We start from the raw sequence: 57,671 nt of genomic DNA on the forward strand, positions 1-57,671 counted from the left end.
CTGCGCGCACCCGCTGGCGACCAGCGACTGGCACTTGCCGGCGGCGTCGGACGCGGCGATGACGCGGTACGAGTAGGTGAGCCCGCCCAGCACCGTCGTGTCGGTGAAGCTCGACGCGGTCCCGGCCGCGGCGGCCAGGGGCCGGTAGAGCCCTTCGCTGCCGCACGCGCCGTCCGCGCGCTCGATCGCGTAGGCGCCCGGCGCCGGAGCGATGCCGCTCCACGTCACGGTGATCTGGTTGTCGCCGGGGACCGTCGCGGTCCCGATCGTCGGCGCGGCGGACGGACGGGCGGTGCAGGCCGTCGTCGGGCACTGGCCGTCGGCGCTCCCCGCGGGGAAGGCAGCCGAGGCGACTCGGGTGGACCAGCTGCCCGCGGAGGTGAAGTACTGGTTGACGTACCAGAACGTGCAGTCGTCGAACGGATCGACGCTCATGCTGGTGTAGTCGCCCCAGCGGCTGTTGGTGTTGTTGGCCGTGCCGGTCGCGACGGTGGTCTCGGGCGCGGTCATCAGGCCCGCCGGATCGCTCTTGGCCCGGCCCGTGTAGCGGATGGTGTGGTTGTCGCTGCCGGCGGTCTTGCCGGTCGCGCTGTACCCCACCAGGATGTTCTCCGCGGTATCCATGGCGATGGACGACATCCAGCGGCTCCGGCCGTTCGCCACGTCCGCGACCGTCCCCTGCTGGTGGAGGCAGGGGTAGGTCGGGCAGGTGGTATCCGGTGTCCCGGAGAGGCGGAAGTCGTACCAGCGGACGCCGGAGACCAGCCCGCTGACGGACGGATCTACCGAGTGGCTGACGACTAGCGATTCGTGATCGACGAAATTCCGGTAGGCCGCGCGGAACATCAGCCGGTCGGCGAGCGAGGAGACCGTCTGGGTCGTGGAGGGTTGCGGGATGCAGGCGCCGCCCCCACCGCAGGCGCCGGTCGCCGCGGCGACGGGAACCGTCGCCTGCTGCGTCTTGACGGTGTTGGTGGGCGTCGCGAAGTCCACCTTCATCCTGTAGATGAACATCCCCTCGGTGTGGAGCGAGACGAAGATCCCCGGCGCGCCGGTGGGGGGCGGGGCGAACCCGTCGAGGTCCGCGGGCATGTGCCCTCCCTCGGACGCGTCCTCGATCACCTGCCAGGTGGCCGCCGGGTCGCCGGCGATCATCTTGGGCCGATCCATCGCGGCGAAGATCGCGGCGACGTACGACCCCGAGGACGACGTGAACGCGTGGGCCATCATGTAGTAGGCGTCCGACCAGGAGCCGAAGTGCGGATAATCGCCGAACACGCCGCCGGGAACCGCGAAGGCCCAGCGGTAGTAGCTCCCGGTCGCGTTGCTCGTCGTCGAGAGCGCGACGCACTGGTAGTAGAACCCGGAGCTGGCGGTCGAGGTGAACTGCGAGATGAGCCAGCGGCCGGCGGTCTTGTCGTACAGCACGATGGGGTCGCCGCTGTTCTGCGTCTGGCAGGCGCCGCCGAACCCGGACCAGAGCGTGCTGATGCTCGTGGGTCCGAGCACCGAGGTGGCGACGCTGGTGGACCGGTTGAGCGACCACACCTGATACCGGATGTTGACGGTCTCCACGAACTGGTTGTTCCCCACCGAGCCGTTGCTGTCGGACGGCGTGGCGCCGCTGGTGCCCACGCCGAGGAAGTTGAAGCCCGTGGTCGGCGCGGCGAAAGGGGAGACGCCCGTCTGAAACTCGCTCTCCGGCTGGACCGCGGCCTGGACCACCGGATCGGGGACGCCCGAGCGGATCTGGCGCCAGCTCGGGAGCTGCGGGTTGAGCCGCGGCTCGGCCTCGATCTGGGGCTCGACCGACGCCTGGGCGGCCATCTCGGCGAGCGGCGGCGAGACGTCGAAGTGCGATGCCGAGACCGCGTAGACCGTGTCCCCGAGCGCGTTCTTGTACGCCCTGATCTTGTCCTTCATGTCGTAGGAGGCGGCTCCGGCCGACTCCGACGCCGGGGGGGTGCCGGACGGCAACGCCGGTGCCCCGTTGTCGGCCCCCTCCTTCCGGGCGTGGGCCTTCGCGGTGGCTTTTCGCTCCTTCGCGGTGGCGGGGCCGCCGGCGAAGACGGGAATCCCGAGGGCCAACAGCAGTCCGGCGACAATCGCTCCAGGGAACAGGATCTTGGGCTGGCGCATACTGATCTTCTCCAACCGTGACGGTCACGGCTGCCACATTGCATACGCCCAACGGTCCCGCATTACAAGAGATGTCTGCGGGGAACGGCTGAGGCGCCAGGTTCCGCCCGATCGGGGCGTCGGCCTCTCACCAGAGCTTGGGCAGGGGCCTCCCCACCTCCAGGAGGGTCTTCAGGCTGGACAGGACCTTGGGCCAGCCCTTCGTGATCCCCTCGAGCATCTCGGAGCCTGGCTCGAGGCGGTCGTGGGTCACGGTCAGGCGCACCAGATCGCCGACCGGCTCGATCTCGAACGTGACCCTCGAGTGCTTCTCCGCGCGCGCCTCGTCCGCCGGGTCCGCCCAGGTGAGGACGAGGCGCCGGGGCGGAGTGACCTCGACGACCTTGCCCACCAGGCGCAGAGCCCGATCGCCGTCGGAGGTCCGGTGCTCCCACTTGGAGCCGGGCTTCCAATCGGACAGGTTGTCGTGCTGCCAGTACTTCGCGGTCATCTTGGGGTCGATGATCGCGTTCCAGAGCTTCTCAGGGGTCGTCGATACGTACGTCACGTAGACGAATTCGGGCTTGTCCATGCGAGTCTCCCTCCGCCTCCCTCCCGAGGCCACGCGATGTCTCGAGGTGGCGCCGGTCGCTCTTCGCGAGCCGCGCCCCACGAATACCCGTGGCATTATATGCAAGTGATTGCTTGCATGTCAAACCGCGGCAGGCGGTCGCGGAAGACGGAACGCCTCTCGGCGGAAATGCGATATGCTCTTTCGATCGGAACCGGCCGGGGGGCGGTCGGAGCCGGGGAGTCACGCAGCATGGAGCGAGCGGAAGCCCCCCTTCGCAGGAAGTTCGGCGAGACCTCCCGGCGGGACCGGTGGTGGGTCCAGCCGCTTGCGGTCGCCCTCGGCCTCTCCACCTTCATCGTCTACGCGACCTGGGCCGCGTTCCAGGGAAATCACTACACCTTCGGCCCGTACCTCTCCCCGTTCTACTCTCCCGAGATCTTCGGGGACTCGCCCCACGCGTGGTTCGGCCCGAAACCGGGGTGGTGGCCCGTCTGGCTCCCATTCTCGCCCGCGCTCCTGATCCTGTGGGCGCCCGGCGGGTTCCGCCTGACCTGCTACTACTACCGCGGCGCGTACTACAAGGCGTTCTGGTCGGACCCGCCGGCTTGCGCCGTCGGGGAGCCGCGGAAGCTCTACCGCGGCGAGGCGTCGTTTCCGCTCGTCGCGCAGAACGTCCACCGGTTCTTCCTGAGGCTCGCCGAGCCGATCCTCCTGATCCTCGCCTGGGACGTCCTGAGGGCGATGTCGTTCGCCGACCCCGCCACGGGCCGGGTGCGGTTCGGAATCGGCATCGGCACGCTCGTCCTCGCGGCGAACGTCGCGCTCCTCGCCATGTACACCCTGGGCTGCCACTCCCTCCGGCATCTGATCGGCGGGCGAAAGGACGAGCTGACGAAGTCGTCGTCGCTCCGCGGCGCCGCGTACGGCTGCGTCACCTGTCTGAACCGGCGGCACATGGTCTACGCCTGGTGCAGCCTCTTCTCCGTGGGGTTCTCGGACCTCTACGTTCGGCTGTGCTCGATGGGGATCTGGCACGATGTGAGGATCCTGTGAGCGGAGAGATCCGGCGCGTCGCGCACGACGTGCTGGTCGTCGGGGCCGGCGGCGCCGGCCTTCGGGCCGCGATCGAAGCGTCGGCGGCGGGAGTCTCGGTCGGGGTCCTGTCCAAGTCGCTCCTGGGGAAGGCCCACACGGTGATGGCGGAGGGGGGCATCGCCGCGGCGCTGGCGAACGTCGACGACCGCGACTCCTGGCGGGTCCACTTCGCCGACACCCTTCGGGGCGGAGCGTACCTCAACCATCCACGGATGGCCGAGATCCACGCGAAGGAAGCCCCAGCCAGGGTCCGCGAGCTCGAGGGGTGGGGTGCGCTCTTCGACCGCACCCCCGACGGGAGGATCCTCCAGCGGAACTTCGGCGGTCACCGATACCCGCGCCTCGCCCACGTCGGCGACCGGACGGGGCTCGAGATGATCAGGACCCTCCAGGACCACGGCGTCCATGCCGGGATCGAGTTCTACATGGAGCACACAGTCACGCGGATCCTGAAGCGCGGGAACCGCGTGGCCGGGCTGTTCGCCTACGATCGTGAGCGCGGGCGGTTCGCGGTCTTCGAGGCGAAAGCGGTCGTGCTGGCGACCGGCGGGATCGGGCGCGCGTACGCGATCACGAGCAACAGCTGGGAGTACACCGGGGACGGCCAAGCGCTGGCGCTCGAGGCCGGCGCCGACCTCGTGGACATGGAGTTCGTCCAGTTCCACCCGACCGGGATGGTCTGGCCCCTCTCGGTGCGCGGGATCCTCGTCACCGAGGGGGTTCGCGGCGAGGGCGGCGTCCTCCGCAACCGGGAGGGGCGGAGGTTCATGTTCGACCGGATCCCCGAGGCGTACGCGACGCAGACCGCCACCGACGACGAGGAGGGCTGGCGCTACTGCCAGGGGGACAAGAACGCGAAACGCCCCCCCGAGCTCCTCACGCGGGATCACGTCGCGCGCTGCATCGTCCGGGAGATCCGCGAGGGGCGCGGAGGGCCGCACGGCGGGGTGATGCTCGACATCGCCTGGATCACGGCGCGCGTCCGGGACGGCGAGGCGCACATCCGGCGGAAGCTTCCGAGCATGTACCATCAGTTCAAGGAGCTCGCCGGGATCGACATCACGAAGGAGCCGATGGAGGTCGGTCCGACCACCCACTACATCATGGGCGGCGTCAGGGTCGATCCCGACACGGAGATGTCCTCCGTGCCGGGCCTCTTCGCCGCCGGGGAGTGCGCGGCGGGGCTTCACGGCGCCAACCGCCTCGGGGGGAACTCCCTCTCGGACCTCCTCGTGTTCGGCAAGAGGGCGGGAGAGCACGCCGCGCGATACGCCCGCGGGACGGCCCCCGCCGGCGCCGACCCGGCCGACGTGGCCGACGCGGAGCGGGAGGCGCTCCGGCCGTTCGGCGGCTCGCCCTCGAGCGGCGAGGGGCCGTACGCGATCCAGCACGAGCTACAGGAGACGATGCAGGATCTCGTCGGGATCGTCCGCAACGGCGAGGAGATGCGCCGCGCGCTCCAGGTCGTGGCTGCGCTCGGCGCGCGCGCCCTAGCGGTCCGGGTGTCCGGGAATCGCGAGTACAATCCGGGCTGGCACACGGCCCTCGACCTCCGGCACCTCCTCACCGTCTCCGAGGCCATCGCCCGTTCCGCCCTCGAGCGCCGCGAGAGCCGCGGCGCCCAGTTCCGCGAGGACTTCCCCGAGAAGGACCCCGGACTCGGAAAGGTCAGCATCGTCGTGCGCAGGGACCCCGCCGGCGGCATGAGCGTGGCTCGGGAGCCGCTCCCGGCGCCGACCCCGGAGCAGCGGGCGATCATCGAGGAGATGAAGTGAGCGCGGAGAGGACTTTCAGGATCTGGCGCGGCGGCCCCCGCGACGGCGGGCTCGTGGACTACGCCACCGCGGTGCAGGAGGGGATGGTCGTCCTCGACGCCGTGCACCGCATCCAGGCGGAGTCGGCGGCCGACCTCGCGGTCCGCTGGAACTGCAAGGCGGGCAAGTGCGGCTCGTGCTCGGCGGAGGTCAACGGCAGGCCCCGCCTCATGTGCATGACGCGCCTCTCGGACCTGCCCGCGGACGAGCCGGTCCTGGTCGAGCCGATGCGCGCCTTCCCGCTGATCCGCGACCTCGTCACGGACGTGACCTCGAGCTACCGCGCGAAGCGCGCCGTCCGCCCGTTCAAGCCGCGCCCCCCCGACGCCGAGGACGGGACGTGGAGGATGGCGCAGCCCGACGTCGACCGCGTGCAGGAGTTCCGGAAGTGCATCGAGTGCTTCCTCTGCCAGGACGTCTGCCACGTCCTGCGCGAGCACGGGCGCCACGAGACGTTCGTGGGACCGAGGGTTCTCGTCCACGCCGCGTCGCTCGAGATGCACCCCCTCGACGTCGAGGACCGCGTTCCGGACCTGCGAGCGAATCACGGGATCGGCCTCTGTAACATCACGAAGTGCTGCACGAAGGTCTGTCCCGAGGGGATCACGATCACCGACAACGCGATCATCCCGCTGAAGGAGCGGGTCGTCGATCGCTACTACGACCCCCTCCGGTCGCTCCTGCGGCTGGTCGGGATCGACTAGGCGAAGGGGCGGGCGCGTACGGTGGGTCAGGAAGGGGGCTTCGGGAGGTTCCTGAGGTACTCGACGACGGCGTCGATCTGCCGGTCGGAGAGCGTACGACCCCACGGCGGCATCAGGGACGACAGTCCCACGCCGGCGCCTCCGCGTCGAATCGCGTCTTCAAGGTCGGCCCCGGTCTTCTTGCGCTGGAAGGCGGCGTCCGCGAGACTCGTCGGCCGTGGGTTGAGGTTGAAGGCGTTGAACCCGTCGCCCGCTCCGGTCTCGCCGTGGCACGTCATGCAGTAGCGCTGGTAAACGTCCTTCCCGAGCCTCAGCTCGTAGGAGAGGCTTGGCGACGGCGGCTGCGTCGGAGCCGTGCCGGCGACCGGTGCGGCGCCCGCCGCCGTTCCGACCCCCTCCGACGTGGCTTCCTTCGTCTTCGCGGGGGAGGTCGCCGCCGGATGCGACGCGCTCTTCCCGCACGCAAAGCCCGCGGCGGTCGCCAGCAGTAGCGACGCGAACCTCTTCGCGGGGCTCAACGCGCGCCTCCCTTCGCGACGGGAGAGGCGGGAGCGGGCGGGGCGACGAGGGTCCCGAGATAGGAGGTGAGGCGAAGCGCATCCGTGTCGCTGAGGCCGTAGTCCGGGCAGCGGACGTCGGCGCGCCAGCGCTGCGGGCCCTTCAGCCAGACGTAGAGCCATCCAGGCTTCAGCCGCTTCGCCGTGTCGGTCAGCGGCGGGCCGTAGTATCCCCCCGACGAGCCGGTGATGTGGCAGGCCCTGCAGCCCAGGGTCACGTAGAGGCGTTCCCCCTCGGCCGGGTCCGCGTCCGAGACCGGCCGATCGCGAAAGGGGTCGTCGGGGATCCCGGGGTCGACGTAGAAGGCGTCGACGGCGTTGGCGAGCGCCAACGCGTCTTCTCGCGGGATGCGCAGGTTCGGCATGCGCTCCTCGAGGATCGGACGGATCGAGTACGGGAGCATGAGGTAGTCGAGGAGCCACTCCTTTTTCACCTTGCTCCCCTCGCGCGTGAGGGGGGCGGTGGAGAGGTCGCCGCCGAGCGCGCCGATCTGATGGCACGAGAGGCACCGATATCGATCGATCAGACGTCCGACCTCGCCTCCCGGGACCATGGCGATTGGAGCGTGCGCCGCGGGCCGGTAGCCCTCGGCGACCGGCTCCGCCCGGAACGAAAGCAGGGCGGTGACGACGGCGCGCGTGTCGTCGGCGTTGAAATCGAACGACGGCATCTTGAGGTTCGGCGCGAACGATCGCGGAGACTCGATCTTGGCGGCGAGCCAGTCGGGGAGATCCCGCGACACGTCGTGGCGGAGGCCGAAATCGAGAGAGGAGGCCCTCTTGTCTCCGATGGCCGTCAGCTCGGGTCCGACCTCCTCCGACTCGGCCGCGCCTCCGCCGGCGTGACACGCGAAGCAGCCGTACCTCCTGAAGAGCTTCTCCCCCGCCTCGGCGCGGGTCCGGTTCACGGGGAGCGGCTCGAGCAGGTTGGGCGGTGCGTTGAAGTCCTTGAGCTCTTCTTCCATGTAAGCGACGAGATCCCGCGACTCGACCTCGCTGAAGTGATACTGAGGCATTCTCGTGCGCGGATAGAACGCGCGGGGGTCGCGGACGAACGCGAGGAGCCAGCCGCGCGCGGCCCACGATGCGACCTTGGAGAGCTCGGGGGCGGAGCCGTTGCCCTTGCCTTCCACCGTGTGGCACGAGATGCAACGGGACTCCGAGAAGATCTTCTTCCCGTTCGCGGCCTCCCCCGCGGGCTCCCTTGAGGCGGTCACGACCCGGTCGGTGAGATCGCGGGGGACCGCCTGGCCGAAGAGGTAGTGCGAGAGATCGTTGATCTCCTCGTCGGCCAGGTGGAAATCGGGCATCGGCGTGTTGGGATCGACGTCCCTCGGGCCCTTGAGCCACTGCCGCAGCCACTCGCCGCCGGTCTTCAGCGGGAGCGTGGTCAACGAAGGAGCGTCGGAGCGGAATCCCTCGCGCCCCTGGACGCGATGGCAGGCGAAGCACCCGGCCCGGGCCATGACGGCGCGGCCCCTCTCTAGCACCGGCGCCTCCGGGGGAGACGCGGTCGTGTGACACCATCCGCAGCCCGACTCGAGATACGGGGTGGGGGTCATCGGCGGGCCGGAGTCGGGAGCGGTGCCGTGGGCGTCGTCCGCGACCGTGGCCGGCCCCTGGCCGCCGTGACAGGACGTGCAACCCAGCCGCTTGAGGTCCCGAGGGGTGTGGTAGGTGGCGGGGTGGCGGCGGAACGGCTCAGGGACGTCGGTCATGAGGGGGTCGGTGGTTCCCACGTGGCATGTCGTGCAGCGGTCGACCCGGTCGCCGAGGTCGCGAAGCCAGAGCTGCTCGATCCGTACCGGCCGCTCCCGATATTCCCGCGCCGCCTTCACCGTCTTCGCGCGCTCGATGCCCATCTGTCGGTAGCGTTGCTGGAACGAGCGGTAAGGGCGCAGCGCGTTCTTGACCGGAGAGATCGCCAGAACGACCAGAAACAGGACGCTGCTCGCGGCGAACAGGCGTTTCAGCGGCACGCGACCTCCTCCAAAAGACTCACATTCCCGGGGTCCCGGCCCAGGGCCAAACGAAAGACCAGCCGGGCCCGCGAAAGAACGTCCCGATGATCGTCAGCGTCGAGGCGATCGTCACGAACCAGATCATGATCCACTCGGGCAGGGAGATCCGATGAAGCGCGCCCCCTCCCTTCGAGCCGGACGCCACGCCCCGGGCGAGGAACATGAGGAGGCCGACGAGGAGCGTCGGCACCACGACGGGCCAACAACCGAAGGCTCCGAACAATAGGGAGAGCGCGGTCACGGTGGCCGCGATCCCCCACGCCGTTCTCCGTCCTCCGGAAGCCCAGAGTGGACCGGCGACGAGGTTGATCCTCGCGTACGGGATGACCGCGAGGGCGAGCACCGCGAGCGCCGGGAGGAGGAACCCGGCGACGACCGGGGGGAAGTAGTGGAGGAGCTCCTGGAGCCCCAGGAAGTACCAGGGCGCCTTCGCGGGATTGGGGGTCTCCACCGGGTCCGCCATGCTCTCGAGGGGCGCGTTGAACAGGAGCGCCGCGATGGCGAGAAAGGAGACCACGAGCTGGAAGAGGATCACCTCCCGCACGATCAGGTGCGGGAACGACATGACGTACCGCTCGTCCGTCCGGCGGACCTCGGGGCGCGAGTCGGGGCGGACCAGCGCGATCCGGCGGGGGACGCCGAGAGGATCCGCCGATTCGACGATCGCGATCCGCGAGGGCGGGCTCATGTCACCTCCTCGAAGGGCTCCTGGCGGTCGTCGGAAGGGCCCTGGACGCCGCCGTCCTTCCTCACCCGCCAGATGTGGACGGCGAGGAGGAGGACGAGGACGACGGGGAGAACCACGCAGTGGAGCACGTAGAAACGGAGCAGCGCGTTCTCGGAGACGACGTTCCCGCCCAGCAGATAGAAGCGGAACGTCTCGCCGAGCATCGGCACCTCGCGGACCATGTTGGTGCCCACCGACACCCCCCAGTACGCGAGCTGGTCCCACGGTAGAAGGTACCCGGTGTACGACAAGCCGAGGGTCGCGAGGAGGAGGGCGACTCCCACGACCCAGTTGAACTGTCTCGGGGGGCGGTAGGCGCGATGGAAGAACACACGAAGCATGTGGAGGAACGCGGCGAGCACCATCAGGTGCGCGGACCACCGGTGGAGGTTCCGCAGGAAGAGCCCGTCGTCCACGACGTACTGGAGCTCTTTCATGTCCCTGAAGGCCTGCGGAACCGACGGGTGGTAGTAGAACATCAACAGGATCCCGGTGACGATCAGCACCAGCGCGGAAATCGTCGTGACCCCGCCCAGCCAGAACGTGTGGGTGAAGCGCAGCGTCCTCTCGCGGACCTTGACGGGATGGACATGCAGAAAGAGGTTCTCGAACACCAAGAGAGAGCGGTTGCGGTTGGTGTCCGCGACGCCGTGGCGGACGATGGACCGGTAGACCGCGGTCTCCCGCAGCCGGCGGCCGACCGCACCGAGGTCCGTCATACCTTGAGCATCCTTCCGCGGGGGACCACGACGCTCGTGTCGACCACGAGATTGCCCGCGGCATCGGCCTGGACTTCCAGCCAGGGAAGAGGCCGGGGGGCCGGACCGTGGAGGACCTCGCCGTCGAGGCCGAACCGGCTTCCGTGGCAGGGGCACGCGATGACCCCCTCGTCGGAATGGAAGCGGGCGATGCAGCCGAGGTGGGTGCACACCGCGGAGAGCGCGTAAACGCCGCCGGATCCGCCGATCACCAGGGCCTTCTTCTCCTTGAAGAACCGGACGGTTCCCTCGGCGTAATCGAGGACGCTCCCGGCTTCGAACGACGTCGGCGGCTCGAAGAGGACCTTGGGTCTCAGGAAATCGAAGGTGACGGCCCCGGCCCCCACCGTGGAGACCACGACGGCGCCGACGCCGATCTGGTAGAGGAAGTCGCGGCGAGTCGCCGTCGGCGGGCGGCTCCGCGGGCCCGCGTCGTTCTTGTCTTCACGCAACGGAGCGCTCCTTCGTACGGTAGGACTGCATCGTGATGGTCCCCGTCGGGCATCTCCTCGCGCAGAGGCCACAGCGGATGCAGGTCTCCTCGTCCTTGATCATGACGGCGCCGAGCAGCGGGCCGCCGAGGCCCGGCTCCACCTCCTCGGCTCCCCGTGGGACCGAGACGACGTGGGCGGATGGGACGATCTCGATGCAGTCCTCCGGGCAGACGTCCTGGCAGCCGCCGCAGAGGATGCACTCGGTGCCGCTCGCCGGGTCCTGCTCGAAGATCGTGTTCGTCCAGCAGTGGAGGCAGCGCGTGCCCTCGAGGCTCGCCGCGCCCGGGCTCAGGCACTCTTCGACCTCGGTGATCCCCACTCGCCTCTCGATCGCTCTCGTGGGAGGCGCTTGCCGCGGCACCCCCTCGTAGTCGAGCCCGCGCTCGTACCGCGGGTGGACCACGATCTCCACCGCGATCTCCGGCTCCCGCCGAGGATGACCCCGCAGGAGCTCGTCGATGGACCGCGCCGCGAGCTTGCCGTCCGCGACCGCGTCGATGGCGATGCGCGGCCCGAACGCCGCGTCTCCGCCGGCGTACACGCCGCGAGCGGTGGTGGCAAGCGTCCCGGGATCCACCAGGATGCGCCCCCCGCGGGTCTCGACACCGTCGTCCGGCCTGAGGAACGACAGGTCCGACGTCTGGCCGATGGCGGTGATCACGCTGTCGGTGGCGATCACGCTCTCCGAGCCTTCGACGAAGGTGGGAGCGAACCTCCCGGCCTCGTCGAACACGCGGGAGACGTCGAGGAACTCGACACCGGTCACCGTGCCGTCGCTGCCGATGAATCGCTTCGGTCCGACGCGATACCGGAAGCGGATCCCTTCCCGGACCGCCTCCTCCACCTCCTCCGGCACCGCGGGCATCTCGCTCTCGGATTCGAGACAGCACACGACGACGTCGCGCGCGCCGAACCGCACGGCGCTGCGGGCCACGTCCAGGGCCTGCACGATGGAGAGGTTGCGCTGGAGGTTCTCCTGCTCCCCGCCGCGGGCCGCGGTCCGGGCGACGTCCACCGCCACGTTCCCGCCCCCGATGACGACGATGCGGCGGCCCATCTCGACCTTGTAGCCGAGATTGACGTTGAGCAGGTAGTCGACGCCGCGGAGGATGCCGTCGAGATCCGCCCCGGGGACCGTGAGATCCCGGCTCCTCATGGCGCCGACCCCGAGGAAGATCGCCGAGAACCCCAGGTCGCGGAGATCCGAGAGACCGAGGTCCCGGCCCAGCCGCACGCCGGTCCGCAGCTCGACGCCGAGCGAGAGGATGGCGTGAACCTCGAGCTGGATGAGCGCCCGCGGGAGCCGGTACTCCGGCACTCCCAGCCGCAGCATGCCGCCGGCGACGGGTGCGGCCTCGAAGATCGTGACGGGATACCCCATCAGCGCCAGATCGTGCGCGCACGCGAGACCGGAAGGCCCCGACCCCACGACGGCCACCCGCTCCGTGTGACGGTCCGAGCGCCTGCCGTAGATCTCGCTGAGGACGGAGAAGTCCATCATGGCCTCGACGCCGAATCTCTCCGTGACGAAGCGCTTCATGGCGCGGATCGAGATCGGGGCGTCGAGCTCCCCCCGCCGGCAGACCTTCTCGCAGGGGGCCGCACAGATCCTGCCGCAGATGGAGGCGAGGGGATTCGGCCGCCGCGCGACGGCGTAGGCTTCACGGTACCTCCCCTGCGCGATCAGGGTGACGTACTTGCCGGCCTCCGTGTGGACCGGGCACGCCCACTTGCAGGGGAAGTTCCGCTCGAGCCAGCCGAGGTTCGCGTCGGTCACCGTAGGCTACTTTCCGAGGGCGAAATCCGCCGACGTGGCCCCCTTCACGGCGAGCGGTTTCTCCACCCCCTTGAGCTTCGGATGCCACACCTTGACCGTGTACGAGCCGTCCGGAACTCCCGCGATCGAGTACGAGCCATCGGGCTTCGCCACGGCGAAATACGGGGTGGGCACCGCGACGACGAAGGCCTCCATCTCGGGGTGCACCTTGCACAGGAGGGTCGCGACGCACTCGTTCTTGAAGGTGTAGGACTTGAACTCTCCCTTCGGCCACGTTCCCAGGTTGAACTTCTGGCAACAGATGTCCGGGGAGAAGACGTTGTGCAGGACCGCGTCGGAGTTCAGGAAGTCCACGGTGGTGCCGACGAGCACCGGAAGCACGCGCGGGACGAAGGTGAGGTTGATCTGGTTGATCTTGGCGTGCTCGGCCGGGGGATCGAACGTCTTCCCCGGGGCCCCGGCGACGTAGACCACCGCGTCGGCGCAATTGCGCACTCCCTTGCACTCGACCTTGCCGTGAAGGTCGCCGGCGACCGCCGCCGTCGCGGTCAGGATCACTAGAGCCGTCAGGAACGTCTTCATGCGGGACTCCTTCCCGGGAATGCCGGTCGTCAGTAGGCGAACCGGAGGACGGTGGCCAGGGTGTAGTTCAGCGAGTCGTTCAGGTCCCGGTGGTACTCGAGCATCGCCTTCACGTTCGCGCGCGCGAGGAAGCTGAAGTTGGCGTTCAGGGAGCGCTGCGTCTTCACGGACGAGTCGGCGGGAGTGAGGCTCTCGTACCGCAGGGAGGCCTGGAAGGGAGGCTTGATCACGTAGTCGGCCTGGGCGAACCACGCGTTCCATCCCCGGGTCGACGTGTCGATCGATGCGCCGCTCTCGGGATCGAACAGCTCGAGCCGATCGCTCCCGTGGAGCGCCACGCCGAAGAGGTTCAGATCCCGCCAGTACCACGAGACGAACACGCCCTCGCGCTCGTAACGGAGGTCCTGCTCGTTCAATCCCAGGCCTTCGTCGTCGGTCACCGGGAAATCGATGCCCTTGCCGTTGCCGAGGTACCCGAGGACGCCGACCCGCACGGAATCCTCGCGCCAGTTCTCCGGCGGCAGCTGGCGGCCGGTCGTGTCACCGTCGAGGCCCATGCCGCCGAACTTGTAATCGAGCCGAGCGTAGTAGTCCTTGGAGCTGTTCCCGTCGTGGGTGCCGTTCGGCCCGGGCCCGATCCCGTTGGCCATCCCGACCGTGTAGAAGAGCCGGTGCGCGGCCACGCCGTACATCTCGATCGCCTTGACTCCCGCCGGGAGGCTGATTCCCAGCGGGCCGTCGGACAGGCCGGTGCCCCCCCGGAGCCCGATCGGGTCGTAGCCGAACAGGGCGTCAACGCCGTTGTCGGTCATCAGCCACATCTCCTGGAACCCGTCGGCGAGATCCGGCGCGAACTTCCCGACCTTGAAGTTCAAGAGGTGTCCCGGCGAGTTCCAGGTGATTTGCGCGTGCTCGATCTCCACGTCGCTCGAACCGTCGGGGTTCTCCGCGTAGGTGAGTTCGCCGAGGAACCCGAACGTCGGGCCGAGCGTGCCGGCGGAGAAGAGATTCACCTCCTGCGGGAACTGGAAGTCGTTGTGCACGATCTGACGGCCGGTATCGTCGTGGCTCGACGAGAAGACGTTCGCCATCTTGACGTTGATCGCGACGGGGACGTTGCCGGGGAGGTCCCCCGGATAGACCGCGTCCGGCCAGACGCGGGCGTAGGCCTCCGCACCGAGCGGGACCGGCGCCTGCTTGACCTGCTCCTCGGTCTCCGCGGGCATCCGGTAGCCGTTGAGCCGGAACGCCTCGCCGAAAGGACTGAGCTTCGGGAAGATGGCGTGACAAGTCTGGCAAGACGTCTTGTACTTTCGGGCGAACACCGGCACCGCTCGAGCCGGCAGGACGCTCACGATCAGCAGCGTCACGAACGTGGCGGACAGGATCGCGGCGGAGAGCTTCGTGACTCGCATTCGACGTCCCCTCCTGGTAAGCCGTCGCGCCGCGGAAGAGCGGCACCGGTCCACGATGGACCCGCGCGGGCGCGGTGGGCATCCCGCATTCGCACCAAAAGACGTGACGCGTTCTCACCACCCGGCCCCACGTGGGAGGTCGTGGTGCGGCGCTCCGCTCAGAGCAAGCGCTTCTGGAAGGCGAACGCGACGGCCTCGGTCTTGGAGTGCACCTCGAGCTTGTCCAGGATGTTCTGGATGTGGTTCCTGGCGGTCAGGTTCGAGATGCCGAGGCGGGTCGCGATGTGAGGGGTGGCGTGGCCGGCGGCGAGCATCCCGAGGACCTCGACCTCCCGTCCCGTGAGCTTGCGCGCCCTCGCGTCGGAGGAGGCGCTCGCGGCGGCCCGCAGCGCCATGGGGGGGGAAGGTTCGGTCCTCGTCGTTTCGGGTCGAGGCTCGGTACCGGCCGTGGGGTGGAGGATGTGCAGGATCAGGAACCGCTCGGGCGGCGGTAGCGCCAGAGTGAGTACCGTGATGCCGACCTCGACCTGGTGCTTGTCCTTGGCTTCGAGAGTCAAGACGAAGTCGTGGACCGCCCCGCCGCGACACGCAATCTGGACCACCGGGCAGTCCTTCCAGCAGTATCGGTTTCCGCTGAGATCGCACCCCTGCAGCGCGGTGTCGCACGAGCGCGACAGCATGTCCGATTCGGTGTAGCCGAGAACCCGCTCGGCGCTCCGGTTCCAGAAGACGATCTGGTTCCGCCGGTCCGTGGCGAACACGGCGTCGGGCGACAGGGAGAGTGCCGCGAGCAGCGCCCTCGCCTCCTCGACGACGGGTGGGTTGGCGATCATCGACCCCATCGTTGGCCGGGTCGGCCATGACTGGCCGTCCCGAGGCAGCAAATTCCAACTTAACGGGCAACTTTCCGTCACATTATGGGCGCTTCCCTCCGTGCGGACAACCTGACGGCGGCGTCCCCCTGCGCGTCCCGCCGCACCTCAAGCTTGCCGCTGGCGTCGGTGCTCCGGACCGACAAGCCATGAGCGAAGACCCCGGTCTTCTCGTTCGGGATCCCAGGACCCTTCTTCACGGACACGCGTTGTTGGTGACGTGGCTCACGATCCCGGGACAGGCCGCGGACGCGCCGGCGTACACGATCTCGCTCCCCGATATCGTGCGGCCGTAGCTTCCGTCCGCGCTCCCGCCGTCGGTCGCGGCGACGAGGAACCAGGAGCCGTCCGGGATCGCGAGCGTGGCCGAGCCGGTCGGCGGAAGTCCGCAGGCGCCGCCGTTGAACGCGGTGAAATTCCCGATCGTCCCACGATAGACGTCGACCGCTGCCGCCGGACACTGCGACGCGTCCCAGGTCAAGACGACGCTCGCGCCGCTTCTCGAGGCCCTCAGGGGCTGGCCCGGCACGATGGCGCCGTCAGGGATCGGCGGAGGCCCGGCGGCGGCGCTGGCACAGGCGCCGGGGACCATGGCCCCCGCGACCGCGACGTCGTCCACCTGCCAGCTTCCGCCGGGGTACAGGTAGTCCCCCGAGAGATGGAACCGGACCTTAACCTCGCCTCCCGCCCAGTTCGCGAGGGAGGCGGTGTACGCCGTGTACGTGGCCTGGGGCCCCGTGAAGTAGTTCCCCGGGTTCTGCGTCGTCGCGCAGTCGTTGAACGGGAAATCGACCGTCGCGGGGTAGTTCGGCGCGAGCGGCACTCGCGTCCAGTTGACGAACGACGGTCCGGCTGCGATCTCGACCTGCCCGAGGGAGCCCTCGCGGCCGAAGATCTCCCCGGAGGGGTCGTACTCGAGATCGTGTTTCGTCCAGAACTGGAGTGCGGGGCCCTGTCCGGGATCGGCGAGCACGAGGACGGGGGTGGCGAGGTCGGCGCAAATCCCCGCGGAGCTGGATGCGTTGTACGTCTTGGGCCCCGCGTGGCCCCCGGCCGGGGAGGCGGACCAGGGTGGCGTCGCGTCCATCTTGGCGGATCCCGTGTCGCCGGCGTCGTCGGACCAGGTTCCCAGCGTCGGGGGACCGTCGGGGGACGCCGCCAACGCCGTCGTGTTCATCTCCTCGTTTCCCCCCCGGCACGGACCGCCGTGGCCGCTCGACGCGTCCTCGGCCCGGACGACGTACCAGCGAATCGAGCCGTCGACGAGGTCGACCGAGTCGGTGAACGACGACCCGACGAGGCAGCGTGCGATGCGGCTTTGGGGTCCCGGCGCGAAGGTGCTCGCCCCCCCGCGATACACGTTGTAGCGAACGTCACCGGGGCAGTAAGCGGTCGCAGGGTCCCAGCTCAGGACGACGGTGCAGCTCGGAAGGCCCGCGCTCTCCGCGGCCTTGATCCCCCGAAACGAGGGCGGGAGGGTGCAGTCGCCGGCGGGCACGACCGACGCACACGGCGACCGCCCCGACTCGCAGGTCCCCGAGGGGTCCGACGCGGCGGTGACGACGTAGGTGTAGGTCACGCCGCCGTCGACCGTCGTGTCGAGGAACGACGGGTCGGTCACCGCGCTCGCGACCGGCGTGTACGGTCCGCCCGGGCAGGGGCCGAAGCTGCGATAGACGTTGTAGGCCGCCGCCCCGGCGACGGCGCCCCAGGAGACGAGCACCTGGCGGTCCGCGGGGGTCGAGAGCGACGGCGCTCCGGGCGCCGTGGGAGCCGGGCAATCGGCGAGAGCGCCCCGAACGACCAGCGCGAACGGCTGCGGCGCCCAGGGGACCGCGACACCGCGGACGCGGACCACCCATCGTCCTGCCGCGGGGGCGTCGAACACCAGCCGCTCGACGACGTTGCGCGCGTCGTGGGGTGCCGCGGGGTTGGTGGTGGGGACCGGGAGCCCGCTCGTCGGGTCGAGGGTCTGGAACCAGACGTTCCCGGCGGGGTCGACGACCTCGAGCTCGATCTCGTTCACCCTCGCGACCGCGGCGCCGATCGCCGCGGGATAGTCCGTCCAGACGAGCGTCGCGCGGAACGGAGAGCCCGCGGAAACGTCGTACGCGTGGGTGACCACGCTCCCCGTCGTGATCCCCTCCCGGCGGTCGTCGACGCGGAGCCTGAACGTGCCTCCCGCGAAGGCGAGCGTCCGGTCGAGCTGCGCGCGGCCGTACCCGGCGGTGAAATCCGGGTTGGGCGCCGAGGTGCCGAGGGCGACGGCGCCGTCGACCAAGATCGCCTTCAAGAGGGCCGCGCTCGGGGCGAAGCCCAGCGCGGGATTGCGCGCGCCGCCCGGATAGAATCCCGCCGTGAAGTACTCCCGCACGAGCGCCGCGAGCCCCGCGACGGTCGGAGCCGACATCGACGTGCCGTCGAGGGAGCAGCTCGCGCAGTTGTTCGAGAAGAGGCTCGCGTCGGACGCGGCGGAGACCGTGGACTCGCCCTGCGCCGCGATCGTCGGCGCCAGCCGGCCGTCCTCCACCGGGCCCGGGCTCGTGAAATCCGACGGGGTCGAGGCGGAGGTCCCGTGGCCGACGGCCCCCACCGAGATCGGATTCTTGGCGTTCGCGGGCGTGCCGACCGAGATCGGCGGAGGGCAGTAGAGCCCGGCGTTGCCGGCAGCAGCGACGAGCAGCAGGTCGGGGTGGCTCCACATGGCGAGGTCGGCGTCGCGCGCGTACGAGTCGTACGGCATCGTGCATCCCGGGATGCACTCCCCGAGGAGGTCGAAGCACGCCGCGCCCCAGGAGTCGGAGTGGACGCGGGCGCCGGTCTGGTACGCGACGTCGGCCAGGTTCCACAGCGTGCCGCCGAGGTTGTTGAGGTACTCGAAGCCGTCCCCCATCTCCTCGACGACGAGCTTGGCGCCGGGCGCGAGGCCATCCCCGCCGTTGCGTCCGGCCGTGGTGTACGCGGCGCAGTCGGCATACGGCGCCGCGTCGCCGGCGAGCGTTCCGGACGTGTGCGTGCCGTGCCCGGACGTGCCGGTGATGGTCGCGGGACACGTGTCCTCCTCCCCGGTAGGCCCGCCCGACCAGTTGTAGTAGAGGATGTCCTTGCGGCGGCCCGGCGCGGGCGCCGCGGCCGGGCAGGGCGCGCCGCCGCAGGCAACGACGGGGGGTGGGCCGTTGACCGTGTCGCGGAAGTAGCACGAGTCGTAGTCCTGGGCGATGTCGGCGATCGCCAGGATCTGGCCGCAGCCGAAGAGGCCGTGGTCGAAGATCGGCGTCTGCTGCGGCGACGGGCCGACGAACGACTGGTGAACCCAGACCGCGTCCTGGTTGAAGGGGCGGACCGGCTTCGCGATCTCGACGGCCTCCACCTCCGGAAGCGACGCGAGCGCCGAAAGGACCGCCGCGAGTTGGCCGGAGGGAACCGTGGCGGTCACGCGCCACGCGCCGTCCTTCCCCGACGGGGCGGCGATCGCGCCGAGACCGGCCAGGACGCCGACCGCCCGCCGCTCCGGCTCGCCCGCGGCGAGGACGGCTCGAACGGGCGTCGGGCCCGGCGGCGAGCCGGCGCGCGAGGCGAGGCTCGGCTCGATCTTGAGGTGCCGCGGAAGCTCGCCGAGCCAGGCCACGAACGGCAGGCGGCGGATCGACAGCTCCGCGCCCGGAGACACCCGGACCCGGTATCCGTTTCGCGGGAGGACGTCGAGCAGCTCCGCGCCCGCGGATTCGATCTGCCGCCGTTCGCTCGCGTCGAGGGGGGCGCGGGTGATGGCGACGAGGTACCGGCGGTCGCTCGCGCTCAGCGCGACGGTCGCCGGCGCGAACCAAGTGGGAGAGGACGCCTTGCTGTCGAAGGGGCGGAACGTTCCACTCGCGAGGTCGATCTCGAGGGGGGCTCCGGCGGACGTGGGGCCGGTGTCCGGTAGCGCGACGACGGCGGAAGCGGCAAGAAAGGGCCCGAGAAGGACGTACCGGAGCTTCATGCTGTGCACGGCGGCTCCTCCTCGCGCGGGGCGCGCGATGCTCGCGTTCCAATATAGGGCCCCGCCACCCGGCATCGGAACGGTCCTTTCATACTCCGGGAGCGTCGGCCGCGGTTTTGACCTGAGTCAGGACCCGGCGTCGCTCCGCGAATGGACTGCGGCCTTGCATCCTTCGACCTCGGATTTCGTAAACCCCCGTGGCGCGCCCGAATCGACGCGCGACCGACCCGGGAGATGCCTCATGAGACGCGTCGCGATTCTCGCTCTGCTGGCCATGGCCTCGGTTCCCACGCCGGCTCAGACGACCTTTCACGGCGACAACGCCCGGACGGGGGTCTACGGCGCCCCCGGTCCGAGGACGTTCGGCGGCGTCAAGTGGGCCTTCAAGGCCGGCGGGCCGATCTTGACCTCGCCCGCCGTCGCCGACGGCGTCGTCTACATCGGCAGCCTGGACGGCCACCTCTACGCCGTCGACCAGGAGAGCGGCAAGGAGAAGTGGAACTTCAAGTCGCGAATGCCGATCGCCTCGTCGCCGGCGGTGGCGGGCGGCACGCTCTACTTCGTGTCGTCGGCCGGTGCTCTGGCCGCGATCGACGTCGCGACCGGAATGCCGCGGTGGGTCTTCGCCACGGAATTCGAGAGGAAGTTCGAGGCGAAGAGCCTTCACGGCTACCTCTCGCCGGCCCAGACCATCCCCGACGCGTGGGACGTCTTCACGTCGTCGCCGGCGGTCGCGGACGGCAAGGTCTACTTCGGCAGCGGCGACGGCAACGTCTACGCGGTCGACGCGACCACCGGCGTGCTCCAGTGGAAGTTCGCGACGAAGGACGTCGTGCACGCCTCCCCCGCGGTGGCCAACCACACGGTCTTCGTCGGCAGCTGGGACAGCTACCTCTACGCGATCGACGCGGACACCGGCCAGGAGAAGTGGGCGTTCAAGACGGGCGAGGATCCCGCCATCCACAACCAGGTGGGCTTCCAGTCGTCCGCGGCGGTGGTGGACGGCACGGTGTACGTGGGGTGCCGCGACGCCCACGTGTACGCGGTGGATGCCGCCACCGGGCGCAAGAGGTGGGACTATCCGACCAGCAAGTCGTGGGTCGTCGGCACCCCCGCGGTCCGCGACGGAACGGTGTACGTGGGGACCTCCGACAGCGCGCGCTTCATGGCGCTCGACGCGAGGACCGGCAGGCTGCGATTCAACTTCGAGGCGAAGGCGTACCTGTTCTCCTCGGCGGCTCTCGCGGGCGACCTGGCCTACGTCGGCGACCACAACGGCAGGCTGTACGCCATCGACGCGAAGACCGGGAAGCTGGCCTGGGAGTTCCGGACCGAGGCGTCGAAGGCGGACCCGCTCAAGGTGCTGAATCCCGACGGGAGCCTGAACCAGGAGTCGTTCGCGCCCGTCCTCGGCGATTTCGAGGACATGTACGTCGACTTCTATCGCTTCGTCTCCATCGGCGCGATCATGTCGTCGCCCGCCGTGGACCGCGGGACGGTCTACGTCGGCAGCATGGACGGGAACCTGTACGCGCTGCAGTGACGGGGGCCCGGCGGCGGTCCCCGAAGGGAGGCGAAAGTGAGGAAGCTCCTGATCGGGATGGCGATCGCGCCGGCGCTCGTCCTCGCGGCGGCCGCGCCGGCCGTATCCGCGGGGCAGGGGACGGCGGAGGACGGGGCCTGTGCCCAGCTGATATCGTCGATCGAGAGCCTGAAGGCGATGCTCGGCCAGGAGTCGAAGGCCAGAACGGCGGAGCGGGAGTCGCAGCGGATGCAGCTCGTCGTGACGCTCCTCGGCCTGCGCTACCGGAACATCGAGGGGGTCGAGTCCCGGCTGCGGACCCTCGACAGCGAGGAAGACGACGTCCGAGGCGGCATGGCCAGGCTCGGGGCCCAGCTCGATGCTCTCGACGAGCTCGCGCGGACGTCCCCTGAAACTCCTCCCGATCCGCAGCGCAGGGGGCAGAAGGCCTCGTTCGAAGCGGACCTCAAAGCCCTCGAGGAGCGGGCGAAGGGTATTCGGGAGCGGCGGGCCACCTATCAGGGGCAGCTCGCCCTCGAGCGGCGCGACATCGAGAAGCTCGAGGCGGTCGTGCGCGACTGGATCGAGAAGGCGCCGTAGCGGCCGGTCTCCGCCGATCCCTCGCTCCATTCGATCCTCGAGCACGCCTTCACCTCGGGGCGGGCACTTGTCGAATCGTCCTTTTCGACGAGTATTAAGGGCGTGAGCGAAACGACGGGCCGTCCGGTCTCCGGGTCTCGGTGGTGGTGGAACAGCCACCGGGAGGCGGTCGTGCGCTGACGTAGCTCCGACATTCGGCTTGTTCACACGACCCGCCTCCCCGGAGGCGGGTTTTTTGTCTTCTTGGAGCCGTGATGAAGACGCTCCGCGAGGTCCGGCGAGAGTTGAGGGACGGCGTCAACGTGGTCCCCCTGACGAGGGAGATCCCGGCGGACACGCTCACGCCCGTCGCGGCGTTCCTGCGGCTCCAGGACGAGAAGGCGCCGTCGTTCCTGCTGGAGAGCGTCGAGGGGGGCGAACGCCTCGCGCGGTACTCCTTCCTCGGGACGCGCCCGTTCGAGACGCTCACCGTGCGACGGGGAAGGGTCAGGCAGAGGACGGCCGACGGGACGGAACGGGTCCTCGAAGGGCATCCGTTCTGGACCCTGGGCGAGGCCGTCGGCCGTCTCCGCGCGAAGACGGACCCGGCGCTTCCGCCCTTCTGCGGCGGGGCGGTGGGAACGATCGGCTACGAGATGTCGCGCCACCTCGAGCCGACCGTGCGCCTCGGCGAGCCGGACGTGCCCGAGGCGGAGCTTAAGCTCTTCCGGAACGTCGTGGCGTTCGACCACCTGCGCCAGAGGATGCTCCTCGTGGCGAACGTCGTTTCGGAGGGGAACCCGCCGCTCACGGGAGCGTACCGGGCGGCCTGCGACGACCTGGACGAGATGGAGCACCTCCTGCGCCGTCCGTTCAGCGAGCGGAGCCGCCGCATCGCGCCGGACCGCGCCCGCTCCCGGCCCCCTTCCTACGCGATGGGACGGCCGGCCTTTCTCGAGGGGGTCGAGCGGCTGAAGCGCCACATCCGTGCCGGGGACATCTTCCAGGCGGTCCTCTCCGAGAGGATCGAGGTGCCGCTCCGCGCCACCCCTCTCGAGGTCTACCGCGCGCTCCGCTCGGCGAACCCCTCTCCCTACATGTTCCTCGTCGGCACGTCGGACGAGGCCATCCTCGGCGCCTCCCCCGAGATGCTCGTCAGGATCCACGGGCGCGCCGTCGAGACGCGGCCGATCGCCGGCACGAGGCGGCGGGGCGCCACCGAGGAGGAGGACCGCATCCTCGAGAGGCGTCTGATCGCTAGCCCGAAGGAGCGCGCGGAGCACGTGATGCTGGTGGACCTCGGCCGGAACGACGTCGGCCGGGTCGCCCGCCCGGGGACCGTGCGCGTGTCGTCGTTCATGCAGGTCGAGCGCTACTCCCACGTCATGCACCTGGTCTCGAGCGTGCGCGGCCGGCTCCGCACCGGCGTCTCCGCCTGGCGGGCGCTTGCGGCCTGTTTTCCCGCAGGCACCGTCAGCGGCGCTCCGAAGATCCGCGCGATGCAGATCATCGGGGAGATCGAGCCGGTCCCGCGGGGGCCCTACGCCGGGGCGGTCCTGTACCGGGGCTTCGGCGGGAACCTGGACTCGGCCATCGCCATCCGGAGCCTCGTCGTCCGGCGCACCCGTCAGGGACGGATGGCCCGCGTGCAAGCCGGCGCGGGGATCGTGGCGGACTCCGACCCGGAGAGGGAGCACGAGGAGGTCAGGAGCAAGTCCGCAGCGATTCGCGAGGCGATACGTGTCGCCGAGGGGCAGCCATGATCCTCCTGATCGACAACTACGATTCGTTCACCTACAACCTGTACCAGGCCCTCCGCGAACTGGGCGCGGCGGTGGTCGTGAGGCGCAACGACGAAGTGGACTCCGCCGCCGTGGCGCGCCTCGCCCCCGATCGCATCGTGATCTCGCCGGGGCCCGGGCGGCCGGAGGAGGCGGGGGAGGTCCTCGCGATCCTCCGGGCGTTCGCGTCGCGCGTCCCCGTCCTCGGGGTCTGCCTCGGGCACCAGGCGCTGGCGCTGGCCTTCGGCGGGCGCGTCGTGCGTGCGCGAAGGACCGTGCACGGCAAGCCGAGCGCCGTCCGGCACGACGGCGGCGGAGTGTATCGGGGGATCGAGAACCCGTTCCGGGGAGGGCGCTACCACTCGCTCGTCGTGGACCGGAACGCCCTGCCCTTCGGGTTCTCGATCACCGCGGAGGCGGAGGACGGAACGGTCATGGGGATACGGCACGCGAGCTGGCCCGCGGAAGGCGTGCAGTTCCACCCGGAGTCCGTCATGACCGAGCACGGCGGGAAGCTCCTGCGGAATTTCCTGGAGGCTTGACGTGCAGGACCTGTCCGAGTGCATCGACAAGGTATGCCGGCGGGAGACCCTTGGGCGCGAAGGGGCCAGGGTCGCGATGGACCGCCTCGTCTCCGGCGAGGTCTCCGAGGTCCAGGCGGCGGCGCTCCTCGGCGCGCTGGGCGCCCGCGGCGCCGACGAGGAGGAGCTGATCGGCTTCGCCCTGAGCCTCAGGGAGCACGCTCTCAAGGTGGAGATTCGGGGCCGGGCGCTGGTGGACACGTGCGGCACCGGCGGCGACGGCCTTCACACGTTCAATTTCTCGACGGCCGCCGCGCTCGTCGCCGCAGGAGCGGGGGCGGCGGTCGCGAAGCACGGGAACCGCGCCGTGTCGAGCCGGTCGGGCAGCGTTGAAGTGCTGGAGGCGCTCGGCGTCGTCGCGGACGCGCCGCCGGAGTCGGTGCGGCGCTCGATCGAACAGACCGGGTTCGGGTTCCTGTTCGCGCCGCGCTTCCATCCGGCCATGAGGAACGTCGCACCGGTGCGCCGGGCGCTCCGCGTGCGCACGGTGTTCAACTTGCTCGGGCCCCTCGCGAACCCGGCGGGAGTGAAGCGCCAGGTCGTCGGCGTCTATGACGCCGCTCTCGTTCCGGTGATCGCGAGAGTCCTCGCCGGCCTCGGTGCGGCGCGCGCCATGGTGGTGCACGGCGAGGACGGCATGGACGAGCTCTCGCTGGCGTCGGCGACCCACGTCGCGCACGTGGACGCCGTCCGGGGGATCTGGACGGAGACGCTCGTGCCCGGGGACGCCGGGCTGCGTCCGGCCGGTGCCGCCGCGCTCCGGGGCGGCGGCCCGGCCGAGAACGCCCGCCATCTCGAGGAGCTCCTACTGGGGAGAAGCGGGCCGCTCGCCGACGGAGCGAGCCTGAACGCGGGCGCGGCGCTCGTGGTGGCGGGGATCGCGGCCACGGTCCGGGAGGGCGTGGCCCTCGCGCGGGAGAGCATCATGTCGGGACGCGCGCACGAGGTCCTGGTCAAGCTGCGCCGGGAGGCCCACGGAACGACGACGCGCGAGGAGATCGCGTCGTGAGCCGGCCGGCGGCGGGAAACGGCTCCGTGCTCGACGCGATCGCCGCGGCGACACGGCGGCGCCTCGACGCGGCGAGGCGGGAGATCGCTCCGGAGGCCCTGCGCGCGGCGGCGCTCCGGGCCCGCTTCCCGCGTGGCTTCGCCCGCGTGCTCGGGGCGCCCGCTCCCTGGATCGTCGCCGAGGTGAAGCTGGCGTCGCCGTCTCACGGCCGGCTCGGGACGGGCGTTTCGCCGATGGCGCTGGCCGAGGCCTACTTCCGGGGCGGCGCTGCCGCGATCTCCGTGCTCACCGAGCCGAAATTCTTCGGGGGCGGCTTCGGCGTGCTCGACGCCGTGCGGCGGCGCGTCCCGCTCCCGCTCCTGATGAAGGACTTCGTGTTGGACGAATACCAGCTCTGGCAGGCGCGGCTCCACGGTGCCGACGGCGTGCTGCTCATCGCCGCGCTGCTCGGCGGCAGGGCGCTCGGTCACCTCGTGGACGAAGCGACGGATCTCGGCCTGACCCCACTGGTCGAGGTGCACGACGAGGCGGAGATGGACGCCGCGCTCCTAGCGGGAGCCCGGCTCGTCGGGGTCAACAACCGGGACCTGCGGACGCTCCGGGTGGATCTCGCCGTGTCGCGCCGCCTGGCCTCTCGTCGGCCGCCCGATGGCGTGACGTTCGTCTCGGAGAGCGGGATTCGCTCGCGCCGGGAGATCGACGAGCTGGCCAACCTCGGCTATCGCGGGTTCCTGGTCGGCACGCATCTCGTGCGGAGCGCCGACCCCGCGGCGGGGCTGGCGGGCCTGCTCGACGGTCGGGCGGGAGGAGGCGCGCGGTGGTCGAGACGCGGGTGAAGATCTGCGGGATCACCCGGATCGAGGACGGGGTCGCGGCGGCCGAGTCGGGCTCCTGGGCGGTGGGATTCGTGCTCCATGCCGCTTCGCCGAGGCTCGTGTCCGCGGCCGAGGCCGCGAGGATCGCGAAAGCGCTCCCGCCCGGCGTGCTCCGCGTCGGGGTCTTCCTCCACGCGCCGGCGGGGCTCGTCCGGACGGTGGAGGCCGAGGTCGAGCTCGACCTGGTCCAATTGCACGGAGACGGCGCCGAGGCCACCTGCCGGGCCGTCGGCCCCGAGAGGGTCATCCTCGCCGCCCGTCTCGCGCGCGACGGGGACGTGGAGCGGGCGCTCGAGCTCCCTTCGGCGCACGTCCTCGTGGATCACGACCGGTCGCTGCGAGTTCCAGCGAGCGGAACGACCGACTGGAACCTCGCGGAGCGTCTCGCCCGCCGGCGGGAACTCACGCTGCTCGCCGGCGGCCTGACCTCCGATACCGTCGAGGGGGCGATCCGGCGCGTCCGTCCCTGGGGCGTCGACGTCTCCCGCGGCGTCGAGTCCGCTCCCGGCATCAAGGACAAGGGGAGGATTCTGGAATTCGTGGAGAGGGTGAGGAGAGCCGATGCGTCGTGACGACCGGGAGACGCGACGGAGCGCGGCGCAGGCCGGGCGCTTCGGGAGGTTCGGGGGCCGCTACGTGCCCGAGACCCTGGTCGGGCCGCTCGAGGACCTGGCCGAGGCCCACAGGGCGGCGGTCCGGGACGCCGGGTTCCGGAGGGAGCTCAGCCGGTGGCTGCGCGATTTCGTGGGGCGGCCGACGCCCCTGACGTTCGCGGCACGCACGACCGAGGCGCTCGGCGGCGCGCGCGTCTACCTCAAGCGCGAGGATCTGGCGCACACGGGAGCGCACAAGATCAACAACACGGTGGGCCAGGCGCTCCTCGCGAGGCGGATGGGGAAGGCGCGCGTCATCGCCGAGACGGGGGCCGGCCAGCACGGAGTCGCCACCGCGGCCGCCGCCGCGGCGCTGGGTCTCACGTGCACGATCTACATGGGCGAGACCGACATGGCGCGGCAGCCGCTGAACGTCTCGAGGATGCGGCTCCTGGGCGCCGAGGTGGTCCCGGTCCGCTCCGGCGCGCGAACGCTGAAGGAGGCCGTGAGCGAGGCCCTGCGCGACTGGGCGCTGAACGTCAGAACGACCCACTACGTGCTGGGGTCGGTCCTGGGCCCGCACCCGTTCCCGTCGATGGTGCGCGACTTCCAGAAGGTCATCGGCCGGGAGGCGCGCTCCCAGGTCCTGGCGAAGGAGGGACGCCTGCCGGATCTCCTGATCGCCTGCGTCGGCGGCGGGAGCAACGCCGCCGGGCTGTTCTCCGCGTTCGTCGCCGACCAAGGCGTCACCCTCGTAGGCGTCGAGGCCGGCGGGCTCGGTGCGCGAAGCGGAAAGCACGCGACGCGGCTCGCGGAAGCGCGGCGCGGCGGCACCCCCGGGGTCCTGCACGGCACATACACGGTCGTCCTCCAGGACGCGGCGGGTCAGACGCGCCGCACCCACAGCGTCGCCGCGGGCCTCGACTACCCGGCGGTGGGGCCGGAGCACGCCGATCTCCGCGCGCGCGGCCGGGCCGAGTACGGCTCGGTGACGGACGATGAGGCGCTCGCCGCCTTCGATTTCCTCTGCCGCACCGAGGGGATCCTCCCCGCCCTCGAGAGCGCGCACGCGGTCGCGCACGCGCTGAAGCGGGTGCCCCGGATGAAGCGGAGCGCGGTCGTCGTGGTGAACCTCTCGGGGCGCGGCGACAAGGATGTCGAAACGTTGAGCGCCGCGAGGCGAGCGTGATTTCCCCGCGGTCCCTCGGCGAAGCGCTGGGCGCCGCTCGGCGGACCCGCCGGGCGGCGTTCGTGCCGTTCCTCGCCGCCGGCGACCCGTCCTTGGAATGGACCGCGCGCTTCGCGGAGGAGCTCGCCGCGGCGGGCGCGGCCGCGATCGAGCTGGGGGTGCCGTGCGGCGACCCGATCGCCGACGGCCCCGCGATCCAGGCCGCGTCGCGGCGCGCTCTCCGGGCCGGGGCGACCCTCTCGAGGATCCTCGAGCTCGTGAGCCGGCTGCGTTCCCGGGGCGTCCCGGTGCCGATCCTGCTGTTCACCTATTACAACCCGGTGCTGAGGATGGGGCTCCGGGAGTTCGCGCGAAGGACCCGGAGCGCCGGGGCGCAAGGGGCCCTCGTCGTCGATCTCCCGCCCGAGGAGGCGGGCGACTACCGGCACGAGATGGGCGAGGAGGGTCTCGAGACCGTGTTCCTCGCGTCGCCCACGACGTCGGACGAGCGGCTCGCGATCGTGGATCGCGCCTCGACGGCGTTCGTCTACTACGTGGCGCGGCTCGGCGTCACGGGAGCGCGCTCGAGCCTTCCACGTTCGCTCGCGCGCCGGGTGGCCGGGATCAGGGGGCACTTGAGGAAGCCGCTGGCGGTCGGATTCGGCATCTCGACGCCGGAGCAGGCGAGGAAGGTCGCGGGGCTGTGCGACGGCGTGGTCGTGGGAAGCGCTCTGGTCCGGCTCGCGGCGGAGAGCCCGCCCGAGGAGGCGAGCCGCAGGATGCGCGCGCTCGCCGCCGCGATGGTCGAGGCCATGGGGGAGGAAAGGACGTCGCGATGCTGATCGTCATGGAATCCGGGTTCCGGCCCGAGGATCTCGAGACCGTCGTCGCCAAGGTCGAGGCGCTGGGGTTCAAGGCCCACGTCATCCCGGGCGCCACCAGCACGGCGGTCGGGATCACCGGCAACCAGGGGCCCGTGGACCCGCGGCCGTTCGAGGTGCTCGCCGGGGTCAAGCAGGCGATCCCGGTCACGAGACCCTACAAGCTCGCGAGCCGCGATTTCCGCCACCAGGACACGGTGATGGCGGTCGATGGAAGCTCCGTCGAGATCGGCGGCGGCCGCTTCGTGATCATCGCGGGGCCGTGCGCGGTCGAGAGCGAGGAGCAGACCCTTCGCATCGCGCGGCAGGTAGCGCGAGCGGGCGCCCACGTCCTTCGAGGCGGCGCCTTCAAGCCCCGCACCTCGCCGTACGCCTTCCAGGGGCTCGGGGAAGAGGGGCTCAGGATCCTCGCGGCCGCCCGCGAGGAGACCGGCCTGCCGATCATCTCGGAGGCTCTCGACCGGTCGAGCCTCGACGCGGTGTACCGCTTCGCGGACATCGTCCAGGTCGGCGCGCGCAACATGCAGAACTTCGGCCTCCTCAAGGACGTCGGGCGCCTCGACAAGCCCGTGATGCTCAAGCGCGGGATCTCGGCCACGATCGACGAGTGGCTCATGGCGGCCGAGTACGTGCTCGCCGAGGGTAACCCGAGGGTGATGCTCTGCGAGCGCGGGATAAGGACCTTCTCGAACCACACGCGGAACACCCTCGACCTGAGCGCCGTGCCGGTCGTCCAGAAGCTGAGCCACCTGCCGGTGCTGGTGGACCCTAGCCATGCCACCGGGCTGCGCGACAAGGTGTCCCCCCTGGCGCGCGCGGCGGCCGCGGTGGGCGCCAGCGGGCTCATGGTCGAGGTGCACGACCGTCCCGAGGAGGCCCTCTCGGACGGGCCCCAGTCGCTCTTTCCGGAGCAGTTCGCGGCGCTGGTGCACGACCTCCGCGGGATGGGGCAGTTCCTGGGGTACAGTCTGTGACCCGGGGCGTCGCCGCCACCGGACCCCCGCGCGATCCTCGCGTACCGCTTCTGACTCCTCCGCGGTCCCCCGCCGCGCGTGTCCTAGCCCACCGCCCCCTGGGCCGCCGGCCGACCCTCGGCGTGATGCGCGATCATCGGCACGGGTTCGGCCGAGCGGGCCGGAACGGGACGGCGCCAGCGCCAGATCTCGTAGACGGCGGGATACACGAGAAGCTCCAGCGCGAACGAAGTGAAGATGCCGCCGACCATCGGCGCGGCGATCCGCTTCATGACGTCCGAGCCGGTGCCCGTGGACCACAGGATGGGAGCGAGGCCGATGCAGGTGGTGCCGAACGTCATGAACTTCGGCCGCAGGCGGCGGGCCGCCCCCTGCACGATCGCCTCCCTGAGGTCGACGAGGGTGTTCATGCGACCCGCCCGCTTCGCGTCCTCGTAGGCGAGGTCGAGGTACAGCAGCATGAAGACGCCGGTCTCCGCGTCCACGCCGAGGAGGGCGATGAGGCCCACCCACACCGCGATGCTCATGTGGTAGCCGGCGAAGTAGAGGAACCAGATCGCCCCGACGGCCGAGAACGGCACCGCCATGAGGACGATCATCGTCTTCGCGGCCGACCGGGTGTTCAGGTAGAGCAGGAGCAGGATCAGGGCGAGGGTCAGCGGCACCACCAATTTCAGCCGCTCGCGGACCCGCTGCATCGCCTCGTACTGCCCGCTCCAGGACGCCGCGTACCCCGGCGGGAGCTGCAGCTTGTCGCGGAGCAGCCCGCGGGCCTCGGCGACGTAGGACTCGGGGTCGCGCCCCGCGATGTCGATGTACACGTAGCCCGTCAGCAGTCCGTCCTCGTCGCGGATCATCGCGGGGCCGCTGCTGGGGCGGATGTCCGCCAGCTCGCCGAGCGCGAGCAGCCGGCCGTCGTCCCCCGCCGGCACCGGGACGCGGCTCAGCGCTCCCGGGTCGCTTCGGAAGTCGCGCAGGTAGCGGACGTTCACCGGATAGCGCGCGCGGCCGTCGATCACCGTCGAGACGTTCTCGCCGCCGATCGCGTTCTCGACGATCCGCTGGCCGTCTTCGATGCTCAGCCCGTAGCGTGCCAGCTCCTCGCGCTTCCAGGTGATGTCCAGGAAGTACCCGCCGCCGGTCCGCTCGGCGAACACGCCGCGTGTCCCGCGCACGGCCGGCAGCAGCGACTCGACCTTCGTCCCGATCGCCTCGATCGTCTTCGGATCCTCGCCTGCGATCTTCAGGCCGACCGGAGTCCGCATGCCGGTGGTCAGCATGTCGATCCGCCCGCGGATCGGCATGGTCCACGCGTTGCTCACCCCGGGGATCTTGAGCGCCGCGTCCAGCTGGGCGACGAGCTGGTCCGGGGAGATCGTGTCCGGCGTGAAGTGCCTGAGGACCTGCCCGGCCCAGGCAGGGGCCCAGCGCGAGTACCAGGTGTCGACGTGGGGCCACTCGGAGCGCGGCTTCAGGACGATCACCGTCTCGAGCATGGAGAGGGGCGCGGGATCGGTGGCGGTCTCGGCCCGGCCCGCCTTGCCCAGCACCCGATCGACCTCCGGGAACCGCTTGATGATGCGGTCGGTCGCCTGGAGGAGCTTCTGAGACTCCGCGATGGAGATGCCCGGCATGGTGGACGGCATGTAGAGGATGACGCCCTCGTCGAGGGGGGGCATGAACTCGGAGCCGAGCTTGAAGAAGACGGGGATCGTCAGCGCGACCACGGCCACCGCGGTCGCGACCACGGCCCACCTGAAGCGCAGCGTGAAGCGCACCACCGGCTCGTAGATCCCCATCAGCAGCCGGCTGACGGGGTGCTTGTCCTCCGAGCGGATCCGGCCCACGAGGAGCGCATTGACGATCCGGGCCAGCCAGGCCGGGCGGAGGTCGTAGCGCTTGATCCTGGTCAGGAGCAGGCGCAGCGCGGGGTCGAGGGTGATGGCGAGGAGCGCCGCGATGACCATCGCGAAGGTCTTGGTGTACGCCAGCGGCTTGAACATGCGCCCTTCCTGGGCCTCGAGCGCGAGCACCGGCAGGAACGCGATGGCGATCACCAGGAGGGCGAAGAACGTCGGCCCCGCGACCTCCTTCACGGCGCCGAGCACGACGTCGTGGTAATCCCGACGTCGGCCCTCCTTCTCCCAGATCTCGAGCTTCTTGTGCGTCTGCTCGACGACGACGATCGACGCGTCGATCAGCTCGCTGAACGCGATGACGATGCCGGTCAGCGACATGATGTTGGCGCTGATGCCGAGCATCCGGAACGGGATGAACGAGAGCAGCACGGCCGCCGGGATGGTGACGATCGGGATGATCGCGCTCGGGAAGTGCCACAGGAACAGCAGGATGATCAGCACCACGGTGACGATCACCTCGATGCCGGTCTCCTTCACGTTGCTGATGGAGCGGTGGATCAGCTCCGAGCGATCGTACACCGGCACGATCCTGACGCCCGACGGCAGGCCGGGCTCGATCTCCTTGATCTTGGCCTTGACGCGGTCGACGACGTCGAGGGCGTTCTCGCCGCTGCGCATGACCACGATCCCGGAGACCACCTCGCCGTTGCCGTCGAGGTCCGCGACGCCGCGGCGCAGGTCGGGCCCCACGACGACCTGCCCGATGTCCTTGACGCGGATCGGCCTGCCGCTGTCGTCGGCCTTGAGGACGATGTTCCCGAAATCCTGGAGCGAGCGCGCGTAGCCGCGCCCCCGCACCATGTACTCGGTGCCGCCGAAGTCCAGGAGGCGTCCGCCGGTCTCGTCGTTGCCGGAGCGCACGGCCTCGACCACGCGGCCGATCGGAATCCCGTATTCCTGCAGCCGGACCGGATCGACGTTGATCTGGTACTGCCGGGTGAACCCGCCGACGGGGGCGACCTCCGCCACGCCGGGAACCGCCTTCAAGTGGTAACGCAGATACCAGTCCTGGGTCGAGCGCAGGTCGGCCAGGCTGTGCTGCCCCGACGTGTCGACCAGCGCGTACTGGTAGACCCATCCGAGGCCCGTCGCGTCCGGACCGAGCTGCGCCTTGACGCCCTCGGGGAGCTGGGGGAGTACGGAGGAGAGATACTCCATCGTCCTCGAGCGCGCCCAGTACAGGTCGGTTCCGTCGTCGAAGATCACGTAGACGTACGAGTAGCCGAAGTCGGAGAATCCGCGGACGGTCTTCACGTGCGGCGCGCCCAGCATCGCGGAGACGATGGGGTACGTGACCTGGTCCTCGACGACGTCGGGGCTGCGGTCCCAGCGGGAGTAGATGACCACCTGGGTGTCGCTCAGGTCCGGGATGGCGTCGAGCGGCACGGTCGTCATCGCCCAGTAGCCCACCATGCAGGCGATGACCACGACGGCGAACACCACCGCCTTGTTCCGCACGGAGAAGTCGATGATCCGGTCAATCATGGCCGGCACTCCGCTGAACGGCGGCCAGGACGGAGGCGGGCTTCAGGTACCGCTCGGGCGCCTTCTCGAACTCCTCCTTGCACCCGCTCGAGCAGAAGTAGTAGGTCGCGCCGCGGTAGGAGCCTTTGAGCCCGGCGGCCGCCGCGTCGACGGCATCGACCTTCATGCCGCACTTCGGATCCCGGACCTCGCCCTTCGGCATCCGCTCGCGCACCTTCGGGCTCGAGTCCGCGACCTCGCTCGCCGCCTCGTGGATCCCGGCGGCGGCGGTCTTGAACCGGCTCTCGGAGTCCAGGAGGAACGTGCCGGACACCGCGACGCGTTCGCCCTCGCGGAGCCCGCTCACGATCTCGACGCGGTCGTCGGCTCGCCATCCGGTCTTCACGGGGCGGGGCTCGAATTCGCCCGTGGCGCGCTCGACGAACACCCGCTCGGAGAGGCCCGAGTCGAGCAGCGCCTCGACCGGGACCGTGAGGGCCGGGGCCGCCTCGACCGGCAGTTCGAGGTCCACGAACATTCCGGGGCGAAGCGCCAGGCCGGGATTCTCGGCCTCCAAGCGAACCTTGAGCGTGCGGGATTGGGGATCGAAGTACGGAGGCGCCTTGCTCACCGTGGCGTAGACGGATTCCGCGCGCTCGCGCACCGCGACCCGGACCCTGGCGCCCGGGTGGAATTCCTGCGAGTCCTTGCCGAAGAGGTCGGCCGTGATCCAGACCGTGCTCAGGTCCGCGATGCGGTAGAACTCGGAGCCGACTTCGAATCTCTGCCCGGGAGAGATCTCGCGGCCGAGGACGATGCCGTCGATGGGAGAATTGACGGTGATCTCGCTGGTGATCCGCCGCGTCTGCCGCAGCTCCTTGAGCTGCAGCTCTCCCATGCCGAGGGCGCGCAGCTGCTCCTCGTTGATTCTGAGGCTGGCGTCGCTTCCTTTACCTGCATCGTGCGGATCGTTGCTCGACCGGATGCGCTCGAGGCTTGAGAGGGAGCCGAGGAAGGCCTGCTGGGCATTCCGGAACTCCCGGCTGTACAGCGTCGCCAGGAGCTCGTTCTTCTGCACCAGCGTGCCGACGGGGTTGTTCTGGACGGATTCCACCCAACCCTCGGCGCCCGCCATCAGGCGGTAGAGCCGGTCGGAGTCGGCCTCGACCCGCCCGGTCGTGCGCACCGACCGAGGCTCGGAGCGTCTCCCGACGGATTCCACGCGAACGCCGATCAGCGCCTGGGTTCCCGGGTCGACGACCACGGAGCCGGGCGCGGACCGTGGCCCTTTGCCGGCCTCCGCGTCGCTGTAGACCGGGGTCAACTCCATCCCGCAATCGGGCGCGGTCCCGGGCTTGTCCGAGCGATAGGAGGGATGCATCGGATCGACGTAGTAGAGAATGTGCTTGGAGGATTCGGGGTGGCTCGCGCCGGATCCACCGCTGCGGCGCCCGGCCACGAACGCCAGCGCCGTCAGAACGAGGAGACAGCCAACTGCTACCGTTCGCTTCATGACGTTTCGTCCTGCCTTCCGGATCGACCGGAGTGTACTTGGGAACCGCGCCTGCTGAGCCGACGAACCTGCGCCCCGTTCGACGCACGCTCGCCCCGTCGATGGCTACTGGGCCGATGTGGACCGGTTGTCCTCGAGTTGCCGGGCCCCGCTCGCCGGGACCGGCGTCCGGGCGACAGCCGGCTCGGGCCGCTCCTTGGCCGGAGCCACCTCGAGCGCCGCCCGGGTGAAGCGGGAATCCTCGAGGTCGGGGTTGATCGTGACGCTCTCGATGGTCATCTTGTGCGTCTTCTTGCTTCCCTTCACGGCCGACTCCAGGACGTAGGGGACCTTCAATCCGTTCACCGCCCTGAAGTCCCGGTAGAAGATCTCCACCGGGCGCATCTTGCCGTCCAACCGCCTGGGGGCGCCCTCGATCTTCGCCTCCAGGAACGTCTGCGCATCGATCCAGAGGTGCCGGACCTGGCCTCCCTTGAGCGTGAGCTTGAGCTTGTAGGTATCGCGACCTTCCACCTTGTCCGAGCCCTCGAGCTCCACGGTGGTGCCCTTCGCCGCGTAATCGACCAGCGGACCGTCGAGGTCGGATTCCAGGGAGGCGGCCTTGGCTTCCTCGGCGTTGAACGGCTCGATGTCCCTGCGCCCCAGGAAGGGGCGCAGCTTGAAGCCGCTCTGCCCGTCGTAGACCTGCAGGGCTCGGTCGCCCGCGAAATCGATCTCGACCCGCGACTTGCGCGGACGCTTCAACTCCATCCCGAAGGGGAGTTCCGCGTTCTGCTTCCCTCCCGCCTCCATCCTGCCGGAGAAGGACATCGATCGAACCGCACGCCACGCCTCGAGCCCGCCTCTCGCCGCGATGTTCTTCGCGACGACCTCGTCCGCGCTGAGCGGAGGGGCCGTGGCAGCGGCACCCGCGGCGACGACCGCCAGGAGCGCCGAGACGGAGAGAACGAGGCCGGACTTGAACGCTCTTCTGTGCATGGGTTGATATCTCCTGTTGCTTCCGTGGGGCGCTCAGGCCGGCCCCACGACCATTCCACTGGCGCGGAAGTTGCCGATCACGACGTCGACGCGGCTGCCCGGCTTCACCAGTCCCCCTTTGTTCGAGAAGAGCACCCAGTACTCCCGGCCGTGCTCCGGCGTCGACGATTGGCGCAACGATCCGATCTTCTCCATCTTGGGAACGACGAGCCGGGCCCCGGTCTTCTGGTCGATCAGGACCGGCTCGGCCTTCTTGTCGTTGAGCACCTTGGCCTTGTGCTCATCCATGACCCGGTAACTGAATCTCAGCATTGCGCCGGACGACACGGGCTTGATCCCGAGCTTGTCCACGCCCCACAGTAGCTCGTAGTACTTCTGAGCCGAGGGGGTGAGCTCGGAGGAGACGCGCGGATGTCGGGTTGTCGAAGTCGAACCCGCGGCCTGCGCGATGCCACCCCCGAGAAGCCCGGCCACGACGAAGCCCGCGATGACCGACCGGTATCGAAGACGCTCAGTCGACATTGGAACCTCCACTCGTCCGAACTCCCGTCACCGTCTTGCAGGTCCCGTCCCGATCGACGGTGAGACCCATGAGGCGGGTCCCACCGGCGACCGCGAAGGCAACCGCGCCGGCGGTCACGAGGACCGCCGGCGCGGCCGGCAGCGTGAACGGTACGCTGCCGGGACGAACGTTCATTGAGGCGTTTGAGGCAGAACTTGCAGCTGAACCGTCGGCGGCGGCGGGATTGTCCCCCCTACCGGCGACGCGCTCGGGAACGCACCGGAGGGCGCCGCGAACTCGACCGCTCCGATGTCCGGCGTGGCCGACCCTGTCTTCCTCGACCTGCCGAAGAAATCGAGGCTGGGCGCCAAGTTGTAGTAAGGGCGGTTGGCCGCATTGTTGGGTATCGCGTCGACCGTCGGCGAGCTGGACGTCGCGGGTACGTAACGGCCGAGCTGAGTACCGAACGGATTCACCAGGGACAGCGGGCCCCACTGCATGTTGATCCAGTTGTTGGCTTCGTCCACGGTCGCGGACGGTGTCAGGCTGAACACCGGGTTGGGGATGTTCTCCTGCGCGACGCCCGGAGGCACCAGGTAGCTCTGTCCTCCGTTCTCCGGCGGCACGCGCGAGCCGTTGCAGTAACGGCGGACCACGGCGGGGTCCGAGTTTATGTTGGTCGAGTTGTAGCCGGTGGTACTCGTCAGGATCGACTTCCGCGGATTGAGGGTGAAGCCCGAGCTGTGATTGGTCGGCGAGAGATCGCTGCGGACGCCGATGTCCCAATACTGCGACGCGCTGCCATCGGAGACGCACTGGCCCGTGGCGGTCTGGTTCAGCGACGGATTCAGCGTGACGCTGGCCTGCTGGCCCAGAAGCCCGGACCCGGTGGGGGAGGCCACGGTGATGTGGAAGGTGCGGTTCCGCCAGAACACGTTGTTGGCGAGCACCGGCTTCGAAACCGACCTGCAATCCCCGTTCAGTGTCCCCGAGTAAGGGTTCGCGGGGTTGCCTGCACCGACGATCGGGCAGACCACGTTGGCCGGCAGCGAAGAGGACAGGTTCGGCGTGTGACGCATCGTCACCAATCCGGCAGGCAGGTTGGGCGATGCCGTGCACCCGTTGCACAGCGGCGGATCGGTGGGAGGCACGCTGGCGTCAGGAGCGCCGAACGCGCTGAAGAGGATGCCCGCCGATGCGGTCGAGTCGTTGCTGAAGACCGAGTTGTTGACGAAGTTCACGCTCAAGGCGTCCTGCATCGAGACGCCGCCGCCGTCCCAACCGGCGACGTTATTCGCGATGATGTTGTTTTGGACGTCGACGTGGTACCAGAGGCCGTTGAGAAGTGGGAACGTGCTGACCTCGCTTCCGTTGACCATCTGCAGCCGGATACCGCCGCCGCTCCCGCTGTCGGCGCTATTGCCCTGGATGAGGTTCGAGTCGACCACGAGGCCGGGTCCCGTGCCCTCGGAGAGCCCGGGCGCGCAGTCCACGTCGGAGATCGTGCCGCACTCGAGGAGCTGGCAGGTCTCCCCCGATGGGCAGTGCGGGTTGTTCGGATTGCACACCTGGCCCGATCCGGCGGTTCCGGTCGCGTCGGCGCACTGGTAGGTTTGGCCGTCCGGGCCCGCGCCCGAGATCAGCAGGCCGCCGCCGTGAGTCGGAATGGACGGGTTCGCGCTCTGGTTGAACAGGATCGAGTTGTGGGTGATGCCGCCGTTGGCATCGTTGTAGCTGAAGCCGAGGTGCGCGACGCCGCCACCGTCGCCCGAGCTCAGGTTGCCGCACACCCAGTTCTGGTCGAACTTGTAGTAGTCGGACCCCGTGCTGAAGGTGACGCCGCCTGCTCCTGCGGGCGTTCTCGAATACAGCGAGTCGCCGTAGGAGACGTTCTGCGTGACCGAGTTGTTATGGAGGTTCACGTAGGTCTGGAGCCAGTACGGCAGCTCGGTACCGTCGGGGACCGAGTTCAGTGACGGGAACTGGGCCGTGGTGAGCGGCGGAATGGTGACCGTCGCGTCCTGCGGGGCGATATTCGGATCGCCGAACTCCCCCTGGCCGACGCTGATGCCGCCCGAGCCCGTCCCGCCATTGGCGAAGACCCGGTTGTTCGAGATCTCGAGGTGATGGTTCCAACCGTGGATGAAGATTCCGCCGCCGCCCTGCGAGCTGTTGGTGAGGGTCAGGCCGTCGATGCGGGACGGATTGCAGAGGAAGTTGCCCGGGTAGTCGTTGCAGTCCTGGGCGCTGTTCGTCAGGAAGACGGTGCCGGCCGGGAACCCGGCTTCCGCGCCGGTTCCGAACGGGTCGACGCCGTCGGGGTAACGCACTCCCTTGGCAACGACCGTGATGCCGGCGCCTTCATAGGCTCCCATCAGCGTCGGCTCCTGGAGGAGCTCCGCCAGGTTGCCGTTGACCGTGGTGTCCCAGCCGAGGATCCCCTCGAGCGGGATGCGATCGACCTGGAGAGACATGCGGGTATCGTCGCAGGAGTCGGTTCCGGGCTGACCGTTTTGACCCAATCCGAAGAGGCACTGGATCTTCCGGCGCCAAGGTTCGAGCCTGCCCGCGGGATGGGGATCCCCGTTGATCGTGACCGAGGCCGCGCCCACGCCTTGCAGCCGGACCGGCTTCCACATGATCACCATCTCTTTGTACGTCCCCGGCCTGACCATGATCAGGTCGCCCGGGAAGGCGGCGTCGATCGCGCTCTGGATCGCGTCGCCGGCAGCCGTCTCGCCGCTGACGTACGTGGGTGGCTTCCCGCCGACGGTCACCGTGACCGTATCGACGGACCGCTTGCCGCTTCCGGCCGTGATCACGAGCTCGCCGCACTCGGCGAAGGGTGCGTTGCGCTGCTGGATGCCGCAGGCCGGCACCCCGCCGGGCACGTTGACCACGATCTGAGCGTCGTTCCAGCTGACCACCGGCGCGGTGATCCCGCCGATGGTGACCGAGCCTGAGCCCTGCGTCGCGCCGAAGCCGTAGTGGCGCGTGAGGAACTTCTGGTTGTAGGGAGAGGTCGTCGCACGGGGCCCGGAATAGGTGTGGTTCGGCACGGTCTGGTCGCCCAGGGCGATGATCGTGAGCGTGTGGCCGGCGGTCGGACCGAGCGCGGACGTTGCCGACGCTCCCGAGCCGCCGCTACCGGCGTTGGTGAAGGTCACCGACGGGTTGGAGGTGTAACCCACGCCGCCGGAGGTGACGGTGATGCTGTTCACGCCCATCACCGCCGGGCAGGTCGCCCGGACGCCCCCCGCGAGGGGATTGGAGAACGACACGGCCGGAACGCCCGTGTAGCCGCTTCCCGGGTTGACGATGTTCACCGCGGTGACACGGCCCCGGTTGCTGCCGTTGGTGCCGATCGTCACGGTCGCGGTGGCCTGAACGCCACCCGAAAGGGTCGGGGGAGCGATCGTCACCGTGGCCGCCAGGCAGGGGCCCGAGGCGGGGCAGTAGCCGCTGCCGCGATTGGCGTTGGTCACGGAGAAGGAGACCACCTTCAGGTCCTTGACCGAGGCCGCAGCGCCGGTCCCCCCGCCGCCGTTGAGATTCACCGCGGGGAAGGAGGTGTAGCCGCTACCGGCGCCGGTGACCGTCACCGACGTGACGGATCTCCCGTTGTTCGAGTTGGCCACCCATGGCCCGTCGCCATCGCCGTTCACTCGCTTGACCGCCGGTGTCGCGTTCGGGTAAGCGCAGTCCGGCGGGTTGTACCCTTCCGCGAACGCCATCGTGGGCACCACGGGCGTGTCCATGTACGCGGTCTGACCCGGCATGAGCGACCACTCGTAGCAGAACTGGCTGTAGCCCGGGTTGTACAGGGGATCGACGGTGCCGTCCGGCTGTGCACCCGAGTCGTTCATGCACGCGACGACCACCTGCGGCCCGTACCCGGTCGGGTTGGGCGGGTTGACCTCCCACGAGGAGTAGTGCAGCCCGTCGTAGAACCCCCACTGGTCGGTGTACGATCGGGCGACCTCCGTCCCCGTCCAGTCCTTGAACGAGATCGGGAGGTTGGGGATGGCGAGCTTCTCGCCGTAATTCGGAGCGAACGGGTCGAACTCCGAAGCGAAGTCGTCCGTGACGATGCCGGTGTAGTGCGCCGCGACGTGCGTGGAGGTGAAGACGTAGAACTTGGCCAAGGCCGAGGACTGGTCCTCGAGCGTGACCTCCTTGCGATCGCAGAGATTGCGCGTCGCACCGGCGAAGGGGGCGACCTGCCCCGCTCCCGGGTAGAGGCTCATGTAATCCGGAACGACACGTGCCTGACCCACGCAGGGCCAGAACGCCTCGACGCTGCCCGTGTCGCCTTCGTGTCTCGGCACGACTCCCAGGTTGTCCGTCTCGTTCTGGGGATTGTTGGCGTTGAACTGCTCGTCCACCTCCGCCTGGTCGGGGAGGATGAAGATGTTGCCCAGGCCGGCGAACTGCTGGGTCACCGGTGCGATGTAGACGTCGCCCAGGAGGATGTTCTTGTCCTCTTCCTTCACCAGCTCGTACCCCGGGGGAACGATCATCTCGACCACGTACTTGCCGGGCGGGAGCATGGGGGTGTGGTCCACGGGGTTCGAGATGCACCCGGTGCAGTTCGAAGTGAGCGGGACGCCCGTCTGCGGGTGCCGGCTCGTCACGCTCGGGAACTGGTACATCCCGTCGTAGGGCGCCGGCTGCGCCTGGTTCAGGATCGCCATCCCGTCGTAGCACTTGAATTGGGAGTTGTAGGGCAGGGGAGTTCCCGGGTTCAGCGAGTTGGGAGTGTTCTTCAAGGTGAAATAGAACGGGCTGGTGGGATCCTGGCCGGGGCAGCTCATGTTCGGGGTGAGGCCGCCGTGGCCGTCGGAGTGGAACCCCTGGGCCCAGTCGTCCCAGCTGCTGGTCGTCGTTTTGTCGACGAGGGTGAGCTTGTCGCTGCCGTCCGGCGCGGCTCCCTTCTCCTCCCGGTAGAGGTTCACGGTCACGTTCGGGACCATCGGCTCCCAGGAAAGCTGGAGGAGGAGCTGCGGATCGTCGAACGGCCGGGTCGAGGCGTAGATGACGTGCCCCTTGATGCCGCCGTTCTCGTGCTCGGCGAACGGCAGCTTTCCGAACTCGAAGAACTGGGTGTGGCCGGCGAAGCCCTGCCAGCCTTCCGTGGTCACCCAGGGAGGATCGATGCGGCCGGTGGAACCGTCGGCGCCCCCGCCGTTCGGGAAGGTCAGGCGGTTCTCCGTGCTGCAATCCGCGTCCGAGCAATAGACCGCCCCCGGCACGCGCAGATCGACCGGTAGATGGACCGTTTCCTTGGTATTCGCGACTTGGCTCGCGATCGCCGAGTTGCCGGCGTCCGGCGAGCCGTTGCCGTCTGCGGGGCCGCCCGCGTCGTAGACCACGTGCACGCCCGTCTGCTTGTAGCGCGTGGTGTCGCCCTCGATGACCATCCAGTTGAAGAACGGGAAGATCTCGTTGTACCCCGCGTTGCCGTTCAGATCGGTGTTGTTGAAGCCCATGAAGCTGCCGTCCCGGTAGCGGACGTTGATGGGGAGCAGGGGAAGTCCGGGCTCGTCCGCCTGGGAGACGCCGTCGTGGTTCGTGTCGATGAAGGTGCGGGTGGACAGATTCGTCCGCCACTGCATCATCGCGAGCTCGTGCATGTCGACGTTACCGGACGTGGGGACGCCGAGCGGCAGGGAGAGGCCATCGACGATGATGTCGTTCCACTGGTCGAACACGGTGATCCTGTGGTTGCCAGGCGGAATGCCCTGGAACGTGAAGGTTCCGTCGGGGTCGCACTTGGTGAACGCGAAATCAGCGGAACCGGGATCGCCGAGGCTCACGTAGCACTGGGTGAAACTCAGGGCATCGAACGTGCCGCTTCCGTAGATCCTCTGGTCCGGCGTGCGGCTGATGCGCGCCGACGAGATGTGGCCGGTGACGCTGTGGCTGCACGACCCGGCCGGCAGAGTGTTGCACACCTGCTGCTTGCGGCCGTTGATGATGGCCGGGTTGGCGAAGCCGATGGAGACGTGGAACCCGGCCGGTCCGAACTCCTGGAAGTACCCCGGCTCTTGCGGCCGGATGAACGCCTCGTGCGGCTTCGTTCCGTCCAGGGTGTTCGTCTGGAGCCATTCCTCCCCACGGGCGATTCGGTCGGCTCCCGGCGTCGCCACGACCTCGTACAGGCCGGGATACATGTTGGGAATGACCGCCTGGCCCGCGAGGGGGGAGAGCGTCGTGCCGTCCGACTCGTACTTCGGGCAGGTGACGATCATCCCGACGAGTCGATCGGTGCCCGCCGCCTTCTCGGCGTCGGTCGGTGAGTGGATCGGGCAGGCGTCGAAACCGGTCACGGGATCGATCGAGCCGGCCAGCGAGTTGCTGAGCGGCATGTTCATCATGTCGTAGGTGGGTTGACCGGTCGGGTCGCCGAGGCCGCCCGCCTGGTCGAAGAGCGTGATCTCGAACCCTCCGAGACCGGGCTCGTTCGTCGCCAGGACGTCGACCCCGCCTCCCGCGTCGACCTCACCGTTGAGAGGGTTGTCGTCTTCGAAGACGAACACCGAGAGATTCCCGGTGGGGAACGGCGTTTGCTGCACCTTCACGTCGACGGCCAGCTGCCCCGCGGCGATCGGGGCGCCGCCCATGCCGTGACCGCACGCGCCCGTGCCCGGCGCGAAGTCCGAATCCTCGAAGCCGTCGTGGTCCGCGTCGATCGTCGGGCAATCCAGGGAGATGTTGAACGGCCGCTGCGGACCGCTCGGATCGGCTGGATTCACCGGCATCGGGCCGCCCGCCCCCTGGAGGGTGGGGTTCACGCTGTCGCCCGGGAGGATCGAGATGTAGTAGTGCTTCAGCGGGTCGAGGTGGACCTGGCTGGGATCCACCGCTTCCTGCTGCGCGGCGTCCGTCCGGCAATCCCCGTTGCCGACGTCGCACACGGTCGGGAAGTGCTGCCCCGAGTTTGGGTCGAGAACCGTCTGCTGGGCCTCGCAGGCGAGGGTGCCCACGCACCCCTGCGCGACCACCGGCATGTAGCTGGAGTGGAAGTTGGCGCCGAGGTTCGGGACGTACCCGCCGGTGTTCACCTGGCTCGCCGAGTCGATGTGGATCGTGCGGTCCTCCTCGATCAGCCACCGGTAGTCGGTGAGTTGCACCGGGGTCCTGCCGGGGAGGGTGCTCGGACCGTCCAGGACGTGGACCTGGAGGTTGCTGGCCGGAAGGAAATGCAGCTTCACGGCGACATCCGCGCTGGGGACGCCGTGAGACTGGACCGCCCGGTAGGTGAAGTTGTAGTTGCCGGCCGCGGGGGGGTGGGCCGTGAACGAGCCGTCGGCCTTCAGGTCCACCTGGCTCGACGAGAGGCAGGCGTATCCGGCCACGGCGACGCACGGACGGAGCGCCGCGGTCATCGGGTAGCCGTCGGCATCCGTATCGTTCGCCAGCACGCCGGACGGCTTGATGTGCAGGACGCTCGCGATGTTGCTCGTGTACTCGTCGGGATTCGCGGTGGGTGCCCCACCGGTGCAGGCGGCGTTGCACGCGTTGAGGTGCACCGTCGCCGTGACGAGCGGGTTGTTCGACGCCCTATACGTGAACGAGTCGCTCGTGGTCGCCGGCAGCGGCGTGTAGCTGAAGGTCCCGTCGGGGTTCCACGTGAATCCGTTCACGGCCTGCCCGGACGGACCCGAGGTCACGATCGCGCCGTAGACGTTGTGGTCATTGGCGAGCATGCCCCTGGCCGGGTCGGACACGGTGAGCGTCTTGCCGGGAATCAAGAAGTAGTTGTCGTCGGCGGCCGTGACCGGCCCGCCGCTCGTGACGGCGCTGGCGCCGTTCACCTTGATGTAGCCCTGCATGCCGCCGTCGCGCTGGTTGTTGGTGGACAGGCTCAGCTGGCGGTCGAAGACCGGATAGGTCCTCGCGTCGTAGGTCCCCGCCACCTGCTGCGAGGGCCGCACCGAGACGTCGTACGTCTTGCCGGCGGAGAGGAAGACCTCGCTCTGGGTCCTGGGGGTTCCGGGAAGGACGTTTCCGTCTTCCGCGATGAGGGTCATGCTCAGGCCGACGACGGAGGGAACGTGCATCCGGAGACCGGCGTTCACGAACCGCAGCAGGACGGTGTTCGCGGACGCCGCGGCACCCGGACCGGCGAACGTCGAGGCCCCGGGATTCGTCCTGTCGAACGCGATCCCGTTGATCAGGTAGTAGCGCGGGTCGTAGTTGACGGCCGGCGGATAGCACGCGGTCGCTCCGCCGCTGCAGATGGTGCCCGCCAGGGACAGCGCCGCGGTCACCTGGGCGCCGCTTCCGCCGCTGCCACCGGACACGCTCGCGGCGGGGACCGACGAGTACCCCTGTCCCGCGTCGTCGACGGCGATGTCGGTGATCGCACCGCTCCCGTCGACCCCCGACACGTGTGCTGCCGCCGGAGCGGAGAATCCGCCTCCCGAGAACGCGATGGCGTCGCCCACGTGGTAGCCGGTGCCGGCGTTGATGGGATTGCCGGAATCATCGAGCGACAGCCCGACCGAGCTCACGGTGTCCCGGAGCACGCGGACGGAGTTCTCGTTGAAGCCGAGAGTCGCCACCGCGTCGGCCACCTTCCCGTTCTGCTTGGGGTCGATCTCGCTGAGCAGGAGCGGCACGTCGGCGTCGTACGTCACGCCGGGATACCCTTCGGTGGCGGAGTCCGACACGATCAGCACGCCATAGAGCCCCATGGGGCCCTGGATCGAAGGGTGAGTTCCCGACTCGATGAGGTAGGTGCCGGCCTTGAGGGCCCCCCAGGTCAAGCTGGGGCTGCTCGTGGTCCCGTTCGCCACTTCCTGTCCGAAAGACTGGATCCGCCTCGGCTGCGAAGGCGGGGTGAAGGCGGGGCCGGTCGTGTCTCCGGCGGCCGGCCACGTCGTGCCCTGCACCGCGTGCGCCGGACTGTCGACCTTCGTCGGACTGCCCAGACCGCCGCCCAGCTGACCCACGATCATCAGGGAGGTCGGCACGGTTCCGGGGAGGCTGTTCGTCAGGTTGATCGTCAGCGTGTCGCCCGCCAGAGCCCTGATGAGCGGCGGCTGCCAGGTCGAGCCGTTCTGCGCCAGACCATTCAGCGCAGTGCAGGCGGGGTTGCCCAGGGACGCAACCGTGTTGCTCCCCGGCGCGCAAAACAGCCCCCACATGGGGACCGTCGTCCCGTCGGGCAGAGTCACGGTGGTGGACTGCGCGGTCAGGCCGACCTGCGCGTAAGAGGCACCCGCCGTGAGAAGGAGAATCGCGATCGCGAGTCCCGCGGTCTTCACGAGCGTCTTGGGTGTGAGGGATTGCATCGGTTCTTCTCCTCCTGTCACTTCGACTCGTCGATGGTGAATGCCTGCGGATCGACCAACATCATCATCAGCATTCCGCCGGGGAACGCGTTGTTGGTGGTGATCTCGCGCTCGTTGTGGGAGTGCCACATGTAGGCGAAGCCGGCCTCGGACGTGGGATCGTTCGCCACCGTTCCCGAAGGAGGTATGGCGACCGGCCCCACCGCTCGGTTGCTCCCGTCGGAGCTGAACGGACCCAGATAGGGGCTGCCGCCGTACCAGGGTCCATTCGCGAGGATGTTCGGATCGGGCAGCGTCACCGGGCCACCGCTACCCACGGCGCCGAAGGGATTGCCCTCGAGCGGCTTGTTGTGGTCCGCGCACCACTCGTAGTAGTTCGGCTCTCCGGCCGCGGAGTCCGGGATGCTCGGCGACGTGCGGAGACGGGTGTAGTAGCCGTTCGCGTCCGGGAAGCAATCGCTCGTGTCGCCTGCGAAGCCGTGGCCGTAGACGTCCCAGTTCAAGCCCCTGCCGGTCCAGTAGAAGATGCCGTCCATGGCCTGGCCCGGGGTCGTGGTCGTGGTGAAGAGCAGGGGACCGGCGAGCTTCGATGGGTCCGTCGCGCTCAGGATGAGGTTTCCGTCGCGAGCGAGGAGGCGGACGTGGTTGCCGTGCTCGTGGAACGGATGCTGCCAGCGTCCCTGGCCCGTGATGCGCAGGAGGACCAGCTCGCCCGGGTGCATGTGGGGATCCCCGTTATAGGGCTGGTGGGGATACTGGACGGCGTAGTTCGGGTCCATGTCGTCCGGCATGGAGCGTCCGTTGATCATGAAATACGCGGGGTGATAGAGCTCCGTCCGAATGGTCATACAACCGGCGTTGGCGCTGCACGACAGGTCCTTCTGCTCCTCGACCTGCCGGTGGATCGCCGGATCAATCTCCGAGAACTGGAAGAGGTACTCCCGGTCGTAGCACGTGGCCGAGTGGTCGTACGCTGAGGCGGCCAGCCTGTAGTCCGTCTGGCCGTCGGGCAGCGTCGAGGAGGGCGCCCTGCACCCGGCCGGAACGCTCGCCGGCAGGACGACGATGGCCCCGTAGAGCCCCATCTCGATCTGCAGGTCGCCCTGCGTGCCGCTGTAATACGTGCGAGTGCCGAACTTGCCCGTCGTGTCGAAGCTGTACGTGACCGTGCCGTTGTGAACGGCCTCCTTGGTCAGCACGCCGTCGATCCCGCCGCTGGTCGTCACGTCGAACCCCGGGAACAGGATCGACGTGTTGCCCGCGGCTGCCGGCAGGTGGTTCGTGAGGGTCACCGACACGTGGTCGCCTTCGTGCACGATCAGCGTCGGACCCGGGAGCTGCATGGAAGGGCAGTTGGCGCCGCCGACGGCCGTCGGGAGGAAGCCGGTGCTGGGCCAGCTCCCGTTCAGGCAGCCGTAGCCCCACGAGTAGACCATCTGGCCGTCGGGCTGGCTGATGTAGGCGGCTTCCGCGCTCAAGCTGAAGCTCGTGCCCGTGATGCCAGGAGTCGCGGCACCCGCCGGGACGGCGAGCAGCAGAGCCGCCATGAGCATCACCGGAGGCAGGCCTACGTTCGCGATGAGTTTATTGGCGTTCATTCGATTCATGGCTGCGCTCCGTTAGATGCAGTCCTTGGTGACAGGGTCCACCGTGGATCCGCAGATGTGGACCTCCGTCATCAGCCCGCCGAAATTCTCGGCATCGTTCGACAGGTGGTCGAGGTTCGGGGTGAACAGGGCGAAGGTGCTGTCGGCCGTGAACCGGGTCGTGTCGCTGGCGTCCAGGATCACGTCGAGGGACTCGCCTCCCGCCATCGTGATGGAGTTGGTGTAGTACGTCATGTCGTTCCCGGCCAGGTCGCGGAGGAGGCGCGCGTTGAGGGCGACCACGTGCATCGGGATCCCGATCGACGCCAGCGTTTGATATTCCGTGACGTCCAGATCCGAGATGCGGAGCAGCGCCTTCCCGCCGAACGGGATGTTGATCCTCGTGGGCAGCGGCTGGGAGAAGTGCTCCGTGCCGTCGGTGACCTGGGTGTGCATCGCTCCCGGGGTGACCGTGTCCGGGTAGCTGCGCCCGTTGAGCAGGAAGTACTTGTCCTTCATGTCCGTGAAGCCCTCCGGATTGAAGGTCATCCCGACGAAGTGGAAGTTGGGGTCGAAGCCGTGGATCTGGACGGGATACTCCACGTCGTAGCCGGTCGATCCGTCCCCGTCGTTGTACGCGAAGAGCTTCGTGGCCGTGCCGTTGACGAAGCCTCCGGTCGGGCAGTCTGCAGCCGGCGTCGCTCCGCCGCAGGACTCCTGTCCCGCCGGCAGTGGAGCCGGGCAGAGGATGTCGTCCCCGCACCTGGTTCGCAGGTCGCTCTGCTGCGCCAGCAGCGCGTTGTAGAGCGTCATGGAGGTGGGCACCCGGTTCTGCCGCGGCCGCACGTAGATCTGCCCGACCATGCCCATCTGCAGGTGCTCCGGCGGCGTGATGTGGCAGTGCCAGAAGTAGGTCCCGGCCTCCGGCGCCAGGTAGTAGTAGGTGAAGCTGCCGCCGATGTTGATGGCCACGGACGCGTCCGGAACGCCGTCGTAGAACGCCGACGCGTTGGGATAGCCGTGGAAGTGGACCGTGTGCTGCTCGAACAGGTCCGGCCGCATGATCTGGCCGACGTTGGTGAGCGTCAGGAAATACTCGTCGTCCTCGTCGATCGCCATCAGCGGCGCCGGCTCGTTCCCGTTCATCACCCCGACGTCCATGATCTGGCGGGGATCGACGTGTCCCGTGATCGCGCCGCCCGCCTCCGGATCGGGAACCAGGCCCACCGCGCCGTTCGGGTCGCCGATCGTGTTGAACGTGGTGTTGAGCTGCGTTCCCGGCAGGCCGTTCTGCATGTCCTGCAGGCCCGAGAGGGGACCGAACGCGAACAGATAGGTCTGCGTGCCATCCGCCATGGTGGCGAACCCGTCGCCGCCGGAGATCTGCTGGCACTTGATGGCGCCGCCGTCGGAGACGTACGGCATCGTGAACGTGCTGCCGTCGCTCTGGTAGATCGTCGCGTTGATCGTCGACGGCCCCGTGTAGGGTCCCGACGCCAGACCCGTGGGGTGAAGCGTGGTCGTCAACGGGCACTGGACTCTGAACGACTGCGCATACGCCGTCGCGGTGGTCGCCACGATCACCAGCACCGGCAGCCACAGGTTGTGGATTCTCCGATGAACCATGCTGACATCCTCCTGAGCGGGGCGTTTCGCCTGTCCCGCCCGCCTCTGGGCCGTGGTCTGTCGATGGCCCGTCATTTCGCGATCTCCCCTCACGGCAAACTGCCGCTGACTGCGGGGTCGTTCAGCAACTCCGGTGCCACGCGATCGTTCCGCCGTGGCGCGTCGAGCCAAGCCGTTCGGAATGAATGGGTTGAATCGATCGCGGAGACCAAGAACCCCGACGCTTGGGCTGTGGTCGTGGGGTCGCGAGACAGTGGGTCGCGAGCACGGGTCTTCTTCGAGAAAACCCGGCAAATACCAGAAAGTGGAGCGCACGTACGCCGACCGAACCGTCGTTATTCAACGCCTCACGGCGCGCGCCGCTGCGTTCGACGGGTCACGGGCCTCCGGAGCGGGGCGGAGCCGGGCGGGAAGGGGTGTCTCGGACTGTCGGGCCGAGCGGATGCGACAAGTGCGACAGTCGAGACAGCGCGCGGTGGGTCCTGAGGAGGGGCAGGAAGGGGGTCGGGATGGGGAGCGTTTGGCTCCGGAAACCGCATCGATCCTGACCCCACGCGCATCGCGGCGAGCAGGCGGACCCGAGCCGGAGAATGGCGCGGCTACCGGATCTCCGGCTCCTGCCGCAGCCTCTCCGCGACCTTGCGGATCTTGAACGCGCTGTCCCTCAGGACGCCTTCGAGCATCAAGCACTCCTCCGCGTCGCCGTCGCCATTCTCGTGGTCGGCCAGCGCGAGGAGTTGGTGGCTGAGGGTCATCGCTTCGTCCAGCAGCTGCCTTCGAGTCATTTGGGCACCGTCCATCTCGTCCGCGGGCGTCATCCCCCGGTCGCATCGCGGCCGTGAATCAGCAAGGTCGGTGCCAACGAGGGTCCGCCCGATCGAAGGCACGGCCCGTCACCTCGTGCTTCTCGTTCGCCGAGCGGGTCCGCGCAGGGGGAGGGACGCGAGGCGGCGGTTCAGCCCGGCTGCGTCGTATCGCGTACGCCGGTGTCCGCGAGTTCGGCGAGGAAACGGTAGAGCGTGGCCCTCGAGACCGCGAGGCGCTTGGCGGCCTGGAGCCGGTTGCCCTGCGTCTCCTTGAGGGCTTCCACGACGGATTCCGGGGTGAGCCGCCTCGCCTTCGACGGCTGGAGAAGAACGGAGGTCCTCGCCTTGGCGAGCGCCGCCGGCAGGTGCTCGGGCCCCACGCATTCCCCTCGCGACTTCACGAACGCGAATTGCAGCACGTTCTCGAGCTCCCTCACGTTGCCCGGCCAGCCGTGGTCGATCAGGAGCGACAGGGCCTCGGGAGAGATCTCGAGCGCATCGCACCCGCGAGCCCCCGCCATGCGCGCCAGGACGTGGTCCACCAGGAGGGGGATGTCGCCGCTCCTCTCCCGGAGCGGCGGCACCGTGATGGGCACCACGCAGAGGCGGTAGAAGAGGTCCCTGCGGAACCGGCCCTCGGCCACCTCCCGCTGCAGGTCCCGGTTGGTGGCGCTGACGACCCGCACGTCGACGGTGATCGTCCGCTCGCTCCCGAGCCGCTCGAAGGTGCCGTTCTGAACCACCCGGAGCAGCTTCACCTGCATCGCCGGACTCAGCTCGCCCACCTCGTCCAGGAAGAGCGTCCCACCGTCGGCCAGCTCGAATCGGCCCTTCCGGTCCCGGATCGCCCCGGTGAAGGCGCCCTTCACGTAGCCGAACAGCTCGCTCTCGAGAAGCGTGTCCGGCAGGGCTCCGCAGTTCACCGCCACGAAGCGTCCGGCGGCGCGGGCTCCGTGCGTGTGAATCGCGGTCGCGACGAGCTCCTTTCCCGTCCCGCTCTCCCCCTGCACGATGACGGGAGCGGTGGAATCGGCCGCCTCGCGAATCGTCTCGAAGAGCTCCTGCATCTTCGCGTTGCGTCCGACGATTCCCGAGAACGAGACCTCGGTCCTAAGAGCGCGCCGCAAGGTGTGGACCTCCGTCCGGTCCTCGATGAGCAGGAAGCACAGCTCCTCGTCCCCGAGCCGCCCCAGGGATGCGCCGACGGACAACCGGAGCGTCCGGCGCCGGCCCCCCGAGAGGACCTCGAACGCCGTCTCCGCCCGCACGGCGGTACCGCAACGGAAAGCGTCGTTCGCGAAGCACCGGAGCCCGCAACGCTCGGCGTTCTCCGCCGGGCAATCCGCGCACGCTCCCTTCGACAATCGGGTGCACCCGAGAGCATCCCCCATGGGCCTCCCCAGGGCCTCCTCCGACCTCACGCCGAACAGCTCCTCGACATGAGGATTCAGCTCGCGGATCCGGCCCTCCCGATCGACGATCAGGATCCCGCAGGGCACGGATTGGAACATGGTCTGCAAGAGCAATCGCTTGCTCTCGAGATTGGCGTTCGCGCACTCCAGATCCCGCAGTGCGGTCGCGGCCCGGCCCTCGGCGGTCCTGAGGGCCGAAACGTCCCGGAAGGTGCACACGTGGCCGCCCCACGCTCCGCCCTCGTCCTCGACGGGCCTGCATACGCCTTCCACCGCGACGGAGCCGCCGCGGCGCGGCAGCACCCGCAGCTCGGCCCCTTCGAATTGGGAGGACCACAGGGCGGGATCGGACAGGATCGCGCCCCGCACCGGGTCCTCGACCCGCAGGACCTCGGTCACGTGCCTGCCCCGCGCTTGCTCCGCGGGCCAGCCTGTGATCGCAGCCGCCGCCTCGTTCATGTACGTGACGCATCCGTCGCCGTCGAACGTGAGCACCGAGTAGACGATGCCGCGCAGGACGGCGTCGAGCCACCCGAGCCGGTCCTGCGCCTTCACTTCGGTCGCTGCCTCGGCGCCCATGCGCTGCCCTCCCTCCCGCCGGTGTCTTCCTGGTCGAGAATCGCCTTGGGCGGTGTCTCGGGGGACCATGCGAGAAAGATTACGGACCGTCGGCGGGCGTGGCTATTGCTCAAATGAGGCAAATCGCGCGTTCAAATGAGCTAGGGGCGGCGCGGTCACGCTTTCCGCGGGCACGGAAGGGGAGCATCCGGCGCTTCAGGCCTGGCAGTCGCCGGGCCGATCGGGGGAGCGCCCCTCGTACTGGCAATGATCAAAATGACTCAGACGTCATGATCCATTTGCACCGACCATCCGAATGATGACCTTCTCGGGGACCCGTTCGCCCTCGCGCTACGTCCGAGAGGTTTTGCGCATCGGATGTTCCGGCTGTAGAGTAAAATGCAGGACAGGCGGTTGTTCTTGGACGGGGAGCAGGCTGATGAAATTCGACGAGTTGGTTCGCTCCAGTCGTGATCCTGCCTTTGCCTGCAATTCCGATTGCAGGATCGTCGCTTGGAACCGGGCCGCCGAGGAGCTGCTCGGTGTGCCGAGCCGACAGGCGATCGGCAGGGTTCAGCACGACCTGGTACCGGCACGGGACACGTACGGGAATCGTTTCTGCAGCTGCGTGGTCGGTCCCCTCGCCGCCCGCGGGGAGATCGTCCGGCATCAGTACATCCATGTTCCCACGGCGTCCGGGGCGTGGCTCAAGGCGTCTCTCTGCACGGTGTCGTTGACGCCCTCGGGACCGAAGGGACTGCATCTGCATTTCCTCAGGCCGATGGATTGGCACGAGGTGGACGGCGACGAATCGGCCGGGATCGGCACGACACAGCGGGGGCGGAGCGGCTCGATCGGCGGGAGCGGGCACTCCCCGGTTGCCGCCCCCGGGACCGCGGTGCCGGAGGCGCGCCGGTGGCGGCTCACGAGCCGCGAGGTGGACGTCTTGCGGCTGATGATGGAGGGGAAGGGCGCGAAGGAGTCCGCGCAGGCGCTCAACGTCAGCACGGCGACCGTCCGCAACCACATTCGAGCCCTCCTCAGGAAGCTGAGGGTGCACAGCAAGCTCGAGGCGATCGCGCTCGTCCTGCGCGCAGCGCCGGGCGACAGGGCGCGGCGGGTGGCCGCGGAAGGCCCTTCGAGGTAGCCGGATGGATGTCCGCGATCAGGATCGCGCCTGCGCGATGCGGGCGCTGTGGAAGATCCGTCCAGGCCGTCCCGCTCGACAGCCTTTCTCGGACCCGCTTATACTCGCTTCCGTAAAGTGGACCTGCCGCGCCTCGTTCCCGAGTCGGGCGGCACGGGAGGCGAAGCCGGCGGCATCCGGGGCCCGGGCATCCCCGTCGAGGCCCCGCGTAGGGAAGGGGGGGAACGATGAAGCGATTTCGTACCCTTTGGAACGTGAAGCTCCTGCTCGCCGTCGTCGTGCTCGTCATCGGGGTGGGGATCTACGTCGCGAGCCTGCCCACGGCCGACGCCCTGTTCTGTTCCGGTGTCTCCGTCTACTACAGCAGCGCGACGTACAAGACCGTGGTCGGCGCGCGCGGGACCGGCTGCTGCGGAGAGGTCATCAGCTGGGGCGTGATCACGAAGTACGTGAAGTGCGAGAGGATCTACTGCCTCGACGTGATCTGCCCGAACTAGGTGCTGGATTCGTCCCGCGGAGGCGTGGGAGCTGCCGCCCGAGCTCCCACGCCCCGCAGCGTGCCCTCTGACCTCACGCCGCCAGCCCCAGGATCAGCTCCAGCTTGGCCGAAGCGGTCGCCGCGTGAAAGCGCCTCAGGATCTCGATCCTCCCTGCGGGCGGGAGCCTCATCAGCGTCTCGAGGAGTCGCAGCGCGAAACGTGCCGCGTCCCGGTACCTCGCCCGGGCGTCCACGTCCTCGTCCCGGAACGTCCCCTTGTGGAACAGCTGGTAGCTGAGCCAGACGCGGCGCCGCTCGTCGAGGGGCCTCCCCGGCGCCGACAGGAACCGCGCCAGCACCAGGTGCTTGCTCACGTTCGCGTGCAGCTCGAGCTCCAGCAGCGTCAGCGGGCGGTCGTCCCGGGCCCGCTCCGCGATGCACAGCAGGTGGTCGAGCTCCTCCACCAGGGCGGCGAACGCGTCGACGTTCGCCTCGCGAAGCCCTCGCTGAGGCGGGTGGGACTCGAGGCAGCGGATGAGGTCGTCGGGGTAGTAGATGCAGGCGCGGATCCCCTCCGGGGTCTCGCGCACGAGGGTTCTCGCGCCGATCTTCTCGCCCGGCGCGGTACCGGCGGTGGTCACGATCTCGAGGTCGCGGTAGAGGCGGCGATACCCCTCGTCGCCGATCACGAACCGCCCCACCTCAGAGAGCCCGGTTCGCATCCGGTAGGTGCGCTCGAGCAGGGCCTGCACCGTCTCGAGGAGGGAGACGGCACCGCTCACGGCGCCTGCCGTCCCGGCACCGGGAGGTACTCGAACCCTCGAGGGCCGAACGCGATGCGGATCGCGGCGTAATCGAGGCGCGCCCGCGCGAGCTCGAGAACCCGGCGCTTCATCTCCTCCGGGTCGAAGGCGCGGCCGCCGGACCGGAGCTCGCGGATCCGGCCGACCTCGGCGCCGAGGTCCTGGGAGACGGGCCGGCTGTCGCGCCGGATCTTCTTGGCCACCTCGACGTTGCAAACGGACTCGAGGACCGTCTTGAGATGCCGCGCTCCGAAGACGGGCGAGAAGCCCCGCCGGATCAGCTCCACGCGCGCGCTGGCGTCCACCTCGAGGTCGAGGCCGTGGATCTCGCGGTACCGGCGCGCGATCCTCAGGAACTCGAGGTCCAGGATCCGCTCGGCGCTCCTCTGGCTCAGGCGGTTGAAGTGGATCATCCGGACCCGGTTCATGAACTCCGGGGTCAGTGCGCGGCGGAGTCCGGCACGGACGTCCCGGTCGGAGGAGGACGTGCGGGCGTCCTCGTCCAGGTAGCCGATGGGGGCGGAGCGCTGCTGCGCGTCGCTGTACCCCAGGTTCGAAGTGAAGAAGATCATCGTGTTGGCGAAGTTCAGGACCTTGCCCCGGTTGTCGGTCGTCGTCCCGCGGTCCAGGATCGAGAGGAAGAACGTTCGGAGCTGGACGTGCGCCTTCTCCACCTCGTCGACCAGGATGACGCTGAGCGGGGCCTTCGAGGACCGCTCGTGGAAGGACGTCAGGAGTCCCTCCTCGTCGGAGCGGATGAAGCCGCGCGTCGCTCCCCGGAGCTCGTTGATGTCGGAAGGGTAGGTGTAGCTCGGCCCCTCGATGGCGAGGGTCGGGACCTCGACCTGCCAAACCCCCTCGAGGAGGCGGCAGAGGCTCTCCACCAGGTGGTTCTTGCCGACCCCCGTCGGCCCCACGAGGAAGTAGGCGGGGGGCTTGCGAAGATCGCGCGTCCCCGCGGCGAAGAGGCTGAACTCGTCGCACAGCGCCTCGATGGCCTCGTCCTGGTCCACCACGACGGCGCGGAGGGCCTCCCTCAGCCGGTCCATGTCCACCGAGGAGAAGAGGACGATCCGCTCGTACGCCGAGATCAGCTCGTCCCGGGACATCAGGGTGCCGGCGCCGCCCTCGGCGCGAGCGGCATCGAGGTAGGGATCGCCCGCAGCGCGGGCGGAGTTCGCGGCGGGCGCCTCGAGGGCCGCCTCCTCCCGCGAGAGGACGTCCGCGGCGGCCGCCATCAGCGGCACCCTCGTACGGAGGTCGTCCGGCCTGCCCGTCTCCCCGACCTCGCCCGGCGCCTGCATGCGCTTGAGGATGCTCTCGTAGACCTGGAAGCGCTCCGAGCACTGCCGGAGGAAGACCACCTCCTCCTCCAGCGGAAGCATCAAGAGCCGGTTTTGCTTGAAGAACTCGCGAAGCCGCCGGTCCTCGGAGAGTAGCTCCAGCGCCTCCCCCGCCATCCGGTAGGCCCTCGCGCCCAGCGTCTCGAGGTCGTACCCCTTCACCTGCCGGAGCCCGAGCAGGCCCAAGTCGAAGAGCGCCTTGTCGCCGATGACCCGAACGTCGTCCGGCAGGCGCCGGACCCGGTACAGCACCTCGCCGTGGCCCAGCCGCTCCTGCTCGATGAGGCGGCGGATCAGGCTGACGAGGAGTCCCCGGTCCGGGTGCATGACGCGCTCGATCCTCTCGTCCGAGTAGACGTCGGTGAGCAGGAGCGAGCATTCGGTGATCACCCGGATGAGATGGCGCACCTCCAGGTCGTCCACGATCCGGCCGGGAAAGAGCCGCGTCGCGACCTCCCGGAGCCGCGCGTCCAGGCTGTCCGAGTCGAACGGCTCGATCCGTCCAAGCGAGGGCATCCCCGGATCGTGTCCCATGGCGGCCTCCTGACGAAAGGTCCCCCGGGGTTGAACCAAGATCCGTGCCAAGCGCGAGTTCGGCCGACCGGCCCGTTCGCCCGTGGCGAGCGGGGGGGCCCGCGACCCCGGCGGCGACGCGGAGCGTCACCCGGCGGCAACGTAATGTCCCCTTCTCGTCCTGCGGCGCGCCCTCGCGGCGATGAGCGAGGCCCCGCGCCAGGCGGCGGCCCCGGTTCCGCGGCCCCCCCCTTGACGGACCGGCGAGCGCTTCACTATACTTCGCCATCTGACGAAATGTAGGAGCGAGCGATGCGACAGCTGGAAGCGGCGCTCAAGGCGGCCTCCGACCCGACCCGAACCCGCATCCTGAAGATGCTCGAGGACCGCGAGCTGTGCGTCTGCCAGATCCAGGCGGTGCTGAGGCTCGCGCCGTCGACGGTCTCGAAGCACCTTTCGCTCCTGAAGTCGGCGGGGCTCGTCGAGGACCGTCGGGAGGGGAGGTGGATCCACTATCGGCTCGCGCCGTCCCCCGCGAACCCGAGCGCGACGGGCGTCCTGTCCCTCCTCCGCGGCGCCGTCCTCCGCGACCGCGGGATCCTCGAGGATCGCCGGCGGCTCAGGAAGGTCCTCGAAACCGCGCCGGTCGAGATCTGTGCGCTCGGTCCGAACCGGACGCCCAAGGCCTCGCGATGAAGGGCGGGCCCGGCGCTCGCGGAACGTCCGGTGTCTCCCGCCGCCTCTCGTTCCTCGACCGGTACCTCACCGTCTGGATCTTCGTCGCCATGGCCGTCGGCGTGGGCGCCGGATACGCCTTCCCGGGCATCGTGCCGTTCCTGAACCGGTTCAGCGTCGGCACCACCTCGATCCCCATCGCCCTCGGTCTCGTCCTCATGATGTACCCGCCGCTGGCCAAGGTCCGGTACGAGGAGATGGGGCCGGTCTTCCGGAACCTCAAGGTTCTCGCGCTCACCCTGGTCCAGAACTGGGTCGTGGGCCCGATCCTGATGTTCGCCCTGGCCGTGCTCTTCCTGCGCGACAAGCCGGAATACATGGTCGGGTTGATCATGATCGGGCTCGCCCGCTGTATCGCGATGGTCATCGTCTGGAACGACCTGGCCAGGGGAGACACCGAGTACTGCGCGGGACTCGTCGCGTTCAACTCCGTCTTCCAGGTCCTCTTCTACTCGGTCTACGCCTACCTCTTCATCACGGTGCTTCCGACCTGGTTCGGCCTCGCGGGGGTCAAGGTCCACGTCACCATCGCGGAGATCGCCAAGAGCGTCTTCGTCTATCTCGGCATCCCGTTTCTCGCCGGCGTGATCACGCGATTCACGCTCATCCGGGTGAAGGACAAGAGGTGGTACCACGAGAGGTTCATTCCGAAGATCAGCCCGATCACCCTGGTCGCCCTGCTCTTCACCATCGTCGTGATGTTCTCGCTCAAGGGCGAGACCATCGTGCAGCTCCCGCTGGACGTGGTGCGGATCGCGATCCCGCTCCTCATCTACTTCGTGGTGATGTTCTCCGTCTCGTTCTTCATGAGCAAGAAGGTGGGCGCGACGTACGGACAGGCGACGACCCTGAGCTTCACCGCAGCCTCGAACAACTTCGAGCTGGCGATCGCCGTGGCGATCGCGACGTTCGGCATCGACCACGGCGCGGCGTTCGCCGCGGTCATCGGCCCCCTCGTCGAGGTGCCGGCGCTCATCGGCTTGGTCAACGTGGCTCTGTGGCTCGGACGAAGGTTCTTCGCCGGCGACCCGACTTTCTCTGGCGCGGCGATTCCGGCGAGCGCGGTCGCCTCGGCTCTCGGCGAGCCGAGGTGAGCGCGTCCGAGAAGGGGAGGAGATCCCATGGCTGAGACGGGCGACAAGGAAGGCATCGTGACCAAGGTCCGCGAGCGCTACGCGCGCATTGCCGAGCTGGGCGACTGCGGCTGCTCCTGCGGAACCACCGCCGAGGGCGGAACACCCGAGAGCGTCGCCAGGCGCATCGGCTACGACGACCGGGCCCTCGGCATCGTCCCGGACGGCGCCAACCTCGGGCTCGGTTGCGGCGCCCCCGTGGGCTTCCTCGAGCTCGAGGCCGGGGAGACGGTCGTGGACCTGGGATCCGGCGCCGGGTTCGACGCGTTCCTGGCGGCACGCGAGGTCGGGCCGACCGGCAGGGTGATCGGCGTCGACATGACGCCGGAGATGCTGGAGCGCGCCCGGGCGAACGCCGCGAAGGCGGGGGTCTCGGAGGTCGAATTCCGCGAGGGCCGGCTCG

40 protein-coding genes and 1 pseudogene (1 of these 41 running past the window's edge) are annotated in these 57,671 nt (G+C 69.1%); 18 read left to right on the forward strand and 23 right to left on the reverse strand.

Annotated elements, in window-relative coordinates; genetic code table 11:
- Window positions 1-2,139: hypothetical protein (locus tag LAO51_01080; protein MBZ5637329.1), on the reverse strand; the 2,139-nt coding region annotated here is incomplete at its 3' end.
- Window positions 2,140-2,266: 127 nt separating this feature from the next.
- A complete protein-coding gene (locus LAO51_01085) occupies window positions 2,267-2,710 on the reverse strand; it encodes an SRPBCC family protein (protein MBZ5637330.1) in 444 nt (147 codons plus the stop codon).
- 231 nt (window positions 2,711-2,941) lie between these two features.
- Here LAO51_01085 and LAO51_01090 point away from each other — a divergent pair, with 231 nt between their 5' ends.
- Genes LAO51_01090 through LAO51_01100 form a run of 3 tightly spaced genes read left to right on the forward strand, consistent with a single transcriptional unit; the run spans window position 2,942 to window position 6,305 of the window.
- Window positions 2,942-3,745 carry a succinate dehydrogenase gene (locus LAO51_01090; protein MBZ5637331.1) on the forward strand — a complete coding sequence of 268 codons (804 nt, stop codon included), beginning with the start codon at window positions 2,942-2,944 and terminating at the stop codon, window positions 3,743-3,745.
- Complete coding sequence (locus LAO51_01095; GenBank protein ID MBZ5637332.1) at window positions 3,742-5,562, forward strand: fumarate reductase/succinate dehydrogenase flavoprotein subunit; 1,821 nt, start codon at window positions 3,742-3,744, stop codon at window positions 5,560-5,562. The genes LAO51_01090 and LAO51_01095 overlap by 4 nt, the downstream gene beginning before the upstream one ends.
- Complete coding sequence (locus LAO51_01100; protein MBZ5637333.1) at window positions 5,559-6,305, forward strand: succinate dehydrogenase/fumarate reductase iron-sulfur subunit; 747 nt, start codon at window positions 5,559-5,561, stop codon at window positions 6,303-6,305. Before LAO51_01095 ends, LAO51_01100 begins: the two co-directional genes overlap by 4 nt.
- A 26-nt stretch (window positions 6,306-6,331) precedes the next feature.
- On the opposite strand, the gene LAO51_01105 is transcribed toward LAO51_01100, so the two are convergent.
- From LAO51_01105 to LAO51_01150, 10 genes are all read right to left on the reverse strand, one after another.
- The gene (locus LAO51_01105; protein ID MBZ5637334.1) at window positions 6,332-6,823 is read right to left on the reverse strand and encodes a cytochrome c; all 492 of its coding nucleotides are present in this window, start codon (window positions 6,821-6,823) and stop codon (window positions 6,332-6,334) included.
- Window positions 6,820-8,841: a c-type cytochrome gene (locus tag LAO51_01110; GenBank protein ID MBZ5637335.1), complete on the reverse strand. Its 2,022-nt coding sequence runs from the start codon at window positions 8,839-8,841 to the stop codon at window positions 6,820-6,822. The genes LAO51_01105 and LAO51_01110 overlap by 4 nt, the downstream gene beginning before the upstream one ends.
- A gap of 19 nt (window positions 8,842-8,860) precedes the next feature.
- The gene (locus tag LAO51_01115) at window positions 8,861-9,571 is read right to left on the reverse strand and encodes a hypothetical protein (GenBank protein ID MBZ5637336.1); all 711 of its coding nucleotides are present in this window, start codon (window positions 9,569-9,571) and stop codon (window positions 8,861-8,863) included.
- Complete coding sequence (locus tag LAO51_01120) at window positions 9,568-10,329, reverse strand: cytochrome b N-terminal domain-containing protein (protein MBZ5637337.1); 762 nt, start codon at window positions 10,327-10,329, stop codon at window positions 9,568-9,570. The genes LAO51_01115 and LAO51_01120 overlap by 4 nt, the downstream gene beginning before the upstream one ends.
- Window positions 10,326-10,820 (reverse strand): Rieske 2Fe-2S domain-containing protein, encoded by a 495-nt coding sequence (locus tag LAO51_01125; GenBank protein ID MBZ5637338.1) that lies wholly within the window; start codon window positions 10,818-10,820, stop codon window positions 10,326-10,328. Before LAO51_01125 ends, LAO51_01120 begins: the two co-directional genes overlap by 4 nt.
- The gene (locus LAO51_01130; protein MBZ5637339.1) at window positions 10,813-12,639 is read right to left on the reverse strand and encodes an FAD-dependent oxidoreductase; all 1,827 of its coding nucleotides are present in this window, start codon (window positions 12,637-12,639) and stop codon (window positions 10,813-10,815) included. The genes LAO51_01125 and LAO51_01130 overlap by 8 nt, the downstream gene beginning before the upstream one ends.
- A 6-nt stretch (window positions 12,640-12,645) precedes the next feature.
- Window positions 12,646-13,221: a hypothetical protein gene (locus LAO51_01135; protein ID MBZ5637340.1), complete on the reverse strand. Its 576-nt coding sequence runs from the start codon at window positions 13,219-13,221 to the stop codon at window positions 12,646-12,648.
- Between the two features lie 29 nt (window positions 13,222-13,250).
- Window positions 13,251-14,636, reverse strand: coding sequence for a hypothetical protein (locus LAO51_01140; protein ID MBZ5637341.1), 1,386 nt, complete (start codon window positions 14,634-14,636; stop codon window positions 13,251-13,253).
- Window positions 14,637-14,794: 158 nt separating this feature from the next.
- Window positions 14,795-15,469, reverse strand: a complete 675-nt coding sequence (locus LAO51_01145) for a LuxR C-terminal-related transcriptional regulator (GenBank protein MBZ5637342.1) — start codon at window positions 15,467-15,469, stop codon at window positions 14,795-14,797.
- Between the two features lie 235 nt (window positions 15,470-15,704).
- Window positions 15,705-19,499, reverse strand: a complete 3,795-nt coding sequence (locus LAO51_01150) for a S8 family serine peptidase (protein ID MBZ5637343.1) — start codon at window positions 19,497-19,499, stop codon at window positions 15,705-15,707.
- A gap of 247 nt (window positions 19,500-19,746) precedes the next feature.
- Here LAO51_01150 and LAO51_01155 point away from each other — a divergent pair, with 247 nt between their 5' ends.
- The 10 genes from LAO51_01155 (at window position 19,747) to aroF (ending at window position 29,453) form a co-directional block, all read left to right on the forward strand.
- Complete coding sequence (locus LAO51_01155; GenBank protein ID MBZ5637344.1) at window positions 19,747-21,033, forward strand: PQQ-binding-like beta-propeller repeat protein; 1,287 nt, start codon at window positions 19,747-19,749, stop codon at window positions 21,031-21,033.
- Window positions 21,034-21,069: 36 nt separating this feature from the next.
- Window positions 21,070-21,612, forward strand: a complete 543-nt coding sequence (locus LAO51_01160; GenBank protein ID MBZ5637345.1) for a hypothetical protein — start codon at window positions 21,070-21,072, stop codon at window positions 21,610-21,612.
- 254 nt (window positions 21,613-21,866) lie between these two features.
- Entirely contained in the window at window positions 21,867-23,354 is a 1,488-nt protein-coding gene (locus LAO51_01165) for a chorismate-binding protein (GenBank protein ID MBZ5637346.1), read from the forward strand.
- Window positions 23,351-23,914, forward strand: a complete 564-nt coding sequence (locus tag LAO51_01170) for an aminodeoxychorismate/anthranilate synthase component II (GenBank protein ID MBZ5637347.1) — start codon at window positions 23,351-23,353, stop codon at window positions 23,912-23,914. Before LAO51_01165 ends, LAO51_01170 begins: the two co-directional genes overlap by 4 nt.
- Before the next feature lie 10 nt (window positions 23,915-23,924).
- Window positions 23,925-24,962 carry an anthranilate phosphoribosyltransferase gene (trpD, locus tag LAO51_01175; protein MBZ5637348.1) on the forward strand — a complete coding sequence of 346 codons (1,038 nt, stop codon included), beginning with the start codon at window positions 23,925-23,927 and terminating at the stop codon, window positions 24,960-24,962.
- Window positions 24,959-25,798, forward strand: coding sequence for an indole-3-glycerol phosphate synthase TrpC (locus LAO51_01180; protein ID MBZ5637349.1), 840 nt, complete (start codon window positions 24,959-24,961; stop codon window positions 25,796-25,798). The genes trpD and LAO51_01180 overlap by 4 nt, the downstream gene beginning before the upstream one ends.
- Window positions 25,780-26,409 carry a phosphoribosylanthranilate isomerase gene (locus LAO51_01185; protein MBZ5637350.1) on the forward strand — a complete coding sequence of 210 codons (630 nt, stop codon included), beginning with the start codon at window positions 25,780-25,782 and terminating at the stop codon, window positions 26,407-26,409. Before LAO51_01180 ends, LAO51_01185 begins: the two co-directional genes overlap by 19 nt.
- Window positions 26,399-27,619 carry a tryptophan synthase subunit beta gene (gene trpB / locus LAO51_01190; GenBank protein MBZ5637351.1) on the forward strand — a complete coding sequence of 407 codons (1,221 nt, stop codon included), beginning with the start codon at window positions 26,399-26,401 and terminating at the stop codon, window positions 27,617-27,619. Before LAO51_01185 ends, trpB begins: the two co-directional genes overlap by 11 nt.
- Entirely contained in the window at window positions 27,616-28,440 is an 825-nt protein-coding gene (gene trpA / locus LAO51_01195; GenBank protein MBZ5637352.1) for a tryptophan synthase subunit alpha, read from the forward strand. The genes trpB and trpA overlap by 4 nt, the downstream gene beginning before the upstream one ends.
- Window positions 28,434-29,453 (forward strand): 3-deoxy-7-phosphoheptulonate synthase, encoded by a 1,020-nt coding sequence (gene aroF, locus LAO51_01200; GenBank protein MBZ5637353.1) that lies wholly within the window; start codon window positions 28,434-28,436, stop codon window positions 29,451-29,453. The genes trpA and aroF overlap by 7 nt, the downstream gene beginning before the upstream one ends.
- Before the next feature lie 83 nt (window positions 29,454-29,536).
- Here the strand turns inward: aroF and LAO51_01205 are convergent, their stop codons facing one another.
- The 9 genes and pseudogenes from LAO51_01205 to LAO51_01245 all read right to left on the reverse strand — a co-directional run bounded on the left by LAO51_01205 (window position 29,537) and on the right by LAO51_01245 (window position 51,137).
- Window positions 29,537-32,857 (reverse strand): CusA/CzcA family heavy metal efflux RND transporter, encoded by a 3,321-nt coding sequence (locus LAO51_01205; protein MBZ5637354.1) that lies wholly within the window; start codon window positions 32,855-32,857, stop codon window positions 29,537-29,539.
- Window positions 32,850-34,349: an efflux RND transporter periplasmic adaptor subunit gene (locus LAO51_01210; protein ID MBZ5637355.1), complete on the reverse strand. Its 1,500-nt coding sequence runs from the start codon at window positions 34,347-34,349 to the stop codon at window positions 32,850-32,852. The genes LAO51_01205 and LAO51_01210 overlap by 8 nt, the downstream gene beginning before the upstream one ends.
- Before the next feature lie 105 nt (window positions 34,350-34,454).
- A complete protein-coding gene (locus LAO51_01215) occupies window positions 34,455-35,327 on the reverse strand; it encodes an outer membrane lipoprotein-sorting protein (protein MBZ5637356.1) in 873 nt (290 codons plus the stop codon).
- Between the two features lie 33 nt (window positions 35,328-35,360).
- A complete protein-coding gene (locus LAO51_01220; protein MBZ5637357.1) occupies window positions 35,361-35,849 on the reverse strand; it encodes a hypothetical protein in 489 nt (162 codons plus the stop codon).
- Between the two features lie 3,312 nt (window positions 35,850-39,161).
- Window positions 39,162-45,128 (reverse strand): annotated as a pseudogene (locus LAO51_01225) (hypothetical protein).
- Between the two features lie 17 nt (window positions 45,129-45,145).
- Entirely contained in the window at window positions 45,146-46,726 is a 1,581-nt protein-coding gene (locus LAO51_01230) for a multicopper oxidase family protein (protein MBZ5637358.1), read from the reverse strand.
- A 21-nt stretch (window positions 46,727-46,747) separates the two neighbouring features.
- Window positions 46,748-48,340, reverse strand: a complete 1,593-nt coding sequence (locus LAO51_01235) for a multicopper oxidase domain-containing protein (protein MBZ5637359.1) — start codon at window positions 48,338-48,340, stop codon at window positions 46,748-46,750.
- Window positions 48,341-48,939: 599 nt separating this feature from the next.
- A complete protein-coding gene (locus tag LAO51_01240) occupies window positions 48,940-49,125 on the reverse strand; it encodes a hypothetical protein (protein ID MBZ5637360.1) in 186 nt (61 codons plus the stop codon).
- 170 nt (window positions 49,126-49,295) lie between these two features.
- Complete coding sequence (locus tag LAO51_01245; protein ID MBZ5637361.1) at window positions 49,296-51,137, reverse strand: sigma 54-interacting transcriptional regulator; 1,842 nt, start codon at window positions 51,135-51,137, stop codon at window positions 49,296-49,298.
- A 418-nt stretch (window positions 51,138-51,555) separates the two neighbouring features.
- Here LAO51_01245 and LAO51_01250 point away from each other — a divergent pair, with 418 nt between their 5' ends.
- Window positions 51,556-52,263, forward strand: a complete 708-nt coding sequence (locus LAO51_01250; protein MBZ5637362.1) for a LuxR C-terminal-related transcriptional regulator — start codon at window positions 51,556-51,558, stop codon at window positions 52,261-52,263.
- A gap of 227 nt (window positions 52,264-52,490) precedes the next feature.
- Window positions 52,491-52,760 (forward strand): hypothetical protein, encoded by a 270-nt coding sequence (locus tag LAO51_01255; GenBank protein ID MBZ5637363.1) that lies wholly within the window; start codon window positions 52,491-52,493, stop codon window positions 52,758-52,760.
- 73 nt (window positions 52,761-52,833) lie between these two features.
- On the opposite strand, the gene LAO51_01260 is transcribed toward LAO51_01255, so the two are convergent.
- Window positions 52,834-53,523 (reverse strand): hypothetical protein, encoded by a 690-nt coding sequence (locus LAO51_01260; GenBank protein ID MBZ5637364.1) that lies wholly within the window; start codon window positions 53,521-53,523, stop codon window positions 52,834-52,836.
- Window positions 53,520-55,421: an AAA family ATPase gene (locus LAO51_01265; protein MBZ5637365.1), complete on the reverse strand. Its 1,902-nt coding sequence runs from the start codon at window positions 55,419-55,421 to the stop codon at window positions 53,520-53,522. Before LAO51_01265 ends, LAO51_01260 begins: the two co-directional genes overlap by 4 nt.
- A 291-nt stretch (window positions 55,422-55,712) precedes the next feature.
- On the opposite strand from LAO51_01265, the gene LAO51_01270 reads away from it, so the two are divergent.
- The 3 genes in view from LAO51_01270 to arsM are tightly spaced (at most 27 nt apart) and all read left to right on the forward strand, a layout consistent with a single transcriptional unit that may run on beyond the window.
- Entirely contained in the window at window positions 55,713-56,096 is a 384-nt protein-coding gene (locus LAO51_01270) for a metalloregulator ArsR/SmtB family transcription factor (protein ID MBZ5637366.1), read from the forward strand.
- Window positions 56,093-57,229, forward strand: coding sequence for an ACR3 family arsenite efflux transporter (arsB, locus tag LAO51_01275; protein MBZ5637367.1), 1,137 nt, complete (start codon window positions 56,093-56,095; stop codon window positions 57,227-57,229). The genes LAO51_01270 and arsB overlap by 4 nt, the downstream gene beginning before the upstream one ends.
- A gap of 27 nt (window positions 57,230-57,256) precedes the next feature.
- Window positions 57,257-57,671, forward strand: partial view of an arsenite methyltransferase gene (gene arsM / locus LAO51_01280; GenBank protein ID MBZ5637368.1) — the start only. Its footprint extends 416 nt past the window's final position; only the first 415 of its 831 coding nucleotides appear in the window; the start codon lies at window positions 57,257-57,259; its stop codon lies beyond the right edge, outside the window.

Source organism: Terriglobia bacterium (assembly GCA_020073205.1).
Lineage (GTDB): Bacteria > Acidobacteriota > Polarisedimenticolia > Polarisedimenticolales > JAIQFR01 > JAIQFR01.

Bases quoted from the DNA above. Each gene is read 5' to 3' on its own strand.
- LAO51_01205 (MBZ5637354.1), bottom strand. From the start codon at position 32,857: ATGATTGACCGGATCATCGACTTCTCCGTGCGGAACAAGGCGGTGGTG.
- LAO51_01210 (MBZ5637355.1), bottom strand. From the start codon at position 34,349: ATGAAGCGAACGGTAGCAGTTGGCTGTCTCCTCGTTCTGACGGCGCTG.
- LAO51_01140 (MBZ5637341.1), bottom strand. From the start codon at position 14,636: ATGCGAGTCACGAAGCTCTCCGCCGCGATCCTGTCCGCCACGTTCGTG.
- LAO51_01120 (MBZ5637337.1), bottom strand. From the start codon at position 10,329: ATGACGGACCTCGGTGCGGTCGGCCGCCGGCTGCGGGAGACCGCGGTC.
- LAO51_01135 (MBZ5637340.1), bottom strand. From the start codon at position 13,221: ATGAAGACGTTCCTGACGGCTCTAGTGATCCTGACCGCGACGGCGGCG.
- LAO51_01250 (MBZ5637362.1), top strand. From the start codon at position 51,556: ATGAAATTCGACGAGTTGGTTCGCTCCAGTCGTGATCCTGCCTTTGCC.
- LAO51_01170 (MBZ5637347.1), top strand. From the start codon at position 23,351: ATGATCCTCCTGATCGACAACTACGATTCGTTCACCTACAACCTGTAC.
- LAO51_01090 (MBZ5637331.1), top strand. From the start codon at position 2,942: ATGGAGCGAGCGGAAGCCCCCCTTCGCAGGAAGTTCGGCGAGACCTCC.
- LAO51_01215 (MBZ5637356.1), bottom strand. From the start codon at position 35,327: ATGCACAGAAGAGCGTTCAAGTCCGGCCTCGTTCTCTCCGTCTCGGCG.
- LAO51_01235 (MBZ5637359.1), bottom strand. From the start codon at position 48,340: ATGGTTCATCGGAGAATCCACAACCTGTGGCTGCCGGTGCTGGTGATC.
- LAO51_01115 (MBZ5637336.1), bottom strand. From the start codon at position 9,571: ATGAGCCCGCCCTCGCGGATCGCGATCGTCGAATCGGCGGATCCTCTC.
- LAO51_01245 (MBZ5637361.1), bottom strand. From the start codon at position 51,137: ATGGGCGCCGAGGCAGCGACCGAAGTGAAGGCGCAGGACCGGCTCGGG.
- LAO51_01165 (MBZ5637346.1), top strand. From the start codon at position 21,867: ATGAAGACGCTCCGCGAGGTCCGGCGAGAGTTGAGGGACGGCGTCAAC.
- LAO51_01255 (MBZ5637363.1), top strand. From the start codon at position 52,491: ATGAAGCGATTTCGTACCCTTTGGAACGTGAAGCTCCTGCTCGCCGTC.
- LAO51_01265 (MBZ5637365.1), bottom strand. From the start codon at position 55,421: ATGGGACACGATCCGGGGATGCCCTCGCTTGGACGGATCGAGCCGTTC.
- LAO51_01270 (MBZ5637366.1), top strand. From the start codon at position 55,713: ATGCGACAGCTGGAAGCGGCGCTCAAGGCGGCCTCCGACCCGACCCGA.
- LAO51_01220 (MBZ5637357.1), bottom strand. From the start codon at position 35,849: ATGTCGACTGAGCGTCTTCGATACCGGTCGGTCATCGCGGGCTTCGTC.
- LAO51_01085 (MBZ5637330.1), bottom strand. From the start codon at position 2,710: ATGGACAAGCCCGAATTCGTCTACGTGACGTACGTATCGACGACCCCT.
- arsB (MBZ5637367.1), top strand. From the start codon at position 56,093: ATGAAGGGCGGGCCCGGCGCTCGCGGAACGTCCGGTGTCTCCCGCCGC.
- LAO51_01230 (MBZ5637358.1), bottom strand. From the start codon at position 46,726: ATGAACGCCAATAAACTCATCGCGAACGTAGGCCTGCCTCCGGTGATG.
- aroF (MBZ5637353.1), top strand. From the start codon at position 28,434: ATGCTGATCGTCATGGAATCCGGGTTCCGGCCCGAGGATCTCGAGACC.
- LAO51_01240 (MBZ5637360.1), bottom strand. From the start codon at position 49,125: ATGACTCGAAGGCAGCTGCTGGACGAAGCGATGACCCTCAGCCACCAA.
- trpB (MBZ5637351.1), top strand. From the start codon at position 26,399: ATGCGTCGTGACGACCGGGAGACGCGACGGAGCGCGGCGCAGGCCGGG.
- LAO51_01145 (MBZ5637342.1), bottom strand. From the start codon at position 15,469: ATGATCGCCAACCCACCCGTCGTCGAGGAGGCGAGGGCGCTGCTCGCG.